Below are 55881 nucleotides of genomic sequence, written 5' to 3'. Positions count from 1 at the left end.
TCTTTGGCATCGAAACCCACGGTTTCGGGGTCAAGCACGTAATGTGCGCCACAGAACTGGCAGTCAGCCGTCACCAGACCTTCGGGCGTGGTCATCTTTTCGATGTCCTTGGCGGAATAAATCGACAGGCTCTGCCGTACACGGTCCTCGGAACAGGTACAGCCGAACTGCACGGCTTGCGCGTCATAAACGCGGGGCTGTTCCTCGTGAAACAGACGGATCAGCAGGTCCGTGGGTGCCACCGAGGGCCCGATGAGCTCCAGATCTTCGACCGTATCCAGCAGGATATTGACCCGGCCCCAGTTTTCGCCTTCTTCGCCGTCGACCAAATCCGTTGCCGTCAGGATTTCGCCCTCGCCCTGACTGCTCGCCACAAAGGGCGAGGCCTTGGGCATATGCTGCAACATGACACCGCCCGCGCGCCAGTGTTCGCCGACGCCGGGTTCAGTCGATTTGCCAAAGCTCAGTGAAAACCGGGTTGGCAATTGTTCGGATTGCGCAAAATATGCCTCGGCGCAGGCGCTAAGCGAGCCGCCGGCCAGCGGTGTGATGCCCTGATAGGGCTGTGTGCCTTTACCCTGGTCGATCAGAATCGCGAAATAGCCTTCGCCCACCTGATCAAACGGCGCGGCATCGGTCAGCCGATCGCGGTCAAAGCTTGCATAAGCGCGGATGCGGGCAAGCTCACCCTCTTTTTGAGGCGCGTAATAATCCGTTGCGATCATCCGCACCGCACCCTTGGACTGTACCTGCAGCGAAAGCTTCCAGCGCAACGCGACGGTCTGTCCGATCAGCGCGGTCAGCAGGGCCATCTCGGCCACCAATGCCTCGACCTTTTCGGGATAGTCGTGCTGTTTCAGGATGCCGTCCAGAACGCCATCCAGACGGGCCACGCGGCCGCGCATATCCGATACATCGAGTTGAAAGGGCAAGACGGTGTCGTCCCACGCGATTTTCGTTCCAAGAGACATGGGGTTTCCTTACACGCCACGGGTTGGCATACCGCCACCATATAGGTCGAACAGATTGGGTTGTAAGGGGCCATACATGATCAGACGGTTCGGTGAAACCCCGGAACCGGGGCGCAAGTACATACGCAGGGTGGGCGTTTACGGTCTGCTGCCGCGAGGCCGGCACCTGTTGCTGACCTGCCAGACCGAACCTGGGCCAGACCTTCAGTTACCCGGTGGCGGTATCGATCCCGGCGAATCCCCGATCACTGCGCTGCACCGCGAGGTTTACGAGGAGACAGGTTGGCAAATCGCCGCGCCCCGGCGCATCGGCGCGTTTCGACGGTTCACGTTCATGCCGGAATACGATCTGTGGGCCGAAAAGGTTTGCCTGATCTATCGCGCAAGGCCTGTGCGCCGCATGGGCCCGCCCAGCGAACCCTTTCACGAAGCATTGTGGATGCATGGCGCGGACGCGGTTGAGATGTTGGGCAACGGCGGCGATCGGCACTTTGCCAGACTTCATTTGAACAGGCTCTAACAAACATTGAACTCAAAAAATACTGCCGAGACATCGTCGTCCATGCCTTCACCGGGCGAAGCGGTCTGGGTGAGCTGCCAGAACATGTCGTCCAGAAACTCGCTTCCTGCCCGGTCCGACGCGCAGCCCAGCGCCATTTGCTGCAATCCGGATTCGTCCAGCAAACCGCCATCGGCCAGGCGGCATTCCGTGAACCCATCGGAATACAGCATCAACCTGTCGCCGGGCCTGAGGTAGAGTTCGGTCTGTTGGAAGTGAACATCCGGCAGCAAGCCGATCGGCAGACCGCCCTCACCCAGAAACTCAGCGCTGCCATCCTGGCGCAGCAGAAGCGGGTGCGGATGCCCTGCTTGCACCATTTTCACATGACCGTTGCGCAGATCGACAATGGCGTAGACCATCGTGAAATATTCTTCGACACCGGCATCCGCCATCAGGCGTGAGTTGAGCGTTGCAGCGACCTGTTCCGGTGGAAGCAAGGCATAGAACTTGTCGAACCGACGCTCCATCGCCACGTTCTGATCGAAGTGTGTGCTTGACAGATACCCGCCAAGACGCGCCGTCATCATCGCCGAAGTGATGCCGTGCCCGGACACATCAATGCTGTAAAACCCAAGGCGATTGATGCCGGGGGAAAACATGCCAACAAGGTCACCGCCAATGTGGCCACATGGTTTGAGCAACAGACTGACCCGGGATTTGCCGAATTCCCGGCTGAACTCGGGCACCAGTGACTGCTGGATCTTTCGGGCCTGCATCAGGTCCTTGTCGATGGCGTCGTGGGCCTGCTTCAACTCGTTCAGCGCGTTTTCGATCAGACGGTTCTTTTCCGACAGTTCGCGTTGCATATCCAGAATGCGTGCACCGGCCGAGATACGGGCGCGCAACTCATCCGCCTCGAGCGGTTTGATCAGAAAATCGTCTGCACCGGCATCCAGCCCGCGCGCGACCTCCTGCTTTTCGCTTTTGGAAGTTAGAAGGATGAAATAGCTGTAGTGATCGCCGCCCAGCGCCCGGAAGGCGCGGCAGAATTCCAGCCCGCTCATCCCCGGCATGACCCAATCGCTGACAACCAGATCCGGAAGGCTTTCGGCACATAAGGCAATGGCGGCTTCACCGCCGTCCGCCTCGATCACCTCGAACCCCCATTTTCTGAGGGATGCGACCAGAATGCGCCGTTGCAGGCGGCTGTCATCCACGACCAGCACCCTGCGGATCGCACCAAACTCCAGCTCTGCGCTGGCTTCCGCCTGTCCGGGTCCTGACACCATCACCCTCTGCACCGCACGCGTTTTCGAATGTCACAACCCTAGCGCGCGGTGATTTAACATCCGATGAAGGTGCAATCCGAGGTTTCTTCGACCGGCTTAACCGGACCTTTACCGCACAGATGTTAATTCCATGGCCAACAGAACGAGGCGGGAAGGGCACCATGATCCACTGGCACAGGGTCAGACAATTGCGGGATGAGGTTGGCGCCGACGAGTTTGACGAGGTGGTGCAGATCTTTCTGGATGAGGTTCAGGAAGCTCTTGCGCGTTTGCACAATGATACCACGCGGGCAGAACTGGAACAAAACCTGCATTTCCTGAAGGGCAGCGCGCTGAGCCTGGGATTCGATCAGTTTTCCAAACTTTGCCAGGATGGCGAACGGCGGGCAGCAGCCGGTGAAGGCGACAATGTGGATCTGAACGCAATCCTGACCGCCTACGATGAATCCCGGGCAGTATTTTTAGCAAACCGGGCGGAGAGCCTTAGTTAGAGGCTGTTTTTTGCGCTCAGATCACAAACTGGGCCAGTGTTTCGTCTTCAGTTATGTCGGTATAGGTGAACCCGGCCTCGTCCAGATGCGCAAACAGCCGCATGAAGTTTTCCGGCTTGCGGGTTTCGATCCCGATCAGGACCGAGCCGAAATTGCGCGCCGATTTCTTCATATATTCGAAGCGCGCGATGTCATCCTCGGGGCCGAGAATGCCCAGAAACTCTTTCAACGCACCGGGGCGCTGGGGCAGGCGCAGGATGAAATACTTTTTGACGCCGGAATAGCGCTGCGCCCGCTCCTTCACTTCGGGCAGACGCTCGAAATCGAAGTTGCCGCCCGAGGTGACGCAAACCACCGTCTTGCCGCGCACAAAGCTTTGAACATCCGTCACCGCCTCGACCGCCAGCGCACCGGCGGGCTCCAGAACGATGCCTTCGACATTCAGCATCTCGATCATGGTGGCGCAAATACGATCTTCGGACATCACCAGGACATCCGACAGGTGGCAATTGCGCAGCAGTTCAAAGGGCTTTTCGCCAATCCGGCCGACGGCGGCGCCATCGACAAATGTGTCGACGCGATCCAGCGCCACCGGATGACCCGCCGCCAACGCCGCGCGCAGGCAGGCCCCGCCTGCCGGTTCCACGAACAGGCAATGGGTGCGATCCCCGAACCAGGTCGCCACACCCGCCGACATCCCGCCGCCGCCCACCGGCAACAGCAGGTGATCAGGCACACCGCCCAGCTGTTCCTCGATCTCGACTGCAAGCGAGGCCTGCCCTTCGATCACATCCTCATCGTCGAACGGCGACAGGAAATGCCCGCCTTTTTCCGCACACCATTTTTGCGCCGCCTTCAGCGTGTCGTCGAAATAGTCCCCGGTCAGATGAATCTCGATATTGTCACCGCCGAAGATCCGGGTTTTCTGAATTTTTTGCTGCGGGGTGGTCACGGGCATGAAAATCACACCGTTCACACCCATGTGCTTGCACATAAAGGCCACGCCTTGCGCGTGATTGCCCGCGCTGGCGCAAACGAACAGATCCTGACCCGGCTGCTTGCGCATGGCGTTGAACGCGCCCCGGATCTTGTAAGACCGCACCGGGCTGAGGTCTTCACGTTTGAGCCAGATATCAGCCCCAAACCGGTCGGACAGGTGGGCGTTCCGCTGCAACGGCGTTGGCGGAAACACGGTGCGCATCGCCTGTTCGGCGGCACGGGCGCGGGTCATGAAATCAGTCATGACCGTTTCAGTGCCGCATCAGTGCGAGAAGGGCAAGGAATACATATGTGTACGCGGCTCAGGTGAGTTCGCGTTTTTCGACAAAGATCCCATACATCGTGGTCAGGATGCTGACATTGATCATCGGCAGAATGAGAGATCCGAAAAACACGGTCAGCAAAACGCCCAGAACCGGGATAATGGCAAGCGCCGCAAGCGCAAACTGCACCAGGATCTGAAACACAAAACTGACCACTAGCAGAACAACAATCGCCCCAGCCACACCCGATGTTCGGTTCCATGCATCGCCCAGTGTAATCGGGTTGCCGATCGCGGCAGCCGGCAGGATGATGGACAAGCGGTAGAAGCAAACAACCAGAACTAGCGCGGCACCGAAGCTTATGACAACCGCGATCAGTCCGGCGCTTTCACCCAGGACAGACAGAATTAGTCCGACCGGTATGAACCCGATTGCCATCAACAGGCCCAACAAAACAAAGCGGCCAAGATAGGCGAGAATTCTGTCGAAGCGGAATGTGGGCAACAGCCCGCTGGGGTATTCTTCCAACAATATGAACCTGTGCCAGGACACGGCGATCCAGAACATCACGATGAACACCACGACGACAACCAAAAAGGTAAAGACCGTAATCGAACCAAGGTTTTCTGGCGACGCATTGGCGGTGTCATCAAACGACTCGAGTGGAATTCCCAGCAGCAGAAACAGCCCGACGATCACGGCGGTTGCGATCACGGCCGGTCCCAGTGCGATCTGCAAAACCTGTCTGAAATTCCCGAATACCATCCGCACCGAATGCGCAAAAATCTCCCAACCCAGCATCTGAAAACCGCCCTCTCAACCAATCCTTGTTCTCTTTCCAACTGTTTCACCCCAATTCCCGCCCTGCGTCAATCCACACAGCTTGCCCCCGGGTCCAAAACCCGCTAGGGGCCAAGCGTTCTACGCATAAGGGGAAGTCAGATGTCCGCGCCCAAGAAAGTTGTTCTGGCCTATTCCGGTGGCCTTGATACCTCGATCATTCTGAAATGGCTGCAGACCGAGTATGGCTGTGAGGTCGTAACCTTTACCGCCGACCTGGGTCAGGGTGAGGAACTGGAACCCGCCCGCAAAAAGGCTGAACTGCTGGGGATCAAGCCCGAGAATATCTATATCGAGGACATCCGCGAGGAATTTGTCCGCGATTTCGTCTTCCCGATGTTCCGCGCCAATGCGCAGTACGAAGGATTGTACCTGCTGGGCACTTCGATCGCGCGTCCGCTGATTTCAAAACGTCTGGTCGAGATTGCGCAAGCCACCGGTGCCGATGCCGTCGCCCATGGCGCAACCGGCAAGGGCAACGATCAGGTCCGCTTTGAACTGGCGGCCTATGCGCTGAACCCCGACATCAAGGTCATCGCCCCGTGGCGGGAGTGGGACCTGACCAGCCGCACCAAGCTGCTGGAATTTGCCGAGGCGAACCAGATCCCGATTGCCAAAGACAAACGCGGTGAGGCGCCCTTCTCGGTCGACGCCAACCTGCTGCACACCTCGTCCGAGGGCAAAGTTCTGGAAGATCCCGCCGATATGGCGCCCGACTATGTCTACCAACGCACCGTCCACCCCGAGGATGCGCCGAACGAGCCGGAATTCATCGAAATCGGCTTTGAAAAAGGCGATGCGGTCAGCATCAATGGTGAGGCGATGAGCCCCGCAACCATTCTGACCAAGCTGAACGAATATGGCGGCAAGCACGGTATTGGCCGTCTCGATCTGGTCGAAGGCCGGTTCGTGGGCATGAAATCGCGCGGCATCTATGAAACGCCGGGCGGCACCATCCTGCTGGAGGCGCATCGCGGGATCGAGTCCATTACAATGGACCGCGGCGCGATGCATCTGAAAGACCAGCTGATGCCGCAATATGCCGAGCTGATCTACAACGGCTTCTGGTACTCGCCCGAGCGGGAAATGCTGCAGGCCGCAATTGACAGGTCTCAGGAACACGTCACCGGCACCGTGCGTGTGAAACTGTACAAAGGCCTGGCCTCGACCGTGGGCCGCTGGTCGGATCATTCGCTGTATTCCGAGGCGCATGTGACCTTCGAGGAAGACGCCGGTGCCTATGATCAGAAGGACGCAGCCGGATTCATCCAGCTGAACGCCCTGCGCCTGAAACTACTGGCGGCGCGGGACAAGCGGCTTTCAAAATAAGCCCTGCTCGACCGAATTCTAAAACCCCGGCCCGCAATCCGGTGCCGGGGTTATTTTGTTGCGTGCTGCGGTTCCTGTTGCGTCACCCTTGCCCGCGGCCCCCGTTTGTCCTTACGCAAAGGTCAATTGGGAAAAGGACAACACATGCTGCAAGAGATCGCCGACGGAATTCAGAAAGGTCTGAACGGCAAAAGCTTTGACGGATCGCTCAAATTCGATTGCGGCGCGGATGGCGTCATCGTTCTGGCGGACAACATGGCGTCGACGACGGATCAGGACACTGACTGCACCATTCGGATTTCCAGGGACAACCTGACAAAGCTGCTGACCGGCAAGCTGAACCCGATGACGGGCATCGCGATGGGCAAGCTGAAAATCTCGGGCAACATGGGCGTGGCGATGAAGCTGGGGCAGTTGCTGGGTTAGCGCGCGATAACTTCGCTTCACCAGCATGTGACAAACGATGTCAGCGGATTGCATGATCGGGGAACACGGGGCAGCCTGTCTCTGGAAGGAGACCTGCCATGACCCGGACTGCAAATGCCGTTTGTTTCAAACCGACCCTGCTGTTCATTCTGATCGTTCTGGCCGCGCTGCTGCGCGCACTGCCAGCGCCTGCCGCCGGGACCGAGACACTGACGGTTGCGGGCGGCTGTTTCTGGTGTGTTGAATCCGATTTTGAATCCGTCCCGGGCGTGACCGGCGCCGTTTCGGGTTATACGGGCGGCACGGTGGACAATCCGACCTACAAGCAGGTGACACGTGGCGGAACCGGACACTACGAAGCCGTTCAGATCACCTTCGATCCGTCGCGTGTGTCACGTGAAACGCTGCTGAACATGTTTTTCCGCTCGGTCGACCCAACCGATGCCGGTGGGCAGTTCTGCGACCGGGGCGACAGCTATCGGACGGCCATCTTCGTCTCTAACACAGGGGAAAAGGTGCTGGCGGAAAAAGCCAAGTCCAATGCGCAATCAGCATTGGGGCAAACGGTGGTCACACCCATTCTGAACGCATCCACGTTCTACCCGGCCGAAAAATACCATCAGGATTATTACAAAGGCGACAAACTGGTCTTAACCCGCTTTGGCCCCAAACGTCAGAGCAGCGCTTACAAGGCCTACCGCAAAGCATGCGGACGCGATGCGCGGGTCAAACAACTGTGGGGCAGTGATGCGCCCTTCGCCGGGTCCTAGTCGAACCGAGCTGCCCGCACTTCCTTCAGATCGGGAATAACGTCAGCCGTCCCGTGCCGCATGACCATCAGGGCGCCGGCGCGGGTCGCCTGTGCGATGGCCTGCTCCATCGGCAGCCCCCGGTCCATTCCAGCCAGTACGTAGCCGGTGAATGTATCCCCCGCGCCTGTTGTATCGACAGCCTTGACCGCATGGGCTGGAAAGTCCTGTGGTTCGGCACCCCGTTGATAGTAGCGCGCGCCTTTTGATCCGAGGGTTACGATGACATGCCGGACGGGCAGATCATTGGCGTTCAGACCGGTTTCCTGCTGTAGCTGCTCGGCCTCCACCTCGTTCAGGATCAGGAAATCGAGGTAAGGTAAAACCGCCTTGACCGCATCGGCCTGAAACGGGGCTGCGGCGTAACAGACGGTCAGACCCAGTTCGTGCCCCAGCCGGGCCGCTTCGACCTGCGCGTTGGTTTCGTTCTGCATCACCAGCAGATCGCCAGTATCGGTCGCGGACAGTGCCTGGCCCAACTGATCGGCCTGCAATGCATGATTGGCGCCAGGATACAGGACGATCAGGTTCTCGCCCTGCGCATCCACCGCGATGATCGCATGGCCTGTAGGTGTGTCAACTTCGGCAATGTGGCGGGTGTCCACGCCGTATTCTGTCAGCCGGTCCTTTGCCCAGCGCCCATCTGGACCAACTGCCCCGATATGGCAGACATGCGACCCGGCCCGCGCAGCGGCGACGGACATGTTCGCCCCTTTGCCGCCCAAAAAACGCTCCAGCCCATTTGCGGCCAGAGTTTCCCCCGGCGCAGGCAGGTGCGGCAGGGCATAAACCATATCCGCGTTGATTGAACCGAGGTTCCAGATCGTCATGACTTACCCGATATCGCAAGAGGCCAGGATGGCCATATTCAGAATGTCATTCGCCGTCGATACGGTCGAGCAGATCTGGATCGGCTTGTCGACCCCGGACAGGATCGGGCCAATCACCGTCGCGCCGCCCATTTCCTGCATCAGCTTGGTTGAAATCGACGCTGAGTGACGCGCAGGCACGATCAGGATATTGGCCGGGCCGGTCAGACGCGAGAACGGATATGCCGCCTGCTGATCCACGTTCAGCGCAACATCCACGGTCATCTCGCCTTCGTATTCGAAGTTGACGCCGCGCTGGTCCAGAACCGCTGGCGCGCGGTGCATCTTTTCCGCCCGCTCCGAGACCGGATACCCGAAGGTCGAGAAGCTGACAAAGGCGACCCGCGGTTCGATCCCCATATGGCGCGCCACGGCGGCCGAGCGTTCGGCGATTGTGGCCAGGTCGTTCTCGTCCGGCCATTCATGGACAAGCGTGTCACCGATCAGAACGATGCGCCCCTTATGCAGCAGCGCCGTAACCCCGGCCGCTCCATGAGTGGCGTCGGCATCGAACACGTGATTGATACGATCCAGAACATGCGCGGATTTTCGCGTCGCACCGGTCACAAGCCCGTCTGCGTGGCCGTGGGCCAGCATCAGGGATGAAAACACATGCCTGTCCCGCGCGGCAAGGCGGTGAATATCCTTGGAATCAAAGCCTTTACGCTGAAGCCGGTTGTACAGGAAAGATTTGTAAGTCTCGAGATGCGTGGTGTTTGCTGCATTCACCACCTCCAGCTCACGCACTGCGTCCCCGAGGCCGGCGTCCTCGAGCTTTTTCTTGACGTCATCGGGTCGGCCAACGACCAGGGCCTTGCCGAAACCCGAACGCTGATACATCACGGCTGCGCGCAACACACGGGGATCGTCACCCTCGGCAAAGATCATCCGGCTTTGCGCGGCGCGGGCGCGAGCGTTCAGACCGCGCAGGATGCTGGCCGTCGGGTCCATGCGGGATTTCAGGCTCAGCTCATAGGCGTCCATGTCGATGATCGGACGGCGGGCCGCACCGGTATCCATCCCAGCCTTGGCCACGGCAGGCGGGATGCGGTGGATCAGGCGCGGGTCAAACGGCGTCGGAATGATGTAATCCCGTCCGAATGTCAGAGATTTGCCATAGGCCATGGCAACCTCATCCGGCACGTCCTCGCGTGCCAGATTGGCCAAAGCATGGGCACAAGCGATTTTCATCTCGTCATTGATGGCACGGGCATGGATGTCCAGCGCCCCGCGGAACAGGTAGGGAAAACCCAGAACGTTGTTCACCTGGTTCGGATAGTCGCTGCGACCGGTTGCAACGATGGCATCTACCCGAACCTCGTGCGCCTCTTCCGGAGTGATCTCGGGGTCGGGGTTCGCCATCGCAAAGATCACCGGATTGTCGGCCATGCTGGCCACCATGTCCTGCGTGACCGCACCCTTGACCGACACGCCCAGGAAGACGTCGGCACCCTTCATGGCCTCGTCCAGCGTACGCAGCTCCGTCGAGATCGCGTGGGCCGATTTCCACTGGTTCATACCCTCGGTCCGGCCCTGATAGATCACACCCTTGGTGTCGCACACAATACAGTTGTCATGCCGCGCGCCCATCGCCTTGAGCAGTTCGATACAGGCGATCCCTGCAGCACCCGCACCGTTCAGGACGATCTTCACATCTTCAATCTTCTTGCCCGAGATATGCAGCGCGTTCAGCAGACCCGCCGCACAGATCACTGCAGTGCCGTGCTGGTCGTCGTGGAAGACCGGAATGTCCATCTCTTCCTTCAGACGCTGTTCGATGATGAAGCATTCGGGCGCTTTGATATCCTCAAGATTGATGCCGCCAAAAGTCGGCCCCATCAGACGCACGGCGCGGCAGAACTCATCCGGGTCCTCGGTATCCAGTTCGATGTCGATCGAGTTCACATCGGCGAACCGTTTGAACAGGACCGATTTGCCTTCCATCACCGGTTTCGAGCCCAGCGCGCCCAGATTTCCCAGACCCAGCACAGCGGTCCCGTTCGAAATCACGGCCACCAGGTTGCCCTTGTTGGTATAGTCATAGGCCGTTTCCGGCGCTTCGGCGATTGCTTCACATGGAACAGCGACACCGGGGCTGTAGGCCAGCGACAGATCCCGCTGCGTGGTCATGGGAACGGTGGCCTGCACCTCCCATTTTCCGGGGGTTGGTTCCAGGTGAAAGGCCAGCGCCTCTTCGTTGGTGATCTTCGCTTTGGGCATGTGATGGGTCGTTTCTTTACATCTGCGGGACGATTGCCTCATAGCGCAGGAGAACGCGCGCCTCAACGGGAATGAGTTTTCGGCTTTTACAGAAGATGCGGGATTTGTAAGGTCGCGTCCGGAATACGCCAGAAGGGATCAGCCTTGTCCACAGTCACGCCGATGATGGCGCAATATCTCGAAATCAAAGAGGCCCATGCCGACGCCCTGCTGTTTTATCGCATGGGCGATTTTTACGAGATGTTCTTTGAAGACGCCGTCAACGCCGCCGAGGCGCTGGATATCGCGCTGACCAAACGGGGCAAGCACAACGGAGCCGACATCCCCATGTGCGGCGTGCCCGTGCATTCCGCCGAGGGGTATCTGCTGACACTGATCCGAAAAGGTTTCCGAGTCGCCGTCTGCGAGCAGATGGAAAGCCCGGCGGAAGCGAAAAAAAGAGGCTCTAAATCGGTCGTAAAGCGCGATGTTGTGCGTCTTGTGACACCCGGAACGCTGACCGAAGACGCGTTGTTGGAGGCTCGCCGCCACAACTTTCTGGCCGCTTATGCCGAGGTCCGGGATGAAGCCGCCTTGGCCTGGGCCGATATCTCGACCGGGGCGTTTCACGTGATGCCTTTGACGTCCGTGCGTCTTAGCCCTGAACTGGCCCGGCTGGCGCCATCCGAGTTGATCGTGGCCGATGGAGTTCAGGACAAACTGAACGAACCTGCCCGTGATCTTGGTGTCTCGCTAACCCCGATCGGGCGCGCCAGCTTTGACAGCACCGCGGCGGAAAAGCGTATCTGCGGATTGTTTCACGTAAGCGCCCTGGACGCATTCGGCAGTTTTGGGCGCGCAGAGATTTCGGCCATGGGCGCGCTGATCGCCTATCTGGAAATCACACAAAAGGGCAAACTGCCGCTGCTGCAAACCCCGCTCAAGGAATCCGAAGACCGCGTTGTTCAGATCGACAGCGCAACTCGGCGCAATCTGGAACTCACCCGATCCCTGTCTGGAGGCCGCGCCGGTTCACTGCTGTCTGTGGTCGACCGAACCGTCACACCGGGCGGCGCGCGTCTTTTGGAGCAGCGCCTCTCCAGCCCCTCCCGCAATCTGAATGTCATCCACGGGCGGTTGGATGCGGTGAGTTTTGCGACCGAAGACAGCCTGATCGCTTCGGACCTGCGCGAGGCGCTGAGGAAAACCCCTGATCTGGATCGGGCCTTGTCTCGCCTGTCACTGGATCGCGGCGGTCCGCGCGATCTCGCGGCCATTCGCAACGGCCTGACACAAGCAGCGGCAATTGCCGAGCTTTGTGCGGACCGGGACTTGCCTGTCCTTCTGGCAACGGCGTTGCAAAATCTGGTTGGCTTCGATGACCTCCTGAACCTGCTTGATGATGCCCTTGTCGCAGAACCCCCGCTGCTGGCCCGCGACGGTGGTTTCATCGCCCCGGAGTATGACGCCGAGCTGGACGAGGCCCGCACCTTACGCGACGAAGGCCGCTCGGTCATCGCGGGCTTTCAGCAGAAATACGCGGAACATACCGGTATCACGTCACTAAAGATCAAGCACAACAATGTGCTGGGCTACTTCATTGAAACGACGGCCACCCATGCCCAGAAGATGCTGAACCCGCCCTTCAGTGAAACCTATATCCACCGCCAGACGACCGCGAACCAAGTACGCTTCACCACGGTTGAACTGTCTGAGATCGAAACCCGCATCCTGAACGCAGGAAATCTGGCGCTGGAGATCGAAAAGCGGCTCTATCAAAAGCTTTCTGACGAAATTCTGGACAAAGCCGCGCGCCTGAACCAAGCCGCGCGCGGTCTGGCCGAACTGGATCTGACCACCGCTCTGGCGGATCTGGCGCGTGGTGAAAACTGGTGTCGCCCGCAAGTCGACGCCTCGCGTACATTCGATGTCCAGGGGGGCAGACATCCGGTTGTCGAGCACGCATTACGCCAGCAAAGCGGTGACGCCTTCATCGCGAATGACTGCGATCTCAGCGCCAATGATGGTGCGGCGATCTGGCTGCTGACCGGTCCAAACATGGCCGGTAAATCAACGTTTCTGCGCCAGAATGCACTGATTGCTTTGCTGGCCCAGATGGGCAGCTATGTCCCCGCTGAACAGGCGCATATCGGTCTTGTCAGCCAGTTGTTCAGCCGCGTCGGAGCATCAGACGATCTGGCCCGTGGGCGCTCGACCTTTATGGTCGAAATGGTCGAAACCGCCGCTATCCTCAATCAGGCGGATAACCGCGCGCTGGTCATTCTTGATGAAATCGGTCGCGGTACCGCCACCTATGACGGTCTGTCCATCGCTTGGGCCACGCTGGAACATCTTCACGCCGCCAACCAGTGCCGCGCCCTGTTTGCTACTCACTACCACGAACTGACCGCTCTTGCCGGACAACTGGATGGCGTCGAAAACGCGACTGTCGCCGTCAAGGAATGGGAGGGAGAAGTCATCTTCCTTCACGAAGTTCACAAGGGCGCGGCCGACAGATCCTACGGAGTTCAGGTCGCGCAGCTCGCCGGACTGCCGGCATCTGTGGTCGAACGGGCCCGCATTGTTCTGGACCAGCTGGAAAAAACCGAACGCGAAGGTGGCAAACAAAAGGCCCTGATCGACGACCTGCCTTTGTTTTCGGCTGCGCCACCTCCACCGCCACCGGCACCGAAAGCCTCGCCCGTTACCGACCTGCTGGATCAAGTTCTGCCGGACGAACTGACCCCGCGGGACGCACTTGACCTTATCTACAAACTGAAAGAGGCGGCCAGATCATGACCGCCCCTTCATCTTTTCAAAATACTCTCGCCGAAGGCTTGGCTTCAAAGAAGCCAATCAGTTCGCAGGCATCGACGATACCCCGACCTGCGCCGGACGCAGCAGGCGGTCATGCAGCATGAACCCCTCGGCCGAAACCTGAATGATATCACCCGCACGAGTCCCCGGCACCGGGGCTTCGAACATCGCTTCATGCACATTCGGATCGAACCGGTCGCCAACCTCGGGCGTGATCACTTCGATTCCGTGCTTCTGGAACACGTCCTTCAAGGCCCGCATGGTCAGTTCAACGCCTTCGATCAGACCGGCGGCAACCTCTTTCTGTTCATCCGTCACAGTCTCAAGCGCGCGCTTCATGTTGTCGTAGACCGGCAGCATGTCACGGGCCAGTTTCGATCCGCCATACTGTTCCGCATCGCGGCGCGCCTTGTCGCCCCGCTTGCGCGCGTTTTCCGCATCCGCCAGGGCGCGCATGAACTTGTCCTTGAAATCGTCCCGCTCAGCGCGCAGCGCATCGATCTCCAGCGCCTCTTCGCTGATATCCATCAGCTCCTCAGCAAGTTCTTCCGCCTCGGCGGTTGCGATATCATCCAGAAATTCTTCGTTCTTGGGCTCTGCCATCTCTTACCCTCTAGCTCCGGTCGGATATCAGCTTGCCGACCAGTTGCGCCGTATAATCCACGATCGGCACGATCCGTCCATAATTCAGACGCGTGGGCCCGATGACCCCGACCGCACCAATTATCTTACGATCAGCGTTCATATATGGAGACACCACCAAAGAGGAACCCGAAAGTGAGAAAAGTTTGTTCTCTGAGCCGATAAAAATGCGCACACCCTCGCCTTCTTCGGTCAGTTCCAGAAATTCCGCGATGTCCCGCTTGCGTTCCAGGTCATCAAACAGCGTTCGAATGCGGTCCAGTTCCTCGGTCGCGCCGGTCTCCCCCAACAGATTCGCCCGCCCCCGCACGATCAAACGGGCCGAGTCGCCCGCATCGCCGTCCCAGGCGGCCATGCCGCTTTCGACCATCCCGCGCGCCAGCACATCGATTTCCTGCTTCCGCGCATCGATCTGGGTCTGCATCTGGCGCCGCACTTCGCTCAGCGTCCGGCCCTCAATCAGCGCATTCAGGAAATTTGCAGCCTCCCGCATCGAACTGGGTGTCTGGCCGGGCGGTGGTGTGAACAGCCGGTTCTCAACATGTCCGTCCGCAAAAACCAGAACCACCAGGGCCCGGTCATGAGCCAGCGATACAAACTCGATATGCTTGATCTCGGATTCGTGTTTTGGGGTCAGAACCAGTGATGCGCCATGTGTCACGTGTGACAAGGCGGAACCGACCCGGTCCAGCATTCCCCCCACATCACCCGCGTTAGAGCCTAATGTCTCATCCAGCTTTTGCCGGTCATCCGCTCGCAGATCGCCAACCTCAAGCAGACCATCGACAAACATCCGCAGGCCCATTTGCGTCGGCACCCGACCCGCACTGATATGCGGGCTGTCGAGCAAGCCCAAAAACTCCAGATCCTGCATCACGTTGCGCACGGTCGCGGCGCTGACTTTTTCCGACAGGGTGCGAGTCAGGGTCCGGCTTCCTACGGGCTCACCACTGTCCAGATAACTCTCAACGATCAGCCGGAACACCTCGCGCGACCGGTCATTCATCTCGTTCAGAATTTTACTTGCTTCGCTCATCGGCGGTCCCCTGCTGGGTCGTCATTAAATCGCAGGCAATTGAAAGGTCAATCGGGGTTGCATCGTAAGCCAAGGGGGCGTTATCCCCAAGCCAGCAAACAAAGGATTTTCAATGCGACCCTCTGGACGTGATCTAAACGAAATGCGCCCGGTTTCAATTGAAACGGGCTTTACCAAACATGCCGAAGGTTCCTGTCTGATCAAGATGGGCGATACCCATGTGTTGTGTACCGCCACGATCGAGGATCGTGTGCCGCCCTTTATCAAAGGCTCGGGCCTTGGCTGGGTCACAGCCGAATACGGCATGCTGCCCCGCGCGACCAATACAAGAATGCGGCGCGAGGCGGCATCGGGCAAGCAAGGCGGACGCACCGTGGAAATCCAGCGCCTGATCGGCCGCGCCCTGCGCGCCGGTGTGGATCGAGTTGCACTGGGCGAGCGTCAGATCACCGTGGATTGTGATGTGATCCAGGCCGATGGCGGCACTCGCTGCGCTTCGATCACCGGTGGATGGGTTGCCTTGCGTTTGGCAGTCAACAAACTGATGAAAACTGGCGATGTGATCTCGGACCCCTTGGTGGACCCTGTTGCAGCAGTTTCTTGCGGTATATACGCAGGCCAGCCGGTACTGGATCTGGACTACCCCGAAGACAGCGAAGCCGGCGTCGATGGCAACTTTATCATGACCGGGTCGGGCAAGCTGATCGAGGTACAGATTAGCGCTGAAGGGTCTGTCTTTAGTCGCACTCAGATGGACCAGCTTATGGATTTGGCGGAAAAGGGCGTGGCGGAATTGGCTGCAGCGCAAAAGGCCGCCGCCGCATGACCCGCAAGTTCGACGGCGACAGGCTGCTGGTGGCCACGCACAACAAAGGAAAACTTGAGGAGATGGCGCATCTCCTCGAACCCTTTGGTGTGACCGTTGTGGGCGCGGCTGAGATGAATTTGCCGGAACCCGAGGAAACCGAGGATACATTCGTCGGTAACGCCCGGATCAAAGCCCATGCCGCCGCCAAGGCGACCGGCCTGCCTGCCCTGTCGGACGATTCCGGGATCACCATCGACGCGCTGGACGGCGCGCCCGGTGTTTACACCGCCGATTGGGCCGAAACCGGCAATGGCCGCGATTTCCTGATGGCCATGACACGCGCGCACAACGAATTGGAGGCCAAAGACGCCGCCCATCCTCGTACCGCGCAATTCCGCAGCACGCTGGTTCTGGCCTGGCCCGATGGACATGATGAGGTGTTCGAAGGCATCGCGCCGGGCCACCTTGTCTGGCCCATTCGGGGTGAAGGTGGTTTTGGCTATGACCCGATGTTTGTCCCTGACGGATACGACATTACCTTTGCCGAGATGGATCGCTGGGAAAAGAACAAGATCAGCCATCGCGGCCGCGCGGTGGAAATGTTCGTGAAAGGCTGCTTTGGCGGATGATTGGCGCAACGGGGGCTTTGGCCTGTATGTGCATTGGCCTTTTTGCGAGGCCAAATGCCCCTATTGTGACTTCAACAGCCATGTTTCCAGAAATATCGATCAAAAACAATGGCTTGAAGCGTTTCTTGCTGAGCTGAACCGCTCGGCCGCCGAAACGCCAGGCCGGGTTCTGAACACGATCTTCTTTGGCGGCGGAACACCATCTTTGATGGCGCCGGAAACCGTTGCTGGTGTGATCGAGCAGGCGCGCAGCCTGTGGCGCCCGTCTAACAGCCTTGAAATTACACTGGAAGCCAATCCCGGTTCGGTCGAGGCCGGACGCTTTGCCGCCTATCGCGACGCCGGGGTCAATCGCATTTCGATGGGCATTCAGGCCCTGAACGATGATGATCTGCGCCGTTTGGGACGCATTCACACAGTGGCCGAAGCGCAAGCGGCGTTCGACATTGCCCGTCACTGTTTTGACCGCGTCAGCTTCGACCTGATCTATGCCCGCCAGCACCAAACGCTGGAGGCGTGGAAACCGGAGTTGACCGAAGCACTGGGCATGGCGGTGGACCACCTGTCGCTTTATCAGCTGACAATCGAAGAAGGCACGGCTTTCGGTGACCGCTATGCGGTCGGCAAACTGCGCGGGCTTCCGGAAGATGACAGTGCGGCAGATATGTACCTGGCCACGCAGGAGATTTGCGAAGCTCATGGTCTGCCGGCATACGAGATTTCAAATCATGCCCGCACAGACGCGGAATCCCGACACAACCTTATATACTGGCGGTACGGAGATTACGTCGGCATTGGCCCTGGTGCACATGGGCGCCTGACGCTGTCGGGGCAAAAGATGGCGACCGAAACCTATTTGTCTCCGACCAGGTGGCTGACGGCTGCTTTGAGCGGCAATGGCGAAAAGTCCCGAACCGCCCTGTCATCAAAAGATCAGGCAAATGAATACCTGTTGATGGGAATGCGCATTGCCGAGGGGCTGGACATGGACCGGTTCGCAACCCTTTCCAAAGCCCCGTTGAATCCGGACAAATTGGATGAGCTCGAGTCCTACGGGATGATCAGTCGTGATCAAAACCGACTTTTTGCAACCAAAGACGGTCGCGCGGTGCTGAATGCCGTGATCCGCGAATTGTTGGAGTAGCGCATGCAGTTTCTTTGGGCCGGACTGGGGTTGCTATGCGTGGCACTGGCGGTTGTGGGGATTGTCCTGCCGTTGCTTCCAACGGTGCCGTTCTTGCTGCTTGCAGCGTTTTTCTTCGCGCGCTCCTCATCCCGGTTGCACAATTGGCTGATCACCCACAGGACCTTTGGCCCGATGATTCTGGATTGGCAAAGCTCCGGTGCGATCCGCCCAGCCGCAAAAAAGGCGGCAACCTTGTCAGTTGCCGCCGTGTTTGGATTATCTGTTCTGCTTTCCCTGCCAGCCCACGTCCTGATCATTCAGGCCCTGGTTCTGGGCGGCGTAATGGGTTTCATCTGGACCCGACCTAACGGCTGAGCTTGGCGCACAAATCGTCCAACTGATCCAGGTTTTCATAGGTCAAAACAACTTGGCCCGATTCAGTTCCGGCCTTGTGATTGATGGACACTTTCATCGCAAGTATAGCCGAAAGATCTTTTTCCAGCGCTCGGGTATCCGCATCCTTGCCCGCATCCAGATTTCTGGCCCTGGGTGCCGTTGTTGCCGGACCGTCTTGCTTCTTTTTGACCAAAGCTTCGGTTGCTCGTACAGACAACCCATCTCGGACGACAATTTTTGCCAATTCAGACGGGTTTTCGGCCGTGATCAGCGCCCTCGCATGTCCTGCGGACAATTTCCCTTCAATAACAAGGGTTTGAACGTCAATTGGCAGAGACAGAAGGCGGAGTAGGTTGGCTATGTGGCTGCGGCTTTTGCCCAAGGCTTCTGCAAGCTTTTCCTGCGTGTGGCCAAAGCGATCCATCAACTGTTTATAGCCGGCGGCCTCTTCCACCGCGTTCAGATCAGCGCGCTGGATGTTTTCAATGATGGCAACTTCCAGAACCTCGGTGTCGTCAAAGTCACGAACAATGACCGGGATGTCGTGCAGCTGCGCCATCTGTGCAGCCCGCCACCGTCGCTCCCCCGCAACGATCTCATACTCGCTACCATTGATCTGGCGCACGATCAGCGGCTGGATGATGCCCTTTTCTTTTACCGACGCCGCAAGTTCATCCAACTGATCGGTTGAGAAAGTCCGGCGTGGCTGGTTCGGGTTCGCACGCAGTTTTTCGATCGGAACCTTGAGATCAGGGCGGCGGGATTCAGAGAAGCCGCGCCCATCTGTTTCAGTTGCGACATCAGCCATAAGGGCCGACAATCCCCGCCCCAATCCCCGGGATTTTGTTTTTTTGACGTTCACGTCGGCCTCCTCACTGCTACCTAGGCGGCGGCTCTGTTATTTTTTTGCATGACTTCCCGGGCCAGATGACGGTAGGCCATCGCCCCCAGAGACCCCGAGTCGTACTGCAAGACCGGCAACGCATAAGACGGCGCTTCGCTGACCCGAACATTTCTGGGTATCTTGGTTTTAAATACCATCTCACCCAGATTGTCACGCGCGTCTTTTTCAACCTGGCGGGACAAGTTGTTGCGGTTGTCATACATGGTCAACACAACACCTTCGATTCTCAGGTCCGGATTTGCGGTCTGGCGAACCTCTCGAATAGTCAGCATCAACTGAGACAGCCCCTCAAGTGCGAAGAACTCGCTTTGCAACGGAACCAGCACCGAATGGGCCGCAACCATGGCGTTGACCGTCAGCAAATTCAGGGACGGCGGGCAATCGATCAGCACATAGTCCAACTCAAATTTGTCAATTGCGGTCTGACGTAGCGCATCGTGAAGCAGATAGCTGCGTTTTTCATTTGAAATAAGCTCAATGTCGGCTGAACTCAGATCGACAGTGGCTGGGACAACAAAAAGCCCGTCGATTTCCGTTTCCTGAACCACCGCCTCCAGCGGAGCATCGTCAAGAATCAGGTCATAGGTCGTCCAGTCGCGGTCCTCGACGCCCAGACCGGTCGACGCGTTCCCCTGCGGATCAAGGTCCACAACCAGAACTTTGCACCCCGCTTCGGCGAGGCCTGCCGCTAAGTTGATCGCTGTTGTGGTTTTCCCTACCCCACCCTTCTGATTGGCAACCGCAATTATCCGAGGCCCTTCCGGGCGAGACAGATCAACCACGTGATACTCCTTTGACCTTAAGGATAACGGCTTGGGGTTCGGTTAAACTTCTAATTGGCTCAACATCAAAATTCCATTCCTCACGCGCTTCTTCCAGTTCTTTTTTCCAGTTGGCGCCTTTTGGGAACAGCGCTACGCCGGAATCCGCTAAATGCCTGTCGCAGAACGACAATAGTTTGCTCAGATCGGCCAATGCCCTGGCGGATAGTACATCTGCCCCGGCAGGTTCCGCCAACTCAATCCGCTTGGAAACTACAGTGCAATTTGCCCCGCACTCCCGGGCTACATTTCGCAAGAAAGCCGATTTTCGCTGATCGCTTTCCAGGAAAGTAAATCTGGTATCAGGTGCTTCATCAATGGCCATAAGTGCGCAAACCATGCCCGGGAAGCCCCCTCCGCTGCCCAGATCCACCCAATGCCCAAAGCTCTCGACACAACGGAATACCTGCACGGAATCCAGGATGTGGCGTGTCCAGATCTCCGAAAGACTGTTTTTCGAAACAAGGTTGATCTTAGGGTTCCAGCGATTCACCAAATCTACGTAGGTCTCAAACCGAGCAAATGTTTCACGTGAAACATTCAGCCCGTCAAACAAGGCAAGCTCTGAGTTCATGCTTTCCGGGCTTTCAGGCCGCGCCTTAGTTTTGCAAGAACCAGTGCCAGAGCGGCAGGAGTAACGCCTTCGACCCGACTGGCCTGTGCAATATTTTCGGGCCTTGCTGACGAGAGTTTTTGCTTCATCTCGGAAGAAAGCCCATCCATCCCGAAATAATCGAAATCTCGTGGGATTTCATAGGATTCATCCCGCTTCATAGCTTCGACATCCCTTTGCTGGCGCGCGATATAATTCGCATAAAGCGCGTCTCGCTCGACCTGCAACCGAATTTCATCTTCGACCTGTTCAAGATCCGGAAGTAGCGGGATCAAATCCTGAAAACTGACATCTGGGAAGGCAAGGATTGCCATTCCATCCCTGCGGTTTCCGTCCTGGTTGACATTGATTCCTGCTGCCCGCACTTCCTGTGGCGTGAAGCTTTGTTCTTTCAGGCGAGATTTAGCCTGATCCAGCTTTTTAACCTTTTCTTCAAACTGGTTTTTTCGATGTTCATCAATACAGCCCAGTTTTATTCCGATTGGCGTCAACCGTTGATCTGCATTGTCAGCACGAAGGGACAGTCTGAATTCTGCCCGAGATGTAAACATTCGATAGGGTTCTGCCACACCACGCGTTGTCAGATCGTCGATCATGACACCGATATAGCTGTCGGCCCTTGTAAAGTGAACCGGATCCCGCACTTGCGCTTCCAAGGCCGCATTCAGACCTGCGACCATACCTTGTGCCGCCGCTTCCTCATATCCTGTGGTACCGTTGATCTGACCCGCAAGATATAGACCCGGTACATCAGGCAAAGACAGTGAGCTCGTCAGAACACGTGGGTCCACGTAATCATATTCGATCGCATATCCAGGTTGCAGTATTTCAGCGGCCTCGAGTCCCTTTATGGACCGCACATAGGCCAGTTGAACATCCTGAGGCAGAGATGTCGAAATTCCATTCGGGTAGATTGTGTGTTCGTTCACACCTTCTGGTTCAAGGAAAATCTGATGGGAATCCTTGTCCGCAAACCTAACGATTTTGTCTTCGATCGAAGGGCAATATCTGGGCCCAACACCGTCTATGTGACCGCCATACATTGCCGATCGGGACAGGTTGTTTTGAATTATCTCGTGGGTACGTTCGTTGGTATGGGTGATCCCGCATGAAATTTGTGGCGCGACCGCTGTTTTTGTCAGGAACGAAAAGAATGTTGGATCCTCATCGCCCTTTTGCTCATCCAGTCCCGACCAATCGATGGTTCTGCCGTCCAATCGCGGTGGTGTCCCGGTTTTGAGACGTGACATCGGAAGATCAAATCCGTCCAGGCGCTCCGCCAGTTTCACCGATGGCCGGTCCCCCATCCGACCTCCGGGCTTTGACACATCTCCGATATGTATCACGCCCCGAAGGAAAGTGCCTGAGGTCAGAATAACAGTTTTCGCGTGAATCTCTGATGAATCAGCCAGTTGAACTCCGGCAACTCGTGATCCATCCATCAGGAAGTCGACGACTTCCCCGGTAATCACGGACAGGTTTTCCTGTCTTTTCGTCGTCGCTTGCATGGCGGACCGATACAACGCGCGGTCAGCCTGTGTTCGGGGGCCCTGCACGGCCGGACCCTTGCGGCGATTAAGCAGGCGAAATTGAATACCAGCCTGATCGGCGACCTGACCCATGACGCCGCCCAGGGCATCAATTTCCCGAACCAGATGCCCCTTGCCCAGCCCGCCGATTGCCGGATTGCAGGACATTACCCCGATATCCGTTTCAGACAAGGTGACCAATGCGGTGGTGGCACCCAACCGAGCTGCGGCATGTGCGGCTTCGGTTCCGGCGTGACCGGCACCAATTACGACGACATCAAACATTGAATGTTTCACGTGAAACACTCCCTACTTACCAAGGCAGAAGCTGGAGAATATTTCATCCAACAAGCTTTCTACATCTATTCTGCCGACCAGTGATTCAAGGGCGCGTATGGCTGAGCGTAGTTCCTCGGCTGCGATATCATACAGATCCGGGCCTGATTCAAGAACGCTTGTTGCGTCGGACAAGGATTGCAGAGCTTTGTTCAGCGATACACGGTGCCGTTCGCGCGTGGCGATACCATGGCTGGTAGATCGATGCGCCAAGACACACGATATCTGGGAGATTAGCTGATCTATCCCTTCCCCGGTTCTCCCTGATATTCCACCTTTAGAATGTGAACGCAGGTCGGATTTAGGAAAGACCTGGATATCTCCTTCGCTCATAGGAACACCCAGATCTTGCGGAGAATCAGCTAAAAATACTCGCAAATCAGCAGCTTCGGCGCGTTTTCGGGCCAGTTCGATTCCTAGGCTTTCAACGTGATCCTCGGTTTCGCGCAACCCGGCCGTGTCCAGCAATGTGACCGGCAACCCGGCAAGATCCATGCGAACCTCGATCACATCACGGGTTGTTCCGGCAAATTCCGAGGTTATTGCAGCTTCCCGCCCGGCCAAGGCATTCAACAAAGTGGACTTGCCCGCATTCGGCAGACCAACGATGGCCACTTCAAATCCTGTTCGGATTCGTTCGGCTATTTTTACGCCTTCCGCTTCCCGGCGCAGGTCATCCATGACACCCGATACAAGCGACCGCACCTCAGGCGTAACATCTGTCGGCACGTCTTCATCGGCAAAATCGATCAAGGCCTCCAACAAGGACGCGGCGCGGATAAGGTCACGACGCCAGCGCTCGGCTAGAACACCCAATTCACCGGCCAAAATCGTTTGCGCCTGTTTACGCTGAGCTTCGGTCTCCGCGTCAATCAGATCGGCCAGACCTTCGACTTGCGTCAAATCCATCTTGCCGTTTTCCAACGCTCTGCGCGTAAACTCTCCGGGTTCAGCCAGCCGCAGATCTTCCATGTCAGACAGACAGCGCAAAACGGCGTTCACTGAAGCCGTACTGCCATGGATCTGCAGCTCAGCCACATCTTCGCCGGTAAAGCTGGCCGGTCCTTCGAAGGTCAGGACAAGGCCATCATCCAACCGCCCACCGTCCTGCGCATACAGGGATCGGAGGTGCATGCCGCGGGAAGGCAATGTACCGCGGGTCAGTTCTGCCGCAGCCTTATGCGCCCGTGGACCAGAGAGGCGGATAACCGCCACCCCTGCTTTGCCTTGCGCGCTGGCCAAGGCGAATATCGTATCCATTCGAAGGCCTCGCGTCGGTTAAGACCTGTGTCAGGTATTCATCGAGTCGAAGAACTCGCCATTTGTCTTGGTCTGCTTCAACTTCGACAACAGGAATTCGATCGCGTCGGTGGTGCCCATCGGGTTGAGGATTCGGCGCAGAACGAAGGTCTTCGCCAGATCACCCTTGTCGACCAGCAGGTCCTCTTTCCGGGTACCGGACTTGAGGATGTCGATCGCCGGGAACACGCGCTTGTCTGCGATCTTGCGATCCAGAACGATCTCCGAGTTGCCTGTACCTTTGAATTCTTCAAAGATAACCTCGTCCATCCGGCTGCCGGTATCGATCAGGGCGGTTGCGATGATGGTCAGCGAACCACCCTCTTCAATGTTCCGCGCCGCACCAAAGAATCGCTTGGGACGTTGCAGAGCATTTGCATCCACACCACCGGTCAGAACTTTACCTGAGGATGGTACTACTGTGTTAAATGCCCTACCAAGTCTTGTGATCGAGTCGAGAAGAATAACAACATCTCGTTTATGTTCGACCAGACGCTTTGCTTTTTCGATCACCATTTCCGAAACCGCCACGTGGCGCGTCGCCGGTTCGTCAAAGGTCGAGGACACAACCTCACCCTTCACCGAGCGCTGCATATCGGTCACCTCTTCAGGGCGTTCGTCGATCAGCAGGACGATCAGGTAGCACTCCGGGTGGTTCTGTTCGATCGAATGCGCAATGTTCTGCAGGATCACCGTCTTACCGGTGCGCGGCGGTGCGACGATCAGCGAACGCTGGCCTTTACCAATTGGCGAAACCAGGTCGATGACACGCGCCGATTTGTCCTTGATGGTGGGATCTTCGATTTCCATCTTCAGACGCTCATCCGGATACAGCGGCGTCAGGTTGTCGAACAGGATTTTGTGCTTGGCCTTCTCAGGATCTTCGAAGTTGATCTTGGTGACCTTGGTCAGCGCAAAATAACGTTCGTTCTCATCTGGTGCCTTGATCTCGCCTTCAACCGTGTCCCCGGTCCGCAGTGAGTGCAGGCGGATCATGTCAGGCGAGACATAGATATCGTCCGGACCCGGCAGATAGTTCGCCTCGGGCGAGCGCAGGAAGCCGAATCCGTCCTGCAGCACTTCAAGCACGCCATCACCGCCAACGGTCCAGCCATCATCCGCGCGTTCGCGCAGAATCTGGAACATCATCTCGCCTTTCCGCATGGTCGAGGCGTTTTCAATCTCCAGTTCTTCGGCCATCGCCAGAAGATCTTTGGGGCTTTTGGCTTTCAGGTCGGCCAGATTCAGGGCTTCAGTTGTCATGATATATACCTTCACCGCTGGCATCGCGGCACGAAGTGGAATTTCAGTACGGAAGATACGCCGCCCGGACGGGCGTGTTGATCCCTACATAAGCGCGACGGCTGGCGGAGTCAAACAGGCCTTCAGAACTTCAGAATGACCGCCAGAACGATGGCAACCATCAAAACGGTCGGTACCTCGTTCATCATGCGATACTGGCGCCCTGTGAGCTTGTTTCGGCCTTCAAGAAAGTCCTTTCGACGTGCCATCAGCCAGTGATGGAACCAAGTCATACCGATCACCGCTGCGCCTTTGACCCAGGGCCAGGACCAATCCCAGCCGACGATGCCCGGTGTGAACACCATGATCAGCCCGCAAACCCACGCCACGATCATCGCAGGACGCATGATCACACGCAGCAGCTTGTCTTCCATTTCAAAGAAAATGGGTTCCGCTCCCTCGACGATTTGCGCCTTTTCTACGTGATAGACGAACAGTCTGGGCAAATAGAACAAACCTGCCATCCAAGAGATCACGGCCATGATATGTAAAGACTTCACCCACGGGTAAATCGTGAAAAGAAGATCGGTCATTTTGGCTCCGGGCGTTGCTCGGAACTCTCCCTAATAAAAAAATAAGAAAAGAGAAAGGATGATGGTTTTGTAGGGCGAACAGAATCCGTGGATTACTTTTTTACCCTTCACTTTTCCCCAGGTGGATAGAGTTGACCGCAATGCCGATGATCTTGTTAGTGTAATAATTTATAGATTAAATTCATATGGTTAGTATACTATTCCGCGATCTTCACTGTGGATAACTCGATGGCGAACTGTGGACATCGCGGTTTTCCCGATTTCTCAAGTTATTCTTGTCCTGCTTTGACAATTTTCGGGCGACTCGGGGAAGATCCGCGCCGAAATCGCAGGGTTGCGTGTCAACCTAAAAACCATACAAAACGTCCCAGATCACTCAACGCTTTGCCCACGGGGTTTTCCACATGCCTGTCCCCATCATACTCGCTTCGGGCTCGGCCATCCGGGCACAACTTCTGGAGAACGCAGGTGTCCCGTTTTCCGTTCAGGTCGCGCGCGTAGATGAAGACAGCATGAAACGCGCGCTGCTGGCGGAAGAGGCATCACCGCGCGATATTGCTGATGCGCTGGCCGAAATGAAGGCGCGAAAAATCAGCGACAAGAATCCGGGGGCCATGGTTCTGGGATGCGATCAGGTTCTGGACTTCGAAGGCCGTTTGTTGTCCAAGCCGGAGACGCCTGATGACGCACTGGCCCAGTTAAAGGCGATGCGGGGGAAACGGCACATGTTGCTGTCGGCTGCTGTCATTTGTCAGAACGGGGAACCGATCTGGCGACATGTGGGGCAGGTCCGTCTGCGGATGCGGGCCAGTTCGGATGCTTATCTGAAGGATTATGTGGCGCGCAATTGGGACAGTATCCGATACGCCGTAGGTGCCTATAAGCTGGAAGAAGAAGGCGCGCGGCTGTTCGCCACCATTGACGGCGACTATTTTAACGTCTTGGGTATGCCCCTGTTGGAGTTGCTCAATTATCTGGCCGTAAAAGGGGTGATCGATCAATGACGGAACATCGTATTCCTCTGGCCGGGGTGATCGGGCACCCCGTTGCACATTCCCGGTCGCCCAAGCTGCACGGTCATTGGCTACAGACCTATGGTCTGGCCGGGCATTATGTTCCCATGGATGTCACGCCCGCGGATCTGGAAACTGTTTTGCGGAGTTTGCCGAAAGCCGGGTTTGTGGGCGCGAATGTAACGGTTCCGCATAAGGAAGCCGCACTGCGCCTGGCCGATCATGTGTCTGACCGGGCTTCGGTCATCGGGGCAGCGAATACGCTTGTGTTTCGCGACGATGGCTCGATCCATGCCGATAACACAGACGGGTATGGCTTTATGGAGAACCTGCGCGCAGGCGCGTCCGACTGGAACCCGCAGGACGGGCCGGCCGTGGTCTTTGGCGCTGGTGGTGCAGCACGCGCCATTCTGTCCGCCCTGGCGGATGCTGGCGTCCCCGAGATCCTGCTGACCAACCGAACCCGCACTCGTGCCGATCATCTGAAAGAAGAGTTCGGCCAGCGCATTACCGTGATTGACTGGGTGCAGGCCGGAAATGTCATTGAAGAGGCCGAGCTTGTGGTGAACACAACTTCGCTGGGAATGCAGGGTCAGCCCGAACTGCGCGTGCCGCTGGATGGCTTGCAGCCCGGCACCGTGGTGAATGATCTGGTCTACGCCCCGCTGCGCACCCGCTTGCTGGAACAGGCTGAAGAAGCCGGATGCACAACGGTGGACGGTCTGGGCATGCTGTTGCATCAGGCGGTTCCGGGTTTTGAGCGCTGGTTCGGAGTGCGCCCCGAAGTCACCGCAGAAACCCGCGCGGCGGCCCTGGCATGAGTTTTGCCCTTGGCCTGACCGGCTCGATCGGCATGGGCAAAAGCACGACGGCGCAGATGTTCGTGGCCGAAGGCTGCGGGTTGTGGGACGCGGACGCGGCAGTCCACCAGCTTTATTCCGCAGGTGGGGCGGCAGTTGCGCCGATGGCTGCTGTGTTTCCCGAGGCTGTCCTTGACGGCGCTGTCAGCCGGGATGCGTTGAAACGGATCATCACCTCTGATCCTTCCGCTCTGAAAGCCATAGAAAGCATAGTGCACCCGCTGGTTGCTGCGGATCGAGCCAGGTTCCGGGAAACCGCGGCCGAGGATATTCTGGTGTTCGACATCCCGCTTCTGTTCGAAACGGGCGGAAACGTCGCGATGGATGCCGTTGCCTGTGTCTCGATCCCGGCCGAGGAACAAAAACGCCGCGTGATGGCCCGCGGAACGATTTCCGAAGCGCAATTCGAGCAAATTCGCGCCAAGCAGATGCCGAATGAAGAAAAATGTGCGCGCTCGGATTTCGTGATAGTCACCGATACGCTGGACCATGCGCGCGCGCAGGTGCAGGATGTGGTCAGGCAGATCAGGGCAGGACTGGCAAATGCGTGAGATCGTTCTCGATACCGAAACCACGGGCTTTGATCCCGAAAGCGGCGACCGGATCGTGGAAATTGGCGCGGTCGAGCTGTGGAATCACGTCGCGACGGGCGAAACCTATCATGTCTACATCAACCCCCAGCGCTCGATGCCGGAAGAGGCATTTGGTGTGCACGGGATCGGTCCAGATTTGCTGGAACCGCCCCGCCCGCCAGAAAAAGGCCAGGTGACGCTTAAGGACAAACCTGTATTCGCCAAGGTTGGCCAGGGATTCCGCGATTTTGTTGGCGATGCGCGACTGGTGATCCACAACGCATCCTTCGATATGAAATTCCTGAACGCCGAACTGGGCTGGATGGGCCTGGCCCCGATTCCGATGGATCAGGCGCTTGATACGCTGGCCATTGCACGAAAGCGGTTTCCGGGCTCGCCCGCCTCGCTGGATGCGCTGTGCCGCAGGTTCGGCATCGACAACTCGAACCGTGTTCTGCATGGCGCTCTGCTCGACTCGGAGATTCTGGCGGAGGTGTATCTGGAACTGATCGGCGGGCGGCAACCCGATTTCGGCCTGTCGGCGTCTACCGCAAATGCCTCCGGAGGCAGCGAGGATTGGCGTCCGGCGCCGCGCGCAACCCCGCTTGCGCCGCGGATCACCGAAGATGAACGCGCCGCACATCAGGAATTTCTAGAAAAACTGGGCGAAAATGCCCTTTGGACCCGCGCCTGAACCAATGTCCGGCGCGGGTCAGATTTATCAGGCTTCGGCCTTCTGGGCTTCGGCCTGGCGGCGCATCAACTCGTTACGGTAGAGGCCGACAAAGTCGATTGTGTCCAGGTTGACCGGCGGGAAACCACCGTCGCGGGTGATGTCGCTGACAACGCGGCGCAGGAACGGGAACAACATCCGCGGACATTCGATCATCAGGAACGGGTGCAATTGATCCTCGGGCACACCTTCCACGTGGAACAGTCCGCAATAGTCGATTTCGCACAGGAACAGGATGTCTTCCATGCCCTTGGCTTTCGAGGTGAGGTTCAGCTTGATCGAAACCTCGAACTGGTGGTCTGCCGGGCGCTTTTTCGCGTCCAGATTGACCTGTACGGCAATCTCGGGCTGCACATCGCCGGATACACCCTTTTGCGCCATCACGTTTTCAAAGGACATATCGCGGATGAATTGCCCCAGAACCCGCATCTGAACCTGCGGGGCGGTTTGTGCCGCAGCGTTGTCTGCGGCTTTTTCTTCGGCCATGGATCTACTCCAAAATTGAATTTCGCCACTGCTTATCAAGTTGGGCGCGGCACCTCAATGCTCGTGCGGACCATCCACCCATTTCGACGGTTTTGTTGGTTCTTTGCGGGGGTGAACCTCGGTAAATTCGCCATCGATCACGTCATCCTGACCAAAGGGATCATTGCCCTGGTGAAATTGTGCACCTGTGCCCATCTGAAAATGCGTCACCGTTACTTTGGATTTCAGATACAGGAACACGGCAACCCTTACGCCGGGGATAAGCAGCGCAAAGCCCACGGCATCGGTAAAAAAGCCCGGCGTCAGCAACAATACGCCTGACAGAATGATCATGGCGCCATGGGCCAGGGGTTCGGTCGGGTCATCGAGATTGTTGAATGTTCTCTGTAATTCACCCAGCGCCATGCGGCCTTGCGTCCGCACCAAAGCGGTGCCCAGAAAGGCTGTCAGGACAACGATTGCAAGTGTCGGCCAAAGTCCGATCAGACCGCCAACCTGAATGAACAGGGCAATCTCGATGATCGGCACCAACAGAAATGCCAGAAACAGATACATTTTCGTCATCCTTTCGCGTGTGCAGGGCAGTGGACTTGCCCTAAACTGTCACCTACATAGTGACATGAGGCCGCGTATACAAAGTCGCGGTTCTGAAAAGAGGATGAAATGAACGAACCCATGATCCAGCTGCTGGTCCTGGCCGGAATTGCCGTTTTCCTGATCCTGCGCCTGAAAAGCGTTCTGGGTACGCGTGAAGGTTTCGAGAAACCTCCTCTGCAGCAGCCCGGTTCCAACAAGGCGCGCCGCGATTTTGAAGTGATCGACGGCGGCCCGGATCATGACATCACCGACCACGTTCCCGAAGACAGCGAGCAGGCCCAGACACTGGCGGCGATGAAACGGATCGAGCCCGGATTTTCCGTCACCGAATTTGTGCAGGGCGCGCGCGGCGCTTACGAGATGATCGTAATGGGGTTCGAAAAGGGTAACCTGGACGAAATCCAGCCTTTCCTGTCGGAAGAGGTCTTTGACACTTTCGTTTCCGTTGTGGCTGACCGCGAAGACCGGGGCCTGACCATCGAAGCCGAATTCATCGGTGTGCGTGAAACCGCGCTGGCCGATGCCCATTTCGACAAGGACACCAATCAGGCCGAGATCACCATGAAGTTTGTGGGTGAACTGACCTCGGTCGTGCGGGATCGTGGCGGGGACATCATCGAAGGTAGCCCCAACACCGTCAAACGCCAGAAGGACAGCTGGACCTTTGCTCGTGTCATGGGCTCGGATGATCCGAACTGGCTGCTTGTCGCCACGGACGCATGATTGCCACGCTCCGGTCGCTCTTACTGGTGGGCGCGATGACCGCCGCCAGCGCCGCCGGAGCCGAGGCGACGCGATCCATCCTTTCATTCGACGATCTGGATGGCTGGGCCGCCGACGATCACGGGGCGGCCCTTTCGGTTTTTCTGAACACCTGCAACGACCTGAATGACCCGGACTGGCGGGCCTTGTGCGGCGTGGCCCAGACTTATTCCCCTGACGCAGCCCGGGCCTTCTTTGAACTGTTCTTTCGCCCGGTTCTTGTCGAAGACGGCAAGGAGGCTTTGTTCACCGGATATTTCGAGCCGGAACTGGACGGGTCCAGAACCCGATCGGACCGGTTCAGATATCCGCTGTACAAAATTCCGCCCGAGGCACGCGCTGCCGACAAATGGCTGAGCCGCCGCGAAATCCTGACTGGCGAGGCCATGGCGGGGCGCGGGCTTGAGATTGCGTGGGTCGACGATCCGGTTGAACTGTTCTTTCTTCAGATTCAGGGCTCAGGGCGAATTCGTCTGCCCGATGGCAGCGCCTTGCGCGTCGGATATGGCGGCGCGAACGGCCACCCCTATCGGTCGATCGGGGTCGAGCTAATCAGGCGCGGTGTTCTTGGCGCACACGAGGTCAGCGCCCAGATGATCCGGGCCTGGGTACGCAAGAACCCCGAGGCTGGTGCGGAACTGTTGTTCCACAACCCGTCCTATGTGTTCTTCCGCGAAGTCACACGGGTTGCTCCAGATCGGGGACCGCTGGGTGCCATGAACCGATCGGTCACGACCATGCGCAGTATTGCGACGGACCCGGCCTATACGCCGCTGGGAGCACCAGTCTGGTTGGAAAAGGATGGGGCAAATCCGCTGCGCCGCCTGATGATCGCGCAAGACACTGGTGCGGCCATCAAGGGCGCGCAGCGCGCCGATATCTTTTTCGGAACCGGCGACACCGCCGGTCAGGCTGCAGGGAGGCTGAAGGATCCGGGCCGCATGGTTGTGTTGCTGCCGATTCAGCGCGCTTATGCCATGTCGCCGGATGAGTTGTGATGTCCCGCCGAAAGCTCACCGCAGAAGAGGTGGAATTGTGGCGAAAGGTCGCGAAACGGGCCGAGCGTTTGCACCCCGAGATTCCGCAGACGGTCCACCCGACCGTTTTGCCGAAACCCAAGCCGAACCGGCAGCCAAAACCGAGATTTGACGAGTTTGAACTGGGGCAGAAAGCACCGACAAAGCCGGCGCAACATGCCCTGAAACCCGCAATTGGAGACAGTCTGCGGGCAAGTCCGGTGCAGATGGACACCAAGGCCTTTGCGCGAATGAAGCGCGGCAAGCTGAAGCCGGAAGGCAAGCTGGACCTGCACGGAATGCGCGTGGACACGGCACATCCGGCTCTGGTGCGGTTTGTTCTGACTGCGCAGGCATCAGGCAAGCGTCTGGTTCTGGTTGTCACCGGCAAAGGCAAGGACAGGGATGAGCCCGGACCGATCCCGACGCCACGGGGTGTCCTGCGCAATCAGGTTCCGCAATGGCTGTCTTTGCCGCCACTGGCGCAGGCCGTCCTTCAGATAACACCCGCCCATATCAGCCACGGGGGCGACGGAGCCTACTACGTGTATCTGCGCCGAACGCGTTAAAGTGTGCGTGCGGCTTGTGTTATACCGACCCAAGTCACCCCGCAGACCACAACAAAAAACCCTCCGATCCAGAGAAACTGGGTCGCAAGCGGAATGCCGGTATCAATCAGAATGCCCGTCAGTCCGGGGCCGATGGCCGACCCAAGCACCATGATCGCTGTTGCCAATGCCTTGATCGCACCGATGTGGCGCGTTCCGTAAAACTCGGCCCAGAATGCGCTGGGCAGCGTGCTGTTGGCCCCGACGGTCAGCGCCAGAAGGACCAGACCGGTCAGGGCGCCACCAATCGAACCGGTGAAGGACAAAACAAGAAACCCCAGCGCCATGGGCAACTGGTAAAACGGCATAATGCGCGTCGTACCCCATTTGTCCAACGCCCAGCCCGCCGCAAACATAGACAGCACGCCGACTGCGGTGAAGACCGGGAACAGGGCCACCAGTTCGATATGAAGCCAGCCTTTGACCTCGGCCAGATGAACCTGATGAAAAAAGAAGGCCGTGATGAAGGCGGACGGACCCAACAATGCAGGTGCCATGAACCAGAACAGCGGATGCAAAAGCGCGTCCCGGCGGGTCCAGTGGCGGCTTTGCATGCCGGTGGCGGTATATTCACTGGCCAGACTTTGAGGTGTTCGTTCCTGGCGTAGCAGTCGGATCAGGATCGGTATTCCCAACGCAGAGACGGCAGCGCAAACCAGCCATAGTATTCGCCAGTCGAAATGGGCCATTGCGGCGACAAAGATCAGGGGCAAAAGCGCCTCGCCGATGGAAAACCCGACCGAGGCGATGGCAAGCGCCCTGCCCCGCGTTGCGGTAAACCATCGCGCCATGGCGACCAGCGCCAGATGGGTGCTCATCCCCTGTCCAAACAGGCGGAGAAGGAAAACGACCAATGGCAGCAGAACAACAAGCTGGTTCAGCGCCATCGCCGCTGTCGCCAACGCCAGCCCCGTCAGAACCGCCGGGCCCAGCGCCCGCACGCGAAAGATATCGGTCAGCCCTCCGGCCCAGACCATCACTACCGCAGACATCAGGGTACCCAGCGAATAGAGGCTTCCCCATGCACCGTGGCTCAGGCCGAATTCGGACCGGATCTGGCCCGAGAAGATCGAGATAAAGAAGGTCTGTCCGAAACTCGACAGAAAGGTCAGCAGCGCCCCCGCGCTCAGCCAGCTTGCGTTCTGGACAAGATACCGACGCAGGCCGCCCGGGTTCACGGAGTCGTAACCTCGGCCTGCCCTGTTTCTGTCAGGACTATTTCGGTTGCACCGTCCGGGTTCCGCTGGCTTGGCGGGACAAGGATGTCGATAGCCGGCCTATCTTCCGGCCCGAACGTGTTGTTGACGCGTCTGAGCGAGCTGAGGATCGCCAGCAACGCAGGAGAAGTCGCAGCCACGAAATGCGATGATTCTGCATCGCTGTTGAATGCGGTGGTGTCGATCACGCTGATCGGAAATTCTTCAAGACTGTCGATCGAGCTGATGTTGCCCAACCGCTCACCCTCATCCGTTCCGCGCAAACGGGCCGAGATGTTCAGAATCCTGTCCTTTTGCGAAACCATGACGAGAAACGGATCTGGCGGGGACTTGATCCGCTCCATCTGCGAGCGGAACAGATCCACGTCCAGATCCGGTGAAATCAGAACCACGCCTTCCAGGTTCCTTTTGGCCCAGCCGGGTTCCTGCAACTCGGCCTGGCGCATCATCTCCATTGTCAGGGCGCTGCCCATGGAATGCGCGACCAGAATGACCCGCTTGACCCCCATTGATTTCAAAGAACGAATGGTCTGTTCCAGCCCGTCACGGGCGAACAGCATGCTGTCCAGATCGTAGGCATAGCCAAAGCCTGTCGCACGGCTGGGCCATGAATAGACCAGAGTGTTTCCGGGCAGGCCGATATCGTGGGACAGTTGTGCGGCCCGAAACAAGGTCTCGGTCTGGGTCGAGTTGTATCCGTGCACAAAAATTGTGACGTCTTCTTTGCCGCGCAAATGGGTTTTCAGGTCCTGCGGCCCATCCAGTTCGCTGACGTTCGCCAACACGAACTCTTTCTTCGGATTTGGGTTGGCGTAGGAGAACTTCAGGGTTCCCGGGGTGTGATTTGGCGGAATCGAAACCGTGGTTTCCAGATAGCGCAAGGATTCACCGCGACGGAACCCGTATGATCCGTTCGCCTCTTTGGCGCGGGTCGTGGTTGCCAGGATCGTTTTGGGCGTACCGACAACCGCAGCCGAAGGCACGATTTCAGACACCGTCCTGTCGACACAGGCGCTGAGTGAAAGACAGGCAAGCAGCAGGATCAGATGGCGCAACACGGACAATCCCCGGATCAGGTTTGCGCCAAGCTATCGAATTCTCGCCCCACGTCCAGCGGCGCGGGGTAGAAGAAAGGCAAAATCCGGCTGAGCGTGTTACAAAACGTAACGGCTGAGATCGGTGGATTTGGTCAGTTCACCCAGATTGCTGCTGACAAATTCCGCGTCGACCGTGATTTCCGTTCCGGCTTTGTCGGGGGCGGCGAAAGACAATTCTTCGAACACGCGTTCCATCACGGTGTAGAGCCGCCGCGCACCGATGTTTTCGACGCTCTGGTTCACGTCCGCTGCAATGCGGGCAAGCGCCGCGATGCCATCTTCGCTGAACTGGACAGTAACATCCTCGGTCCCCATCAGCGCGGTATACTGAAGGGTCAGGGCGTTGTCTGTTTCCGTCAGGATGCGCACAAAGTCTTCTTCCGTCAGGGCGCGCAGTTCGACCCTGATCGGCAGACGCCCCTGAAGTTCCGGCAACAGGTCCGAGGGCTTGGCGATGTGGAACGCCCCGGAGGCGATAAACAGGATGTGGTCTGTTTTGACAGGGCCATGCTTGGTGGACACGGTTGTGCCTTCGATCAAGGGCAAGAGGTCCCGCTGAACCCCCTCCCGGCTGACATCAGCGCCGCGTGCGTCAGAGCGGGCGCAAACCTTGTCGATCTCATCCAGAAACACGATGCCGTTCTGTTCGACGGATTCCAGCGCCACGCGGTTGACGGTTTCATCATCCAGCAGCTTGTCGGCCTCTTCCCCGATCAGAGCGTCATAGCTTTCTGCGACAGTCATCTTGCGTTTGACCGTGCGCCCGCCAAAGGCCTTGCCGAAGATATCTCCCAGGTTCATCATCCCCATCTGGCTGCCGGGTTGGCCGGGAATGTCGAACATCGGCATCGGGCTCGAGGTGTCCGAGAGTTCCAGCTCGATCACCGTATCGTCCAGCTCACCGGATTTCAGTTTTTTGCGAAACATCTCGCGCGTGCCTTCGCGGGCGTCTTCCCCGGCTATGGCGGCGATGACCCGGTCTTCGGCAGCCTGATGGGCGCGCGCCTTGACGTCTTCGCGCATGAACTCGCGGGTCTGCAGGATGGCGGCGTCCGCCAGATCCCGCACGATCTGTTCTACGTCGCGCCCGACATAGCCAACCTCGGTGAACTTGGTGGCTTCGACCTTGATGAAAGGCGCGCGGGCCAGTTTGGCCAGACGACGGCTGATCTCGGTCTTGCCGACGCCGGTGGGGCCGATCATCAGGATGTTCTTCGGATAGACCTCGTCCCGGATGTCGTCAGGCAACTGCTTGCGCCGCCAGCGGTTTCGCAGCGCGACGGCAACCGCGCGTTTGGCATCCTTCTGGCCAATGATGAAGCGGTCCAGTTCCGAGACAATCTCGCGCGGGGTCAGGTCGGTCATATGCACTCAATCCGTTTGTTTCGAAGCGGAACCTAATCATAAGGCGCGAAAACACAAGCCGATCACGAAAACATCACGCCAACACACGGCGCGCACACAGAAATTCGTCCCGAAGTGATTGGAGTATGCGGCGAGGCCTGCGGCATAACGGACAACATCGGGCAAACCAGTCCGTGTCTACCAATGGAGAAAACTCATCATGATGACTCGTCGCTCGCTCTTTGTGAAAGCCGCTGCAGCCGGCGCGGCACTGACATTGACCAGTGCCAATGCCGCCGTTGCTGGCGGTGCCAAGAAGAAAGGCACGTTCGAGGGCCGTTCGAAGCACATCACCTCGGGTTCGGTGAAGCTGGTCAAGAATGGAGACCGCTACATTGTCGAACTGGGCGACGATTTCTCACTGGATGGCGGGCCCGACCCGCGTGTCGCTTTCGGCAAGGACGGATCATATGATCCTGACAGCAAGCTGGGTGCGCTGCTGAACCTGACCGGCAAACAATCCTATGCCGTTCCGCCGACCATGGACGTTTCCGGCTACAACGAAGTTTACATCTGGTGCGAGGTCGCGGGCGTGCCGTTGGGCGTGGCGTCGCTGAACTGATCCACACGCGATCAGGACTGCCGGGGGCCGGGTAAAACCCGGCCTTTTGCATGGTGTTAGGTGTCAGAACACCTGTCTGCTACACTCACCCCATTTGAAGAAACGGGGCGGGTTGCATGACGAAGATTGCCAAAATCACTTTGTTGTTTGTTGTATTTGTAGATCTGATCGGACAGGGACTGGTCTTTCCCATCATCAACTCACTGATCATGGAGACGAAGTCCGGGTTTCTGCCGGAAAATACGCCGGTCGGTCGGCGGCATTTCTACTATGGCCTAGTGATTGGTTGCTTTTTCCTGTCCTGGTTTCTGGGCGTTGTCTACGTGTCCAAAGTCTCGGATTCGATCGGGCGCAAGAACGCTTTGCTGGTTTGTCTGAGCGGAGCGCTTGCGGGGTACGCCATCACCATCGCGGCGCTTTACCTCAACAGTTTGCTGCTGCTGATTGCCGGCCGGTCAATCACCGGCTTTACCGCCGGAAACCAACCCATTGCACAGGCGGCAATGATTGATGGCAGTACGGATGCGGCGGATCGGGACCGAAACATGGGCTATATCGTGACCGGCGTCAGCTTTGGTCTGGTGGGCGGCCCGATCATTGGTGCGGTCCTGTCGGATGCTGCTCTGTTGGGTGGTGCGGCCACACTCAAAACGCCGTTCTATGGAGCCTTCGTTCTGGTGTTGATCGCGATTTTCCTGGTGCTGTTCTATTTCAAGGACACAAGAACCGAACGCACGGCCTTTGTCTTCCGTCCCCGTGACGTCACCGACAGCCTGATCGCAGTCCGTGGGCATCCCATGGTGTTGAAGATCCTGCCTGTCTATTCGTTCTTCATGATCGCCAACGTCACGTTTTATGTGTTCGTGGATAATTTCCTGACCAGCGCTTTCGGCTACGGCGTGATTGGCGGCAGTATGGCGATGGTGGTTATCGGCTTTGCACTGGCGTTCTCAAGCACGTTCCTTGTGAAACCAGCACAGGAGAGATTCAGCAAACACAGCATTATCTACACATCGCTTGTGGTCATGATCATCTGCGGCATTGCCTTTGCGTTCAGCCCCAGCGGTGTATTCAGCTACGTGCCAGTGTTCTTCTTCTACTTCCTGTTCGGCGTGGCCTATCCGACCATGCTGGGCCTGTTCTCTTCATCGGTCAGCGAAACGGATCAGGGTTGGGTCATGGGCGTGACCACTGCGGTGTTTTGCCTGGCCGGAGGGATCATGTCTCTGGTCGGCGGCGGCTTGATGAGCATCGACATCCGCGTGCCCTACTACATCGTGGTCATTGCCGCGATACTGGGCCTGATCGGAATGCACCGCCGCTGGAAGGGGAAAGAGATCTCGGCCCTGTTAGCCTGAGATCGTTTCGACCGTCAGCTTGCCGTTGGTGTACACACAAATGTCCGCCGCAATCGCCATGGATTGCCGGGCGACGTCTTCCGCCGACTTGTCGCTGTCCATCATCGCGCGCGCAGCGGCCAGAGCGAAATTTCCGCCTGAACCAATGGCTGCCACGTTGTGTTCAGGCTCAAGCACATCCCCTGCCCCGGTGATCACGAACAGATCCTTGCCGTCGGTGACAATCAGCATCGCCTCGAGCTTTTGCAGATATTTGTCTGTCCGCCAGTCCTTGGCAAGCTCGACCGAGGCGCGCGCCAGCTGGCCCGGCGTCGCCTCAAGCTTGGTTTCCAGCCGCTCGAGCAGGGTAAATGCATCTGCGGTGGAACCGGCAAAGCCTGCCACAATCTCGAACCCGCCGGGCGACAGACGGCGTACCTTGCGGGCCGTACCCTTGATCACGGTCTGCCCCAGGCTGACCTGCCCGTCACCGGCAATGACAACCTTTCCGCCCTTTTTGACGCCGATGATCGTTGTGCCGTGCCATCCGGGAAAGTCGCTGTCCGCCATGAAAGTCTCCGTTTGTTGTCCGGGCTCATATATGGGCTGCGCTGATGTTATGCGCAACCGCTTCCCGAAGTGCCTAATTGATATGCACAAAATGCATTGCGGGTTTACCAGACCAGCATTTGTGAGTCCGGGCCGGGCATACTAGATGAGGATCACAACCGACAACGGGTCGGCTGTTTCTGTTAGAAGGAATGCGCAAATGGCAACCACCGCAAACATCCATGCGCCGCTCGGAGCAGCTACCATCCTGCACGTAGTGGACGCATTCACCGGAGCTTTCGAAGCTGCCGCACAGTGGAACGAATCCCGCAAGACCCGCAAGGCGCTGTCAGTTCTGTCCGACGCCCAGCTGGATGATATCGGCCTGACCCGCGCCGACATCAAAAACCTCTGATTTCAAGGCAAGTCAGACCATGAGATGAGCCGCTCGACCGAGCGGCTTTTTTCTTTTTCAGGACTGCACGAACTTCCCCGACTGATCCGGTAAAAAGGCCTCGATGGCGGCGGTCGCAACAACGTGCCGGGTGCCGGCGTCGCTGTCTTCGATATCCAGTCCGCCCTTGACGGCGCGCACCTGCGCCCGCCCCCGGGGCAGATCGGCGGCGACCAGATCGCAATCCACAAAATCTGGGTTCTGAACGCCGATTGTCACCTGGACCCTCATTTCCGAGTGATCGATATCCAGCTTCGAAAACAGCGTGATCGAAGAATGATGCAGCGCGTCCTGAACCGCCCGGCGCGCAGCCTTGGTGTAATCCTGACCGTACAGGTCATTTCCGGTTCCCATTTCCAGAATGATGCGTTTTTCGGTCATTGCGCAGGCTCCATATCGAAGGAAACGATGACGGCCGCGTTGGCGATGACCGTGCAGCCATCGGAATGCGGTTTGTCGATGTCCAGACCGCCATGCGTCACCGTGATATTGGGCTGCCCGTAAGGGAACACGTCTTTCAGAATCTGGGTGTCGACCTTGTCCGGCTGCTGCACACCAATTTGCGCATCGATGATCATTGCTTGCTTTGGGAAATCAAACAGCTCGGCCATATTGACGGAGTTGTGCCACAGTGCATCCTTGATGGCCCGCAACGCAGCCTCGGTATAGTCCTCGCGCCGCAAAGACGTCCCCATGCCGAATTCAACCAGAACCCGAGTTTTTGCCATATTTGACGACCCTCCTGTCAGACTTTTGGCCAGGGCACCCTGAAAACCGGATGCGCTAACGCATTGAAATACGCCCTTTCAGGTAAGGACAAGTGATGCCGGTTCTGTGCAATGGCCCTTTGGTGACAGTTGCGGGGCATCGGTCAAATATCCAGTCGTGCGATGTCGGGCAGTCCAGGAAGCGCTGACAATATCGCAGCCCCTCCTGACCAGATGGCCAAAAAAAACGCCCCGCGGAAACGGGGCGTCTTCTGCCGAAATTCACAGGGTCAGATGGATTCGTCGATCCAGCTTTGCAGCGCCGCCTTCGGTGCCGCACCAGCGCGGTTGGATACCACCTGACCGTCCTTGAAAATGAACAGGGCCGGAATACCACGCACGCCCATGGCGGCGGCAGCGTTCGGGTTGCTGTCCACGTCAACTTTGGCGATTTTTACCTTGCCGCCATATTCTGCAGCCAGTTCTTCCAGGGCCGGACCGATCTGCTTGCAGGGTCCGCACCATTCTGCCCAGAAATCTACTACAACGGGGATATCCGAATTCTTGACTTCGGCGTCAAAGGTCTCGTCAGTAACGGCAACGGTCGACATATTCTGTCTCCTGAATGGGGTAAACTCGGGCTGAGAACGTAGGGGCCGATGCAGGCAACGTCAAGATACGCGGGAGCGGGTCAGAGCATCTGTCACAAGATCGTGTGGCAGCCACATGAGCCGGGCGGTCCGGGTCCAAAGGATCGCGGTACGGATGGTGCGCCCGGGATAAATCTGCGAGAGCGCGCAGGCATAGGCGCCCATTTGGCGCAAAAGGCCTTCGGGGCATTGCTCTGCAGTGTCAGGGACAGTGAAATTCGATTTGAAATCAATCGCCTGAACTTCGGCTTCCGTCACGATCAGGCGGTCAATGACACCGTGCATCCGTTGGCCGTTCAATGCGCCCGAGATCGGAACTTCGGCCAATGTATCTGGCGCAAACACCAAGGATAGCTGGTCGCAGGTCAGCACGCGCGTTGCCTCTGCCATCAACTCCAGCCTCTCCGCTTCGTGCATATCAGGCAGTAGGCGTGCGCAAAGCTGAGCCCAGCGTTCCTGAGAAACGGATGGAAGGTGTTCGAGCAGCAGATGCAATTGCGTCCCGCGCAGCTTGGCGGCGTCTTCGTCCAGACCAGCATCGCCGGGTAAAGCCTTGGCACCGCCCAGATCAGAAGGGCTTATTGTCTCCGCTGTTTTGGGTGCTTCCCCGGCGGGCTGCAGAAACATCTGCGGCAAGTCCGTCGTGCTTGCCACGTACTGCTCCGGTTCCGTCAGAGCCAGTCCGTCCCAGTCGCCATGCGCCAGCCTGAGTGTGTCTGTTCCCGGCAGCCGGGTGGCGCCCGCCTGTTCCATTGCGCCCTTGACCATCTGATACCAACTGCCGTCCGCCGGTCCCACATCGCCCGCCGCAGCCACTATCAGCCACTTTTCGGCCCGAGTCAGAGCCACATAGAGCAATCTCAGCCGTTCATTTTCTTCCCGTTCCCGCGCCGTGTTTCGCGCCTGCGAGATCAGCACAGGCGATGCGTCCGAGGGGACTTTCCACAAGGGCAAATCATCCGAGACCATGATCTCGGCATCGCGTGGCGGCTGTCGCTTGCCGGTGTCCGGCAGGATCACGATTGGGGCTTCCAGCCCTTTTGAGCCATGAACGGTCATAACGCGGATCATGTTGCCCACACCGCTCATCTGGCGCTTGATTTCCAGATCGTCGGTCTGCATCCAGACCAGAAATCCGGTCAGGCTGGGAATATCCGTCCGCTCATAGGCCAGCGCCTGCGACAACAGCGCGTTGATTCCGTCCTCGGCTTCGGCCCCCAGACGGCCCAGCAGTTTGCGCCGTCCATCATGGCGCGTAAGGATACGCTCGATCAGGTCATAGGGGCGCAGAAAGTCGATCTGAGCCCGAAGATCGTTCAGAACCGCACTGGTTTCAGGAAACTCATCTGCCCGCCTGCGAAGCGCTGCCCACAGAAACTCCTCGGACCGGCGGTGCGCCAGATCAAAAAGCTGCTGTTCCGACCATCCAAACAACGGGGATTTCAGAACCGTGGCCAGTGACAGGCTGTCTTCGGGCGTGGCCAAAAAACTCAGCAACGCGGCAAGGTCCCTGACCGCCAGTTCCGCCCCGACCTTCAGTCGATCCGCTCCGGCGATGGGCAAGCCCTGTGCCTTGCAGGCGCGGATAATTTCGGCAAACAGGTCCGAGCGGCGCTGCACCAGGATCAGGAAATCGCCCGGTTCAATCCGTCGACGTACAAAGCTGCCTGGGTCTTCGCCATCTTCCGGAATGGTTTCACCACTTTCGATCATGCCCTTGATCGAATGTGCCACCTGTTCCGCCAGAATGACTGTGTGATGGCGTGCGCCGGGCCGGTCGACCGGATCGGTCCAGTCGCCGTCCTCTTCATCCTCGACCTTTTCCACGACCGGCCACAGATCGACGCGACCGGGAAGATCTGTCTTGAAGGCGCGGTGCAGCGAGTCCTTGTGAAACCCTGCATCTGTCTTGTTTTTAAACAGGATATCGACCAGCGTCAGAATGGCGCTGGAGGACCGGAACGAGAATTCAAGTGTGGAATCCCACAGTTTAGAGCCTGATTCCTGGAGTTTTCGCCCAAATTCTGCCTGCATCCGGTCAAAGGCCTGCGGGTCGGCGCCCTGAAAGGAATAGATCGACTGTTTCTTGTCACCGACTACAAAAATCGTACGTTCGACCCCGGACCGGGCCCCTTCCCCGCTGGTGAATTCCTGTGCCAGTTTTTCAACCACATCCCATTGATCCGGGCTTGTGTCCTGTGCCTCGTCCACAAGGATATGGTCGATGCCGCCATCCAATCGATACAACACCCATTCCGCCACGGCAGGATCGTTCAGCACTTGGCGCGCGCGCAGGATCAGGTCATCAAAGTCCAGCCAGCCGCGCAATTGCTTGCGTCTTTCGTACTCCGGCAGAAACGCGGCTGCGAAACGATGCAGAACCCGCGATTTCTGCGCCGCCGTCAATGCAAGCCGCTTTTCCCGCGCGGCTTCGACACGCAGCATCAGCGCCTCAAGCTGTGGCATCCGGTCCGCAAGGGCGCCCTCGCGCAGAGCCTTGGTCGGGAAGCTGTTGGTTTTGGCGGCAAAGGGCTCCTTTGCGCCTTTTCCCGTCAGTAAAACGGATTCCAGTAGCGGCAGATTCCCAATCCGCGCCTCGGTGAATCCTGTAAGCTTGGCCGCCGCCTTGGCATTGTTGCCGCCGCTTTCGGTCAACGCAGGCAGTAGCGACTGGATCAAATCGACCTCACCGCCCAGAAAGACGCTGCGCGACAGGGCGTCGTCGTCGAAACCAAGCGGCAGGTCAAAGCGTTTCAGCAGCGCGTCCCAATCCAGAGGATGAGAAAACAGGTTCCTCTTTTGCGTGATGGCGGCCGTCAACTTGTCGAAACCGGTATCCGTGACAAACCGGGCAATGTCTTCGACCAACCCGGATTGTGGATCTTCGGCAAAGTCTTCGATGATTTCTTCCCGCAAAAGGGCGGCTGCGCGGTCTTCCATTTCGGCAAACTGGGGGCTGACGCCAGCCTCAAGCGGGAAGCGCCGCAGAAGCGATGCGCAGAATGAGTGGATCGTCTGTATCTTCAACCCGCCAGGTGTTTCGATGGCACGCGCGAACAAGGTTCTGGCCTGCGCCAGCCGCCCGGGGTCAATGATGCCCGGAACCCCCAGTTCGGTCAGTTGCGCCAACAACGGCGAATCGCCCAACATCGCCCATTCGCCAAGGCGTTTGAACAACCGGTTCTGCATCTCGCTGGCGGCGGCCTTGGTGTAGGTCAGGCACAGGATATGCTGCGGCTGCACGCCGCCTAGCAGCAACCGGGCCACCCGGTCGGTCAGAACCCGCGTCTTGCCGGACCCCGCGTTGGCGGCAAGCCAGGTCGAGGCATCGGGTCGCGCGGCCTGCACCTGCCGTTCGGTTGCATCGTTGCGGGCTTTCATGTCAGGTCCTCGGGCACCGTTTCGTCCGTGCGATCCCATTCCCCGAACCGCGCCAGATGATCATAATCGCCAATATCAGTGTCCTTGTGCAGCATCCGACGCGACGAGAAGCCCTGATCAGGCTCTAAATAAGCTGAAATGAGCTCTTTCAGCTCGGCCAGAACCTTGTCGGCAGGTTCCTTGGCCAGCGGCGCGGGCACCTCTTTGTAGGTGCCGCCCATACCGATGAACGCCGCCTCGGCCACTGGCAAGGGGTCGAATCCTTCGATGCCGCCCTGCTCGGCCATTGCGGCCTCGATGAGAAGCTGTTTGTCGAATTTGGCCTGTTGGCTTTCGGTCGGCGGCACACCGGTTTTGTAGTCGATGATGCGCAGGGCGCCGCGGCTGTTGCGATCAATCCTGTCGGCGCGCCCGGCGATCGTGAAGTCCAGCGGTGCAAGAACCAGCTTCATTGCCGTTTCGAAGGCCACTGGCCCACCATCGCTTCGCCTCCCGGTTTCGGCAAGCAGGAATGCGTCGGCGATCCTTTCCAGACGCGCCAGCCAAAGTTTTCGCGCAGTCGGCCAGGCGACGTGCTGTTCCAGCAACGTCGCTGCGCGTTTGAGGAAATTCTCGCGCGTCAGCAAGGCGGAATCCAGAACACTGTCTTCGATGAAATGTTCCAGGATTTCGTGAATGACGATGCCGCGCAACAACGCGTCCGGAGCCTGTACCAGTGGGTCCAGCGGCCTCAGCCGCAGCACGTGTTTGGCGTACACGGCATAAGGATCGCGGATCAGCCGCTTGATTTCGGTGACGCTCAAACGGCGCGGACGTGCGGCAACCGGGGGGCGTGGCGAGGGGCGATGCGCCGAAGCGATATCGGGCGCGCGTTCCAGCGTTTCGCTCCAACGCAGATACCCCTTTCCGCGCGCCCGCATTTCGGCCAGGGCGTCGGGCCCACCCTGATCCGGCAGGCCCTGCAACAGGTTGGTCAGGCGGTTCAGCCAGCGCGACGGGACGGTTTCCGCGTCATCCGACCGGGTTGCCCGGGTCAGCCACACTTCGGGCGCGCCGACGGCCTGCTGGAAATCATGGGCTGACAGTCCAATGCGACGCTCGGGCAGCAGCAGACCGGCCTGACTGCGCATTTGCCGGTTTAACCACGGATCAGGGGCGGCGGCCTCGGGCCAGCTGCCTTCGTTCAACCCGCCAAGGATCAGCAGGTCAGCGCCTTGCACGCGTGCCTCCAGGGTGCCCCAGATCATGATATGAGGGTGCGGCGCGTCCCGGTCGCGCACCTCTTCCGTTGCCAGCAACGCGCCCAGAAGATCGGCGAAATCATGGGCGTTCATCTGGCCGCCATATGGGGCCTCGTTCTCCAGCGCGGTCAAAACGGACAAGGCCTTTTGGCCAGCGTTCTTGTCCCATAATGTGCCTGGGTCGCCCTTACTGCCCGCAGAAATCGCTTCGGCAAGTGCGCGCAGGTTTTCCACCCACTCCGCCAACGGACGCTCACCTGCAACCACCTGATCGCAGAAATGAGTGGTGACCCAGCGCACCCAGTCGTCCGAAACATCCTTGCGGATCACAAATGCGCTCAGGCTGGTACTGTCGGGGAACGGCGGGCCGTACCGCCGCAGATCCAGTTCCAGATCGCGGGTATGAAGCAAATGCGCCCCTCGCTCGGCGCCATCATGACAAAGCGGGTGTTTCAGTAGGGTCAGGAGGGCCTCACCCTCAAGCCGTCGGACGAACAAGCCGGCAACGTGGCGCAGAAAACGGCCGGGCGGCGACAGTTGCAGGGGCAGGCCGGCGCTGTCATCCGGCAGGATGTTCCAGCGGTCCAGCGCGGCACTGACCTGACGGGTCAGCATTCGGTCAGGTGTGATCAGGGCGGCGGTCTGGCCGGTTTCCGCCGCCTCGCGCAACCGCAGCGCGATGGCCAATGCTTCGCCCCGGGGGGATGCGGCCTCGACAAGGGTCAAATCCCGTGTTGCACCGGCCAGATCGGTCAGTCGCGGGCCCTCAGTCATCCACGCGTCGGTGATCGGTGCCGGGCGTAATGCCAGTGAAATCAGCTTGTTGCGCGCGGGTGAGGGTGGCTGGTCGTCGGTCCAACTGGTGATTTGGCCGGGTGTCAAACCCAGCAGGGTCATCAGCTTTCGAAACCGAAACTGGGGGTGATCTTCCGAGGTCAGCGCCTCATCCAGTCCTTCCCAGACTTCATTCGGTTGATCGAAATCGAAGCCCGGAAGGATCAGCGCGCCTTGTGGCAGCCTTGCGACGGCTTCCATCAGCATCAGGGTCGTGCCACGCGATCCGGTTGACCCGGCAAGAATGATGGGGTGTTCGGGCGGGTCGTTCCGCCAGCGGTCAATCAGGTTATTGACGACGCGCCGTTGCCGTGCCTGCGCGTCCAGGGCGTCTTCGCCGGTGTTGATGAATCGATCGGCGATGCCAAAGAATTGCTGTGCGCGGGCCCAATGGCCGGACATGTCGCTGACATCCAGTTGCCGGATGGCGTCGGGCGAAACGCCTTCGCCCTGCATTTCGTCGATCAGGCTGGCCAGACTGTCCGCCAGATCGAAGACGGAAGACCTTGCCGCCAGATCGGGTTGTTGGTCCAGCAGTTTCGCCACCAGTTGGGTCAGTTCCAGTCGCCGACGCAGCGCTGGAATGGCCGGAGGCACCTGCGCCAGATCAACCGATTCCCCCAGATCTGTCACCAGCGAGATTCTTGGCAACAGGCAGGGCGGGCCCTGATCGAACAAGTCTCGCACGCGGCGGGCCATGCGGCGGGTATTTACCACCAGTTGCACCTGCGCCAGCGCTTCGGGCGGAAGATCCGCACTGCGCGCCCCTAACCCCTGCACCAGCACTTTTGGAAAGTCTGCCCCGGGCGGAACCGCAAAAACACGGGGCAGGATGCCGGGTTCAAACATTGTCCAGCAACCCTTCGGCCATTGCGATGCCTTCGGGGCGGCCAACGTCGCACCAGCGACCGGGATAGGTCAGAGCGAACAGGCGATCCCGCTGTTGCATCTGATCCCACAACAGGTTCAGCGAAAAGGCCGGTTGCTGAAATCCATGCAAACCGTCCGTTCGAAGGATCTGAGCACCCCCATATACCAGCCTTCCGCCGCGCGTAATGCGCCCTGCTTCGTCTGCCGAAAAATCGCCCGATCCTGAATGTCCGATTGTCTGCGCGATCGGAATACACATCAAAAGCGCGTCCATCCGGTAAGGGTTCCACGCCGCGCGCAGCAATGTCAGCGGGTTCGGCCCCGACCAGATTGCATCGGTGTTTAGAGTAAACACCGGATCAGACCCTAACAAAGGCAAAGCCGCCCGCAATCCGCCACCGGTTTCCAGTATTTCGGGCGATTCCCGTGACAATAAAACCCCCCGAGGAGCCAGGTGCGCCGCGAGCTGATCCGCATGATAGTGCAGATTGGCAACGACACGCTGGGGGCCAAGATCGTTAACCAGATCCAGTGCGTGATCGATCAGCGGTTTGCCGGCAACTTCGATCAGCGGTTTGGGCCGGTCCTTGGTCAATGCCCCCATACGGGTGCCAAACCCGGCGGCGAACAGCATGACAGCTTCGGGCGGTCGGGTCATTGAGGTCTTAACCTGGCCAGGTTTTCGGGTGTCGGCGCAGGCAGGGATTCGCGCAGCAGATCAGCCACTGATACCAGCGCCGGGTGCTCGAGGTCCCGCATCAGATGCGACCACGTGGCCGGGATCAGATCGACATAGTGCGGTTTTCCATATTCGGTCGCCAGACGCGCGAATCCGCCCAGAATGCGCAGGTTCCGCTGCGCCCCCAGAACGCTGTACGCGGTGCGGAAATCGTGATCATCCATTCCGGTTGCGGCGATATAGCGGTTGACCATGCGCATTTCGGTACCCGGCGAGACTGTACGGCGCACATCCTGCAACAGCGACATCAGATCGTAGGCGGGATGGCCCAGCATGGCGGTCTGGAAGTCCAGCAAACCCACTTTGTGCAAACCGTCCCGATCGGGCATCCAGATCAGGTTTTCTGCATGATAGTCCCGCAACACAACCACTTTCGCGCCCGAAGTTTCGCGGTGCAGGATATCCTGGAACCGGCGTTCAAACAGGTCGCGCGCGTCTTCGTCATGCGAACCCAGAATACCTCGTGCATATTTGGTAAAGGACAACGCGGCCAGCTCGGTCATCAGCGAGGGCCCGTAAGACGGCAAAGACAGTGTCGGCGCGTTGTGAAGATGGATCAGAACGTCGGTTGCGGCCTCGTACAAGGCAAGTTCCTGTTTGGGGTTCTTTTCCAGAACACGGGCGAACAGATCGTCGCCCAGATCCTCGAGCAGCAGAAATCCGAATTCCATGTCTTCGGCATAGATTTCGGGTGCGTTCAAACCGTTTGACCGCAGATATTCCGCAACGCGCACGAATTGCGCGACATCCTCGGCCTTGTCCGGTGGGGCGTCCATGAACACGGCCGTGCGCCCGGTATCCGGGTCTGTCAGGCGTTCATAACGGCGATTGGACGCATCACCTGCCAATGCTGCGCGTGAGGCGTTGGCCCAGGGTGTTTGCTCAATCAGTGCTTTGGCCAGCACTGCGCGGTTGGTCATGCGGCGGTCTCCAGTTTGGGTGCCCATTTCGGGTCGGACCAGGACAGGGTCAGGTGTCTTGTGTCGGGTAAATCAGGGTCGGTATGAAATTTCAACGCAAGGGCCGCGTCAGGCATAAGCGGACCCAGTTTCTCGGGCCATTCGATCAGGCAGATTGCAGTGTCGAATGCCTCGGTCAGGCCCAGCTCCTCGATCTCTTCAACGGCACATAACCGATACAGATCGCAATGCCAAATTTCTCCGGCCGGGGTGTCATAGGCCTGAACCAGCGTGAAAGTCGGCGAGGGTACGTCTTCGGGTACATCCATCAAGGACTGGATCAGACTGCGGGCAAAATGAGTCTTGCCGCCGCCAATCTCACCTTCCAGCAACAGGGTGTCGCCCGGCGCCAAGCCGGTTGCGACCCGGGTTGCGAAATCCGCAGTTTCTTCCGGCGAATTCAAGGTGATCGAGAGTGGGGTTCGTGTCATGGCGCCACAATGAACCTGCGCCCGTTCGGCTGCAACCCGGTTCAGGCGCTGATCTGTTGTCGCACCATAGGCTTGCTGACGGTTTTCCCGTCCGCAAAGCGCACGATGGTTGCGCCATTCTGCATCGGACTGACGGTGCAAAGGATGTGCGTTCCGTCGCGCATGAACAGCTCGCCGGACCATTCGGCACGATTGTCTCGCATTTCAACAAAATCACGGATCTCGCCCAGCAAGGGCGTTGCGGTGCAGCGTTGTTGCCATCTCCGTGTGACCTCAAGAACGGATTCCGGCTCGAACCCGGTCTGGCCTGTGTCCTGCCACAACACGCGATAGGCATCATTCGTGCAGGCCAGCGTCCCGTCATCGGCAAACACCGCAATTGCATCTGCAAGCTTGTCCAGGATCGATTGCATCAGGTCCATTTCCGAACGGAACCTTCGGGTCAACGTGATTTCCGCGGTGATATCCTCGAACAGAAATGCAACCGCCCCGTCAGGATGAGGTCGCCCGCTGACCGAATAGACGGACCCGGAGGGCAGAGACCATGTTTCCTGATAATTCCCATCCTCGGCGGCTTCCAGAAGATCATTCATCTGGCGGCGCCAGCTGCGGTAATTCTTGGGTTCGGGCATCATGTGTTGATCGCGCAGACGGTCAAAGAAACTTGACAGGCTGGGGCGGCAACTCAGGAAATCCGGGGGCAGGGTGGTCAGGTCGATCAGGGCCGGATTGAACAGGGCCAGTTGCCGGTTGCGGTCGAAGATGACCAGGCCGATGGACAGCTGGGCAAAGGTCTTGGTCATCGTCTGAACGAATTTGCGCTGCGTGTTTTCGGCGGCGACAATGGCGTTTATGTCAACGGCATAGCACAGCCGCCCTTCGGCGTGATCGACCAGCGTCAGATCGAACCAAAGCTTGCTGTCACTTTCTTTGACGTCTGCAAAAACCCGGATCCTGGTATTCAGGCGCGTATCGTCGGCCAGCGTTTGAAACAGAGGGTCCGTCAAATCGGCATCCTGCCCGCGTACTTTTCGAACCAGTGAAACATAGGCTGCGTTGCACCACCGGACGCTGGCCTGATGATCCAGCAGCCAAACCGGATACGGGGCCTGGTCCATGGCAAGTCGGATCGGGTCATTGGCGTCGCGTCTTACATGGGTGGCGGCATTGCACTGTTCCCGCAGCTGAACCCGCACAACGCCGTCGATCCATTCACACACCACCTCGCGCCCGACCGTGCAATCGATCGCCGGGACCACCAGCGTCCCGGCGCTTCGGACGCAATCCGGCGTTTCGGGAAAGCTTGGGAAATCCCGATGCAGCAACCGGCGCAGATCGCCCCACTCGGCGACTTTGTCGAACCCTGTCAAAGCGATGTCCGAGTGGCTGATCAGGCGACTTTCGTCAAACAGGAAGACGGTGTCGAACAAAGACGAAGGCGAAGCCAACCCGAAACTGGCATCGTATTGCGCCTTGCGGGGCAACAGCCACTGCACTGCGAAACAGGATGAAACCAGACTGATTGCGACAAGGATGATCCAGTCGGCCATATGATCTCCGACACCAGTAAAGTTGGGCCGGACTATGGTCTTGATTGGTTAACGGTTTCTTAACTCACACCTCGATCGGCTGGTTGAGCCCGGACGGTACCGGCGTATCCCCGGTCTGCGCGTCAATCAGGTTGCGCGGCCACGATACTTTGACGATGGCACCCCGCCGTTCGGGATTGTCGGTCAGTGACTGGTAGGGGTCGGATCCGTTGGCAAATTCCAGCTCTGCCCCGCTGCGCTCGAGCAGGGTTTTCGCGATGAACAGACCCAGACCCATCCCCTCGTATTCCGGTCGGGTCCGCTGATCGGTTTCGGTCCTGCGCCGCCGCATGAACGGATCACCGATGCGTCCGATCATCTGCGAGGGGTATCCGCGCCCGTCATCCATGATGTTGACGGTAATCCTGTCTTCGGTCCACTCGGCCTCGACCCAGACATTGGCGCGGGCGAAATCCACTGCGTTCTGAATTAGGTTGCGCAATCCGTGGATGATCTCGGGCTTTCGCAGGATCGAGGGCTGCTGGACATCGCCACCCTGTGCAGGACCTTCGGCAAAATGCACTTGTTTGCCCCGGTTGATATGCGGCTCTGCCGCTTCAAAAGTGACGGTCGAAAGCGGCGCTTGGCGCAGATGCAGGTCGTCTTTGCCCGCCCGACCCATGTTGCGCAGAATATCGCGGCACCGGTTGGCCTGTTCGCGGATCAGGGCGGCGTCTTCTTTGAGATCCGGCCTGTCGTCCAGCTCTTCAAAAAGCTCGGAACTTGTCAGTTTGATCGTGGCAAGCGGCGTACCCAGCTCATGTGCCGCAGCAGCCACGACACCCCCCAGATCCGTCAGTTTTTGTTCACGCGCCAGGGCCATATGCGTGGCCGAAAGCGCCTCGGACATGGACTGCACCTCGGAACTGACCCGGTGCGAATACGCGCCAAGAAAAACGATGGCGATCACGATCGCCGCCCAGTTGCCGAACAGCAGGATATCGGGGATTCGCAATTCGAGCCCCAGATTGGTGCGCAAGGGCAGGTGAAACTCGGCCAGCAGCGTGGTCAGGACGATTGCCACGGCCCCGACAATCAGGGTGGAACGGGTGCTCATGACACTGGCCGAGATCGTCACCGGGCCGACCAGTAGCAAGGCGAACGGATTGTTCAGCCCGCCGGTCAGGTACAACAGGAAGGCCAGTTGCAGCAGATCGAACAGCACCATCAGAAAGTTCTCAAACTCCGACAGGCGTTTGCTGCGGGGAAACAGAAGAATGGCGGTCAGGTTGCCCATGACCGAAACGCCTATGGCCAGGTAGCACAAACCGGCCTCGAGCTGCACATGATAGGTTTGCTGCGCCACGGTGATCGCCGTGATCTGTCCGACGATGGCGACCCAGCGCAACAGTATCAGGGTGCGCAACCGGATCCAGCTGCTGCGTTCCTGACCATGCCAAAAGGTGATGTTGGAATCTGCCATGGGTCAATTATGTCCTATTGCACCGGTTCCTCATGTTGATAGGTGTCCCGACCGAAACGATCAACAACCCCTCTGGTATCAGGATAACGTCATGATCCGCCTTTACGCCATTCTCGCTACCGTCATTCTTGCCGTTGGATTGGGCGCCGTCTGGCTGCTGGTGCAGGGTTCAGCGTCGGACGACAAGTTTGCCCAATGCCGGTCCAGCCAGATCGCCGGTGGCGCAGCAGCCATTGGCGGGCCGTTTGAATTGGTGAACGCGCATGGCGATACCGTCACCGACAAGGATGTGATCACCGAACCAACACTGGTCTATTTCGGATATACGTTCTGCCCCGACGTCTGCCCATTCGACATGTCGCGCAATGCCGAAGCGATCGACATCCTGGCCGAGCGCGGGCGGTCCGTGACACCCCTGTTCATCTCGATCGACCCGGATCGCGACACGCCCCAAGTGGTCGGGGATTATGCCTTCAACCTGCATGAACGGATGATCGCGCTGACCGGCTCGCCCGAACAGGTCAAGGCCGCCAGCAAGGCCTACAAGACCTATTACAAGGCGCAGGACAAAAGTGACGAGTATTACCTGGTCGACCATTCGACCTTTACCTATCTGGTCACGCCCGAGGATGGGTTCCTTGAGTTTTTCAAACGTGACGACACTGCGGAGCAGATTGCTGACAAGGTCGGCTGCTTTCTGGATCAGACGTGATCGGTTTGACCTTTGTCATGGCGCTGCTATGACTTAGTGCTAGGCCGAAGGCAGGAAACAGCGGAAAGAGCGGAATATGGCGGACAGTCCTCAGTATGATATCGGGCCCGATAAATCATTGCTTCTGGTCGATGATGACGAGCCGTTCCTGAGACGTCTGGCCAAAGCAATGGAAAAACGCGGATTCGAAGTTGAAACCGCAGGTTCCGTCGCCGCAGGCCGCGCCATTTCCACCGCTCGGCCCCCGGCCTTTGCGGTTGTCGATCTGCGGCTCGAAGATGGCAATGGGTTGGATGTGGTCGAAGTGCTGCGAGAAAAACGCCCGGACAGCCGGGTTGTTGTTCTGACTGGGTACGGTGCGATTGCGACGGCTGTTGCAGCCGTCAAGATCGGCGCGACCGACTATTTGTCGAAACCTGCCGATGCAACCGACATCACCAACGCATTGCTGGCCAAGGGCGACGAACTGCCCCCGCCGCCGGAAAACCCCATGAGCGCGGACCGCGTCCGCTGGGAGCATATCCAGCGGGTGTATGAACTGTGCGACCGGAACGTATCCGAGACTGCACGGCGGCTGAACATGCACCGCCGGACATTGCAGCGGATTTTGGCGAAGCGCAGCCCGCGTTAAGATCGAACCTAAGCTGGCATTCTCCCTTCTCTGGATGTGGAAACTCAAACAAGCGCACTATTTCGGAAGGTATTGGCAAGGGCTGCTGATACCCTTCCTCTTGTTTGCTGTTGAACGAGGAGTTTCCAAAGATGTCTGCACTAACATTTTCCCACATCGGAATAACCGTTCCGGACCTTGAAAAAGCGGTCGAGTTCTACTCCAAGGCCTTTGGGCTTTATGTCCTCATGGAACCCACCGAAGTGCTGCATGACGACAGCGCCATAGGCCAGATGTGTGACGATGTTTTTGGTGAAGGCTGGGGTTCATTCCGCATTGCCCACCTGTCGATGGGGGATGGAACCGGCATTGAACTCTTTGAGTTTCCGAACACGATCGAAGAGGAACGGCCGTTTGAGTATTGGCGTCGCGGTCTTTTTCATTTCTGCGTGCAAGACGCCAATCTGGAAGAGCGGGTTAAGATCATAGAAGAGTTAGGCGGAAAACAACGCATGAGCCAGATCCGAAAATACTATCCTGGCGAAAAGCCGTATCGAATGGTCTACATGGAAGACCCGTTTGGGAACGTATTTGAACTTTATAGCCACTCGTACGAACTGACTTATTCGGCGGGCGCGTACGTATAGGTTTGTCGGCGGCCGCACAGACGGCTGCATATCAAATAACAAGAAAAAGTGATATGTGAATACCGCCCAATTGCGGAGGGCGGCATGAATAATCTTTCGACGGCATTTCGGCGGGCACTGTCAAATTACGCCAACTTCCACGGTCGCGCTTCGCGCGCGACCTTTTGGTGGTGGGTCCTGGCCGTATTTCTTGTTCTTTTGGTGACGCGAATTGTCGATGGTGCATTGATCGCGCCGATGCTTGGATTTGGCGCGTTTGAACCGAGCGCGGGCCAGCCGCTCTCAGTTTTGGTGTCACTTGGGCTGTTGCTTCCCAATGTGGCGATCGGGGCCAGACGTTTGCACGACATCGGGCGAACCGCTTGGTGGTTATTGATTGCCTTCATTCCGCTGATCGGAACCTTGGTTTTGATCTACTTCTACATTCAGCCAAGCGAGAGTGGTTTAAACCAGTTTGGAGAACCTGACACTTTCCCTTGAAGTTCCAGGTGGAATACGGGGATTTGGGCTACAGTTTCTTTAAAAGTTCCTCGTGACGCGCAGAATACGCCCGCCGAACCTCAACCGCCGGGCGCAACCGGATTTCCAAACCTTCTATGACCGCCCTATCCGGTCGCCCAAAGAACTTCGTCGCCTCAGCCTCGGAAAACCCCGCGATCTGGGTTGCCTCCATCCAGGCGCTGATCTTGTCGGCCTTTTTGATCTGCCGTTTCACTGTTTTCGGCACCTCGGCAGGCAGGCCGAACCGGATGTGGATGGCCGCAGCCAGTCGATCATCCAGCGCGCCGTAATCCGGACCCACGGCGGATTTCACCGGGGAAATCATGTCTCCGATCACATATTCGGGCGCATCATGTAACAAAGCAGCCAGCCGCCATTTTGCCGGTGCCTTGGGGACAATCCGGCCAAAAAGCTCTTCGACCAACAGCGAATGTTCGGCCACGGAATAGGCGAAATCTCCGTCCGTCTGCCCGTTCCAGCGGGCCACAAACGCAAGTCCGTGGGCGATATCTTCGATTTCAATGTCCACGGGCGTCGGATCCAGCAGATCCAGACGCCGACCTGACAGCATTCTCTGCCATGCCCGGGGTTGTGTTGCCATAATACCATACCTCTCGCGACCCGCCGCGATTGCGCCTCATTTTTAGGGTATGATGTACCTGTCTGGATCACTGGCTGCCAACGTTTTCTTGAGCATTCGTGCTTTGAAGGAATGACAGTCAATCCCGACATAAAGAACTGAGGGGGGCACGCGCTCCTCCCGGTGTGCCCCTCTCGTAGCGAAACCCGTAACGAAAGGAGCTTGTCATGTTCAAGCGATTGTTCTCAATAGCCCTGACATTCGGCATGGCCGCGACAGCGCCGCCGGTGTTGGCCCAAAGCTGCGCAGTGCGCGAACACGTGATTTCCAATCTGCAGGACAAATATGCCGAGGAACTCGCCTTTGGCGGTTTGCAGAAATCGCGCGGTGCGCAATCGGTCATGGAGGTCTGGACCTCAAAGGAAACAGGCAGCTATACCGTTCTGGTGACACAGGCCAATGGCATTACCTGTATTGTCGCCGTTGGCACAGATTTCTTCGAGGCGATCCCGATTATCAAGCCTGAGGGTACGCCAAGCTGATTTTGACGGCATAACTCCCTGTTTCCGGCTATCCAAGTTGCCACCTGCATAAAGGAATGCTAGGGCACTCCGGTTCGTGATTTACCGGAGTGGAGTACCTGATGGCCGGGGACTATATCGTCAAAGACATTTCATTGGCCGGGTTTGGCCGCAAGGAGCTGGATATTGCCGAAACCGAGATGCCGGGCCTGATGGCCTTGCGTGCGGAATATGGCGAAGCCAAGCCGCTGAACGGTGCGCGCATTGTCGGTTCGCTGCACATGACCATTCAGACCGGCGTTTTGATCGAAACGTTGGTTGCGCTGGGCGCCGATGTGCGCTGGGCATCGTGCAACATCTTCTCGACCCAGGATCACGCAGCCGCCGCGATTGCCGAGGCGGGTATACCCGTCTTCGCCATCAAGGGGCAGACACTGGAAG

Annotated in this window: 59 protein-coding genes (3 of these 59 only partly in view); 26 read left to right on the top strand and 33 right to left on the bottom strand. The window is 58.2% G+C overall.

Annotated features, from left to right (window positions below; translation table 11 throughout):
• Window positions 1-10, bottom strand: partial view of a CoA pyrophosphatase gene (locus ACR1XU_RS10510; RefSeq protein WP_480907298.1) — the 5' portion only. 605 nt of this gene lie to the left of the window's left edge; only the first 10 of its 615 coding nucleotides appear in the window; its start codon is at window positions 8-10; the stop codon falls past the left edge of the window.
• Window positions 1-971: the 5' portion of an Hsp33 family molecular chaperone HslO gene (gene hslO / locus ACR1XU_RS10505; protein ID WP_480523080.1), read on the bottom strand. The gene continues 16 nt to the left of window position 1, outside the view; the window shows 971 of its 987 coding nt (coding positions 1-971); its start codon is at window positions 969-971; its stop codon lies beyond the left edge, outside the window. Before hslO ends, ACR1XU_RS10510 begins: the two co-directional genes overlap by 26 nt.
• Window positions 972-1047: 76 nt before the next feature.
• On the opposite strand from hslO, the gene ACR1XU_RS10500 reads away from it, so the two are divergent.
• Complete coding sequence (locus ACR1XU_RS10500) at window positions 1048-1491, top strand: NUDIX hydrolase (RefSeq protein ID WP_170612719.1); 444 nt, start codon at window positions 1048-1050, stop codon at window positions 1489-1491.
• Here ACR1XU_RS10500 and ACR1XU_RS10495 read toward each other — a convergent pair.
• Window positions 1488-2762 carry a PP2C family protein-serine/threonine phosphatase gene (locus tag ACR1XU_RS10495; RefSeq protein ID WP_480907300.1) on the bottom strand — a complete coding sequence of 425 codons (1275 nt, stop codon included), beginning with the start codon at window positions 2760-2762 and terminating at the stop codon, window positions 1488-1490. The two genes, ACR1XU_RS10500 and ACR1XU_RS10495, sit on opposite strands and share 4 nt — an antisense overlap.
• A gap of 161 nt (window positions 2763-2923) precedes the next feature.
• Here ACR1XU_RS10495 and ACR1XU_RS10490 point away from each other — a divergent pair, with 161 nt between their 5' ends.
• Window positions 2924-3253, top strand: coding sequence for an Hpt domain-containing protein (locus ACR1XU_RS10490; protein ID WP_170612723.1), 330 nt, complete (start codon window positions 2924-2926; stop codon window positions 3251-3253).
• Between the two features lie 16 nt (window positions 3254-3269).
• Here ACR1XU_RS10490 and ilvA read toward each other — a convergent pair whose 3' ends face one another.
• On the bottom strand, window positions 3270-4496 hold the full coding sequence (gene ilvA, locus ACR1XU_RS10485; RefSeq protein WP_170807128.1) for a threonine ammonia-lyase IlvA: 1227 nt from the start codon (window positions 4494-4496) through the stop codon (window positions 3270-3272).
• 58 nt (window positions 4497-4554) lie between these two features.
• Complete coding sequence (locus tag ACR1XU_RS10480; RefSeq protein ID WP_170612727.1) at window positions 4555-5316, bottom strand: hypothetical protein; 762 nt, start codon at window positions 5314-5316, stop codon at window positions 4555-4557.
• 141 nt (window positions 5317-5457) lie between these two features.
• Here ACR1XU_RS10480 and ACR1XU_RS10475 point away from each other — a divergent pair, with 141 nt between their 5' ends.
• The 3 genes from ACR1XU_RS10475 to msrA all read left to right on the top strand — a co-directional run bounded on the left by ACR1XU_RS10475 (window position 5458) and on the right by msrA (window position 7880).
• Window positions 5458-6684: an argininosuccinate synthase gene (locus tag ACR1XU_RS10475; RefSeq protein WP_170612729.1), complete on the top strand. Its 1227-nt coding sequence runs from the start codon at window positions 5458-5460 to the stop codon at window positions 6682-6684.
• A 144-nt stretch (window positions 6685-6828) separates the two neighbouring features.
• The gene (locus ACR1XU_RS10470; protein WP_170612731.1) at window positions 6829-7110 is read left to right on the top strand and encodes an SCP2 sterol-binding domain-containing protein; all 282 of its coding nucleotides are present in this window, start codon (window positions 6829-6831) and stop codon (window positions 7108-7110) included.
• Window positions 7111-7208: 98 nt separating this feature from the next.
• A complete protein-coding gene (gene msrA / locus ACR1XU_RS10465) occupies window positions 7209-7880 on the top strand; it encodes a peptide-methionine (S)-S-oxide reductase MsrA (protein WP_170680156.1) in 672 nt (223 codons plus the stop codon).
• On the opposite strand, the gene ACR1XU_RS10460 is transcribed toward msrA, so the two are convergent.
• A complete protein-coding gene (locus tag ACR1XU_RS10460) occupies window positions 7877-8749 on the bottom strand; it encodes a ribokinase (RefSeq protein ID WP_170619055.1) in 873 nt (290 codons plus the stop codon). The two genes, msrA and ACR1XU_RS10460, sit on opposite strands and share 4 nt — an antisense overlap.
• Window positions 8750-8752: 3 nt before the next feature.
• On the bottom strand, window positions 8753-11008 hold the full coding sequence (locus ACR1XU_RS10455; RefSeq protein ID WP_321249909.1) for an NADP-dependent malic enzyme: 2256 nt from the start codon (window positions 11006-11008) through the stop codon (window positions 8753-8755).
• Between the two features lie 162 nt (window positions 11009-11170).
• Between ACR1XU_RS10455 and mutS the strand changes: the two genes are divergently transcribed.
• Window positions 11171-13786 carry a DNA mismatch repair protein MutS gene (gene mutS / locus ACR1XU_RS10450; protein WP_480907358.1) on the top strand — a complete coding sequence of 872 codons (2616 nt, stop codon included), beginning with the start codon at window positions 11171-11173 and terminating at the stop codon, window positions 13784-13786.
• 57 nt (window positions 13787-13843) lie between these two features.
• Here mutS and ACR1XU_RS10445 read toward each other — a convergent pair whose 3' ends face one another.
• Window positions 13844-14407 (bottom strand): nucleotide exchange factor GrpE, encoded by a 564-nt coding sequence (locus ACR1XU_RS10445; protein WP_170612739.1) that lies wholly within the window; start codon window positions 14405-14407, stop codon window positions 13844-13846.
• Between the two features lie 10 nt (window positions 14408-14417).
• Entirely contained in the window at window positions 14418-15482 is a 1065-nt protein-coding gene (hrcA, locus tag ACR1XU_RS10440; protein ID WP_170612741.1) for a heat-inducible transcriptional repressor HrcA, read from the bottom strand.
• Between the two features lie 112 nt (window positions 15483-15594).
• Here hrcA and rph point away from each other — a divergent pair, with 112 nt between their 5' ends.
• The 4 genes from rph to ACR1XU_RS10420 are packed head-to-tail and all read left to right on the top strand — an operon-like array spanning window position 15595 to window position 18420.
• On the top strand, window positions 15595-16308 hold the full coding sequence (gene rph, locus ACR1XU_RS10435) for a ribonuclease PH (protein WP_480907303.1): 714 nt from the start codon (window positions 15595-15597) through the stop codon (window positions 16306-16308).
• Window positions 16305-16919 (top strand): RdgB/HAM1 family non-canonical purine NTP pyrophosphatase, encoded by a 615-nt coding sequence (gene rdgB / locus ACR1XU_RS10430; protein WP_480907305.1) that lies wholly within the window; start codon window positions 16305-16307, stop codon window positions 16917-16919. The genes rph and rdgB overlap by 4 nt, the downstream gene beginning before the upstream one ends.
• Window positions 16909-18063 (top strand): radical SAM family heme chaperone HemW, encoded by a 1155-nt coding sequence (gene hemW, locus ACR1XU_RS10425; protein ID WP_480907307.1) that lies wholly within the window; start codon window positions 16909-16911, stop codon window positions 18061-18063. The genes rdgB and hemW overlap by 11 nt, the downstream gene beginning before the upstream one ends.
• 3 nt (window positions 18064-18066) lie before the next feature.
• Window positions 18067-18420, top strand: coding sequence for a YbaN family protein (locus ACR1XU_RS10420; RefSeq protein ID WP_170612749.1), 354 nt, complete (start codon window positions 18067-18069; stop codon window positions 18418-18420).
• Here the strand turns inward: ACR1XU_RS10420 and ACR1XU_RS10415 are convergent.
• The 7 genes from ACR1XU_RS10415 to ACR1XU_RS10385 form a co-directional block, all read right to left on the bottom strand.
• Complete coding sequence (locus tag ACR1XU_RS10415; protein ID WP_480907309.1) at window positions 18410-19303, bottom strand: ParB/RepB/Spo0J family partition protein; 894 nt, start codon at window positions 19301-19303, stop codon at window positions 18410-18412. The genes ACR1XU_RS10420 and ACR1XU_RS10415 overlap by 11 nt on opposite strands.
• 20 nt (window positions 19304-19323) lie before the next feature.
• Window positions 19324-20127 (bottom strand): AAA family ATPase, encoded by an 804-nt coding sequence (locus ACR1XU_RS10410; RefSeq protein ID WP_170612753.1) that lies wholly within the window; start codon window positions 20125-20127, stop codon window positions 19324-19326.
• Entirely contained in the window at window positions 20120-20740 is a 621-nt protein-coding gene (rsmG, locus tag ACR1XU_RS10405; RefSeq protein WP_480907311.1) for a 16S rRNA (guanine(527)-N(7))-methyltransferase RsmG, read from the bottom strand. The genes ACR1XU_RS10410 and rsmG overlap by 8 nt, the downstream gene beginning before the upstream one ends.
• Complete coding sequence (mnmG, locus tag ACR1XU_RS10400) at window positions 20737-22605, bottom strand: tRNA uridine-5-carboxymethylaminomethyl(34) synthesis enzyme MnmG (protein WP_480907312.1); 1869 nt, start codon at window positions 22603-22605, stop codon at window positions 20737-20739. The genes rsmG and mnmG overlap by 4 nt, the downstream gene beginning before the upstream one ends.
• A 12-nt stretch (window positions 22606-22617) precedes the next feature.
• Window positions 22618-23904: a tRNA uridine-5-carboxymethylaminomethyl(34) synthesis GTPase MnmE gene (gene mnmE / locus ACR1XU_RS10395; RefSeq protein ID WP_480907314.1), complete on the bottom strand. Its 1287-nt coding sequence runs from the start codon at window positions 23902-23904 to the stop codon at window positions 22618-22620.
• 30 nt (window positions 23905-23934) lie between these two features.
• The gene (rho, locus tag ACR1XU_RS10390) at window positions 23935-25206 is read right to left on the bottom strand and encodes a transcription termination factor Rho (protein ID WP_170619061.1); all 1272 of its coding nucleotides are present in this window, start codon (window positions 25204-25206) and stop codon (window positions 23935-23937) included.
• A gap of 122 nt (window positions 25207-25328) precedes the next feature.
• Complete coding sequence (locus tag ACR1XU_RS10385) at window positions 25329-25778, bottom strand: CopD family protein (protein ID WP_480813432.1); 450 nt, start codon at window positions 25776-25778, stop codon at window positions 25329-25331.
• A gap of 404 nt (window positions 25779-26182) precedes the next feature.
• Here ACR1XU_RS10385 and ACR1XU_RS10380 point away from each other — a divergent pair, with 404 nt between their 5' ends.
• The 4 genes from ACR1XU_RS10380 to dnaQ are packed head-to-tail and all read left to right on the top strand — an operon-like array spanning window position 26183 to window position 28917.
• Complete coding sequence (locus ACR1XU_RS10380) at window positions 26183-26782, top strand: Maf family protein (protein ID WP_480907316.1); 600 nt, start codon at window positions 26183-26185, stop codon at window positions 26780-26782.
• Entirely contained in the window at window positions 26779-27612 is an 834-nt protein-coding gene (locus ACR1XU_RS10375) for a shikimate dehydrogenase (RefSeq protein WP_480907318.1), read from the top strand. The genes ACR1XU_RS10380 and ACR1XU_RS10375 overlap by 4 nt, the downstream gene beginning before the upstream one ends.
• On the top strand, window positions 27609-28202 hold the full coding sequence (gene coaE / locus ACR1XU_RS10370; RefSeq protein WP_480907319.1) for a dephospho-CoA kinase: 594 nt from the start codon (window positions 27609-27611) through the stop codon (window positions 28200-28202). The genes ACR1XU_RS10375 and coaE overlap by 4 nt, the downstream gene beginning before the upstream one ends.
• Window positions 28195-28917, top strand: a complete 723-nt coding sequence (gene dnaQ / locus ACR1XU_RS10365; protein ID WP_170816847.1) for a DNA polymerase III subunit epsilon — start codon at window positions 28195-28197, stop codon at window positions 28915-28917. Before coaE ends, dnaQ begins: the two co-directional genes overlap by 8 nt.
• A gap of 27 nt (window positions 28918-28944) precedes the next feature.
• Here the strand turns inward: dnaQ and secB are convergent, their stop codons facing one another.
• Window positions 28945-29442 (bottom strand): protein-export chaperone SecB, encoded by a 498-nt coding sequence (secB, locus tag ACR1XU_RS10360; RefSeq protein WP_170680123.1) that lies wholly within the window; start codon window positions 29440-29442, stop codon window positions 28945-28947.
• A gap of 54 nt (window positions 29443-29496) precedes the next feature.
• Window positions 29497-29997: an FxsA family protein gene (locus ACR1XU_RS10355; RefSeq protein ID WP_480907321.1), complete on the bottom strand. Its 501-nt coding sequence runs from the start codon at window positions 29995-29997 to the stop codon at window positions 29497-29499.
• Window positions 29998-30105: 108 nt separating this feature from the next.
• Here ACR1XU_RS10355 and ACR1XU_RS10350 point away from each other — a divergent pair, with 108 nt between their 5' ends.
• Genes ACR1XU_RS10350 through ACR1XU_RS10340 form a run of 3 tightly spaced genes read left to right on the top strand, consistent with a single transcriptional unit; the run spans window position 30106 to window position 32386 of the window.
• Entirely contained in the window at window positions 30106-30762 is a 657-nt protein-coding gene (locus ACR1XU_RS10350; RefSeq protein ID WP_170612777.1) for a Tim44/TimA family putative adaptor protein, read from the top strand.
• Window positions 30759-31799, top strand: coding sequence for a murein transglycosylase A (gene mltA / locus ACR1XU_RS10345; protein ID WP_480907322.1), 1041 nt, complete (start codon window positions 30759-30761; stop codon window positions 31797-31799). Before ACR1XU_RS10350 ends, mltA begins: the two co-directional genes overlap by 4 nt.
• Window positions 31799-32386, top strand: a complete 588-nt coding sequence (locus tag ACR1XU_RS10340) for a Smr/MutS family protein (RefSeq protein ID WP_480907324.1) — start codon at window positions 31799-31801, stop codon at window positions 32384-32386. Before mltA ends, ACR1XU_RS10340 begins: the two co-directional genes overlap by 1 nt.
• Here ACR1XU_RS10340 and ACR1XU_RS10335 read toward each other — a convergent pair.
• From ACR1XU_RS10335 to hslU, 3 genes are all read right to left on the bottom strand, one after another.
• Complete coding sequence (locus tag ACR1XU_RS10335) at window positions 32383-33603, bottom strand: MFS transporter (RefSeq protein ID WP_480907326.1); 1221 nt, start codon at window positions 33601-33603, stop codon at window positions 32383-32385. The two genes, ACR1XU_RS10340 and ACR1XU_RS10335, sit on opposite strands and share 4 nt — an antisense overlap.
• The gene (locus ACR1XU_RS10330) at window positions 33600-34700 is read right to left on the bottom strand and encodes an alpha/beta hydrolase (protein WP_480813440.1); all 1101 of its coding nucleotides are present in this window, start codon (window positions 34698-34700) and stop codon (window positions 33600-33602) included. The genes ACR1XU_RS10335 and ACR1XU_RS10330 overlap by 4 nt, the downstream gene beginning before the upstream one ends.
• Window positions 34701-34796: 96 nt before the next feature.
• Window positions 34797-36104, bottom strand: coding sequence for an ATP-dependent protease ATPase subunit HslU (gene hslU, locus ACR1XU_RS10325; RefSeq protein WP_170807110.1), 1308 nt, complete (start codon window positions 36102-36104; stop codon window positions 34797-34799).
• Window positions 36105-36303: 199 nt separating this feature from the next.
• Here hslU and ACR1XU_RS10320 point away from each other — a divergent pair, with 199 nt between their 5' ends.
• Both ACR1XU_RS10320 and ACR1XU_RS10315 read left to right on the top strand, forming a co-directional pair.
• The gene (locus ACR1XU_RS10320) at window positions 36304-36705 is read left to right on the top strand and encodes a DM13 domain-containing protein (RefSeq protein WP_321249889.1); all 402 of its coding nucleotides are present in this window, start codon (window positions 36304-36306) and stop codon (window positions 36703-36705) included.
• 116 nt (window positions 36706-36821) lie between these two features.
• Entirely contained in the window at window positions 36822-38063 is a 1242-nt protein-coding gene (locus tag ACR1XU_RS10315) for an MFS transporter (RefSeq protein WP_170612789.1), read from the top strand.
• Here ACR1XU_RS10315 and hslV read toward each other — a convergent pair.
• Window positions 38055-38612: an ATP-dependent protease subunit HslV gene (gene hslV, locus ACR1XU_RS10310; protein WP_170680110.1), complete on the bottom strand. Its 558-nt coding sequence runs from the start codon at window positions 38610-38612 to the stop codon at window positions 38055-38057. The genes ACR1XU_RS10315 and hslV overlap by 9 nt on opposite strands.
• A 199-nt stretch (window positions 38613-38811) precedes the next feature.
• Between hslV and ACR1XU_RS10305 the strand changes: the two genes are divergently transcribed.
• Window positions 38812-39006, top strand: a complete 195-nt coding sequence (locus ACR1XU_RS10305) for a DUF1127 domain-containing protein (protein WP_170612793.1) — start codon at window positions 38812-38814, stop codon at window positions 39004-39006.
• 57 nt (window positions 39007-39063) lie between these two features.
• Here the strand turns inward: ACR1XU_RS10305 and ACR1XU_RS10300 are convergent, their stop codons facing one another.
• The 10 genes from ACR1XU_RS10300 to regB form a co-directional block, all read right to left on the bottom strand.
• On the bottom strand, window positions 39064-39426 hold the full coding sequence (locus tag ACR1XU_RS10300) for a Lin0512 family protein (protein ID WP_480813441.1): 363 nt from the start codon (window positions 39424-39426) through the stop codon (window positions 39064-39066).
• Window positions 39423-39773: a Lin0512 family protein gene (locus tag ACR1XU_RS10295; protein ID WP_480813442.1), complete on the bottom strand. Its 351-nt coding sequence runs from the start codon at window positions 39771-39773 to the stop codon at window positions 39423-39425. The genes ACR1XU_RS10300 and ACR1XU_RS10295 overlap by 4 nt, the downstream gene beginning before the upstream one ends.
• Before the next feature lie 269 nt (window positions 39774-40042).
• On the bottom strand, window positions 40043-40363 hold the full coding sequence (gene trxA / locus ACR1XU_RS10290; protein ID WP_170612799.1) for a thioredoxin: 321 nt from the start codon (window positions 40361-40363) through the stop codon (window positions 40043-40045).
• 60 nt (window positions 40364-40423) lie between these two features.
• Window positions 40424-43783: a double-strand break repair helicase AddA gene (addA, locus tag ACR1XU_RS10285; RefSeq protein WP_480907330.1), complete on the bottom strand. Its 3360-nt coding sequence runs from the start codon at window positions 43781-43783 to the stop codon at window positions 40424-40426.
• Window positions 43780-46707, bottom strand: a complete 2928-nt coding sequence (addB, locus tag ACR1XU_RS10280) for a double-strand break repair protein AddB (protein ID WP_480907331.1) — start codon at window positions 46705-46707, stop codon at window positions 43780-43782. Before addB ends, addA begins: the two co-directional genes overlap by 4 nt.
• Window positions 46700-47386, bottom strand: a complete 687-nt coding sequence (locus ACR1XU_RS10275; protein WP_480907333.1) for a nucleotidyltransferase family protein — start codon at window positions 47384-47386, stop codon at window positions 46700-46702. Before ACR1XU_RS10275 ends, addB begins: the two co-directional genes overlap by 8 nt.
• Window positions 47383-48387 carry an aminoglycoside phosphotransferase family protein gene (locus ACR1XU_RS10270; RefSeq protein ID WP_480907335.1) on the bottom strand — a complete coding sequence of 335 codons (1005 nt, stop codon included), beginning with the start codon at window positions 48385-48387 and terminating at the stop codon, window positions 47383-47385. The genes ACR1XU_RS10275 and ACR1XU_RS10270 overlap by 4 nt, the downstream gene beginning before the upstream one ends.
• Window positions 48384-48857 carry a tRNA (adenosine(37)-N6)-threonylcarbamoyltransferase complex ATPase subunit type 1 TsaE gene (gene tsaE / locus ACR1XU_RS10265; RefSeq protein ID WP_480907337.1) on the bottom strand — a complete coding sequence of 158 codons (474 nt, stop codon included), beginning with the start codon at window positions 48855-48857 and terminating at the stop codon, window positions 48384-48386. Before tsaE ends, ACR1XU_RS10270 begins: the two co-directional genes overlap by 4 nt.
• 41 nt (window positions 48858-48898) lie before the next feature.
• A complete protein-coding gene (locus tag ACR1XU_RS10260) occupies window positions 48899-50407 on the bottom strand; it encodes a PAS-domain containing protein (RefSeq protein ID WP_480907339.1) in 1509 nt (502 codons plus the stop codon).
• Window positions 50408-50471: 64 nt separating this feature from the next.
• Window positions 50472-51869: a sensor histidine kinase RegB gene (regB, locus tag ACR1XU_RS10255; protein WP_170612813.1), complete on the bottom strand. Its 1398-nt coding sequence runs from the start codon at window positions 51867-51869 to the stop codon at window positions 50472-50474.
• A gap of 91 nt (window positions 51870-51960) precedes the next feature.
• Here regB and ACR1XU_RS10250 point away from each other — a divergent pair, with 91 nt between their 5' ends.
• The 4 genes from ACR1XU_RS10250 (at window position 51961) to ACR1XU_RS10235 (ending at window position 54318) form a co-directional block, all read left to right on the top strand.
• The gene (locus ACR1XU_RS10250) at window positions 51961-52581 is read left to right on the top strand and encodes an SCO family protein (RefSeq protein ID WP_480907341.1); all 621 of its coding nucleotides are present in this window, start codon (window positions 51961-51963) and stop codon (window positions 52579-52581) included.
• A 76-nt stretch (window positions 52582-52657) separates the two neighbouring features.
• A complete protein-coding gene (locus ACR1XU_RS10245) occupies window positions 52658-53212 on the top strand; it encodes an ActR/PrrA/RegA family redox response regulator transcription factor (protein WP_480907343.1) in 555 nt (184 codons plus the stop codon).
• 131 nt (window positions 53213-53343) lie between these two features.
• Complete coding sequence (locus ACR1XU_RS10240; protein WP_170612818.1) at window positions 53344-53838, top strand: lactoylglutathione lyase family protein; 495 nt, start codon at window positions 53344-53346, stop codon at window positions 53836-53838.
• Between the two features lie 84 nt (window positions 53839-53922).
• Window positions 53923-54318: a DUF805 domain-containing protein gene (locus tag ACR1XU_RS10235; protein ID WP_170612820.1), complete on the top strand. Its 396-nt coding sequence runs from the start codon at window positions 53923-53925 to the stop codon at window positions 54316-54318.
• Between the two features lie 28 nt (window positions 54319-54346).
• Here ACR1XU_RS10235 and ACR1XU_RS10230 read toward each other — a convergent pair whose 3' ends face one another.
• Window positions 54347-54940, bottom strand: coding sequence for an HD domain-containing protein (locus ACR1XU_RS10230; RefSeq protein WP_170612822.1), 594 nt, complete (start codon window positions 54938-54940; stop codon window positions 54347-54349).
• 206 nt (window positions 54941-55146) lie between these two features.
• Here ACR1XU_RS10230 and ACR1XU_RS10225 point away from each other — a divergent pair, with 206 nt between their 5' ends.
• Window positions 55147-55461 carry a hypothetical protein gene (locus ACR1XU_RS10225; protein WP_170612824.1) on the top strand — a complete coding sequence of 105 codons (315 nt, stop codon included), beginning with the start codon at window positions 55147-55149 and terminating at the stop codon, window positions 55459-55461.
• A 101-nt stretch (window positions 55462-55562) separates the two neighbouring features.
• A protein-coding gene (gene ahcY / locus ACR1XU_RS10220) for an adenosylhomocysteinase (protein WP_170612827.1) crosses the window boundary here: on the top strand, window positions 55563-55881 show its start. It continues 1070 nt past the right edge of the window; the window shows 319 of its 1389 coding nt (coding positions 1-319); it begins with the start codon at window positions 55563-55565; its stop codon lies beyond the right edge, outside the window.

The organism is Ruegeria sp. D1(2025) (assembly GCF_056536425.1).
Note: the sequence above shows the minus strand (reverse complement) of the source record. Positions and strands in the feature narration are given on the sequence as shown.

Excerpts from the sequence above, each read along its gene's own strand:
- trxA (WP_170612799.1), bottom strand. The coding sequence starts at position 40,363 with ATGTCGACCGTTGCCGTTACTGACGAGACCTTTGACGCCGAAGTCAAG.
- rho (WP_170619061.1), bottom strand. The coding sequence starts at position 25,206 with ATGACAACTGAAGCCCTGAATCTGGCCGACCTGAAAGCCAAAAGCCCC.
- ACR1XU_RS10250 (WP_480907341.1), top strand. The coding sequence starts at position 51,961 with ATGATCCGCCTTTACGCCATTCTCGCTACCGTCATTCTTGCCGTTGGA.
- ACR1XU_RS10445 (WP_170612739.1), bottom strand. The coding sequence starts at position 14,407 with ATGGCAGAGCCCAAGAACGAAGAATTTCTGGATGATATCGCAACCGCC.
- hslV (WP_170680110.1), bottom strand. The coding sequence starts at position 38,612 with ATGGCGGACAGCGACTTTCCCGGATGGCACGGCACAACGATCATCGGC.
- ACR1XU_RS10240 (WP_170612818.1), top strand. The coding sequence starts at position 53,344 with ATGTCTGCACTAACATTTTCCCACATCGGAATAACCGTTCCGGACCTT.
- ACR1XU_RS10260 (WP_480907339.1), bottom strand. The coding sequence starts at position 50,407 with ATGGCCGACTGGATCATCCTTGTCGCAATCAGTCTGGTTTCATCCTGT.
- ACR1XU_RS10495 (WP_480907300.1), bottom strand. The coding sequence starts at position 2,762 with ATGGTGTCAGGACCCGGACAGGCGGAAGCCAGCGCAGAGCTGGAGTTT.
- ACR1XU_RS10470 (WP_170612731.1), top strand. The coding sequence starts at position 6,829 with ATGCTGCAAGAGATCGCCGACGGAATTCAGAAAGGTCTGAACGGCAAA.
- ACR1XU_RS10225 (WP_170612824.1), top strand. The coding sequence starts at position 55,147 with ATGTTCAAGCGATTGTTCTCAATAGCCCTGACATTCGGCATGGCCGCG.
- ACR1XU_RS10385 (WP_480813432.1), bottom strand. The coding sequence starts at position 25,778 with ATGACCGATCTTCTTTTCACGATTTACCCGTGGGTGAAGTCTTTACAT.
- ACR1XU_RS10355 (WP_480907321.1), bottom strand. The coding sequence starts at position 29,997 with ATGTATCTGTTTCTGGCATTTCTGTTGGTGCCGATCATCGAGATTGCC.
- ACR1XU_RS10340 (WP_480907324.1), top strand. The coding sequence starts at position 31,799 with ATGTCCCGCCGAAAGCTCACCGCAGAAGAGGTGGAATTGTGGCGAAAG.
- ACR1XU_RS10455 (WP_321249909.1), bottom strand. The coding sequence starts at position 11,008 with ATGCCCAAAGCGAAGATCACCAACGAAGAGGCGCTGGCCTTTCACCTG.
- hslU (WP_170807110.1), bottom strand. The coding sequence starts at position 36,104 with ATGACCGACCTGACCCCGCGCGAGATTGTCTCGGAACTGGACCGCTTC.
- addB (WP_480907331.1), bottom strand. The coding sequence starts at position 46,707 with ATGTTTGAACCCGGCATCCTGCCCCGTGTTTTTGCGGTTCCGCCCGGG.
- ACR1XU_RS10305 (WP_170612793.1), top strand. The coding sequence starts at position 38,812 with ATGGCAACCACCGCAAACATCCATGCGCCGCTCGGAGCAGCTACCATC.
- ACR1XU_RS10275 (WP_480907333.1), bottom strand. The coding sequence starts at position 47,386 with ATGACCCGACCGCCCGAAGCTGTCATGCTGTTCGCCGCCGGGTTTGGC.
- mltA (WP_480907322.1), top strand. The coding sequence starts at position 30,759 with ATGATTGCCACGCTCCGGTCGCTCTTACTGGTGGGCGCGATGACCGCC.
- ACR1XU_RS10235 (WP_170612820.1), top strand. The coding sequence starts at position 53,923 with ATGAATAATCTTTCGACGGCATTTCGGCGGGCACTGTCAAATTACGCC.
- regB (WP_170612813.1), bottom strand. The coding sequence starts at position 51,869 with ATGGCAGATTCCAACATCACCTTTTGGCATGGTCAGGAACGCAGCAGC.
- ACR1XU_RS10480 (WP_170612727.1), bottom strand. The coding sequence starts at position 5,316 with ATGCTGGGTTGGGAGATTTTTGCGCATTCGGTGCGGATGGTATTCGGG.
- rph (WP_480907303.1), top strand. The coding sequence starts at position 15,595 with ATGCGACCCTCTGGACGTGATCTAAACGAAATGCGCCCGGTTTCAATT.
- ACR1XU_RS10500 (WP_170612719.1), top strand. The coding sequence starts at position 1,048 with ATGATCAGACGGTTCGGTGAAACCCCGGAACCGGGGCGCAAGTACATA.
- ACR1XU_RS10375 (WP_480907318.1), top strand. The coding sequence starts at position 26,779 with ATGACGGAACATCGTATTCCTCTGGCCGGGGTGATCGGGCACCCCGTT.
- dnaQ (WP_170816847.1), top strand. The coding sequence starts at position 28,195 with ATGCGTGAGATCGTTCTCGATACCGAAACCACGGGCTTTGATCCCGAA.
- tsaE (WP_480907337.1), bottom strand. The coding sequence starts at position 48,857 with ATGACACGAACCCCACTCTCGATCACCTTGAATTCGCCGGAAGAAACT.
- ACR1XU_RS10350 (WP_170612777.1), top strand. The coding sequence starts at position 30,106 with ATGAACGAACCCATGATCCAGCTGCTGGTCCTGGCCGGAATTGCCGTT.
- rsmG (WP_480907311.1), bottom strand. The coding sequence starts at position 20,740 with ATGAACTCAGAGCTTGCCTTGTTTGACGGGCTGAATGTTTCACGTGAA.
- ilvA (WP_170807128.1), bottom strand. The coding sequence starts at position 4,496 with ATGACTGATTTCATGACCCGCGCCCGTGCCGCCGAACAGGCGATGCGC.
- mnmE (WP_480907314.1), bottom strand. The coding sequence starts at position 23,904 with ATGGATACGATATTCGCCTTGGCCAGCGCGCAAGGCAAAGCAGGGGTG.
- addA (WP_480907330.1), bottom strand. The coding sequence starts at position 43,783 with ATGAAAGCCCGCAACGATGCAACCGAACGGCAGGTGCAGGCCGCGCGA.
- ACR1XU_RS10490 (WP_170612723.1), top strand. The coding sequence starts at position 2,924 with ATGATCCACTGGCACAGGGTCAGACAATTGCGGGATGAGGTTGGCGCC.
- msrA (WP_170680156.1), top strand. The coding sequence starts at position 7,209 with ATGACCCGGACTGCAAATGCCGTTTGTTTCAAACCGACCCTGCTGTTC.
- ACR1XU_RS10380 (WP_480907316.1), top strand. The coding sequence starts at position 26,183 with ATGCCTGTCCCCATCATACTCGCTTCGGGCTCGGCCATCCGGGCACAA.
- ACR1XU_RS10420 (WP_170612749.1), top strand. The coding sequence starts at position 18,067 with ATGCAGTTTCTTTGGGCCGGACTGGGGTTGCTATGCGTGGCACTGGCG.
- rdgB (WP_480907305.1), top strand. The coding sequence starts at position 16,305 with ATGACCCGCAAGTTCGACGGCGACAGGCTGCTGGTGGCCACGCACAAC.
- ACR1XU_RS10300 (WP_480813441.1), bottom strand. The coding sequence starts at position 39,426 with ATGACCGAAAAACGCATCATTCTGGAAATGGGAACCGGAAATGACCTG.
- ACR1XU_RS10270 (WP_480907335.1), bottom strand. The coding sequence starts at position 48,387 with ATGACCAACCGCGCAGTGCTGGCCAAAGCACTGATTGAGCAAACACCC.
- coaE (WP_480907319.1), top strand. The coding sequence starts at position 27,609 with ATGAGTTTTGCCCTTGGCCTGACCGGCTCGATCGGCATGGGCAAAAGC.
- ACR1XU_RS10320 (WP_321249889.1), top strand. The coding sequence starts at position 36,304 with ATGATGACTCGTCGCTCGCTCTTTGTGAAAGCCGCTGCAGCCGGCGCG.
- ACR1XU_RS10315 (WP_170612789.1), top strand. The coding sequence starts at position 36,822 with ATGACGAAGATTGCCAAAATCACTTTGTTGTTTGTTGTATTTGTAGAT.
- ACR1XU_RS10460 (WP_170619055.1), bottom strand. The coding sequence starts at position 8,749 with ATGACGATCTGGAACCTCGGTTCAATCAACGCGGATATGGTTTATGCC.
- ACR1XU_RS10245 (WP_480907343.1), top strand. The coding sequence starts at position 52,658 with ATGGCGGACAGTCCTCAGTATGATATCGGGCCCGATAAATCATTGCTT.
- ACR1XU_RS10230 (WP_170612822.1), bottom strand. The coding sequence starts at position 54,940 with ATGGCAACACAACCCCGGGCATGGCAGAGAATGCTGTCAGGTCGGCGT.
- mutS (WP_480907358.1), top strand. The coding sequence starts at position 11,171 with ATGATGGCGCAATATCTCGAAATCAAAGAGGCCCATGCCGACGCCCTG.
- ACR1XU_RS10475 (WP_170612729.1), top strand. The coding sequence starts at position 5,458 with ATGTCCGCGCCCAAGAAAGTTGTTCTGGCCTATTCCGGTGGCCTTGAT.
- secB (WP_170680123.1), bottom strand. The coding sequence starts at position 29,442 with ATGGCCGAAGAAAAAGCCGCAGACAACGCTGCGGCACAAACCGCCCCG.
- ACR1XU_RS10295 (WP_480813442.1), bottom strand. The coding sequence starts at position 39,773 with ATGGCAAAAACTCGGGTTCTGGTTGAATTCGGCATGGGGACGTCTTTG.
- hrcA (WP_170612741.1), bottom strand. The coding sequence starts at position 15,482 with ATGAGCGAAGCAAGTAAAATTCTGAACGAGATGAATGACCGGTCGCGC.